Origin of the sequence: Photorhabdus heterorhabditis (assembly GCF_001280945.1) — a bacterium.
GTDB classification, from domain to species: Bacteria; Pseudomonadota; Gammaproteobacteria; order Enterobacterales; family Enterobacteriaceae; genus Photorhabdus; species Photorhabdus heterorhabditis.
In genome coordinates, this window is record NZ_LJCS01000019.1 from 1 (window position 1) to 57,671 (window position 57,671).

The following is a 57,671-nucleotide window of genomic DNA, read 5'->3' on the forward strand; positions in this document are numbered from 1 at the left end:
TCGGAATAGTTAAATATTGAAATTTATCAGTAAATTAAAAGGAATGAGATAAATTGGTCATATTTGATTTTCAATTTAATAAATAGAAGGGAAAAGAAATGATATTGTTCAGGATTATTATGCTAATTCGGTTTTCTCTTTTATTACTGAGTCAGGTCAAATATTTTAACTAATTAAATCACTGTAATGCATTGTAACTTATTAAATATATAGGAATTCTCTGTTATACACTGGGAAAATGCTGACTTTAAATAGAGTAAAATATCGTTTTTTATTTAAAATAAGTGAATTATGCCTTTCGTTTTCTATGCTCCCATTTATATGTTAAATGATTAAACCGATAGTTTGTTAATAATTGAAGACAGAAATTAAAGTTGAATGAACTGAGCTACCGGTGAAATAGATTAGGTAATTATGTAAGTAAAGAAGGTTGAATCATGGTTGTTTTAAATAATTTATTTAATTTCCTGAGTCTTAACCTCACGCAATTAGGGGGCATGTAATGGCAGATTCAGGATTGGTTTTTACTCTTACGGTAGGTAATCTCCCAGAGCAAACTTTTGCGGTGGTTGAATTTACCCTTAATGAAGCGCTATCGACGTTGTTTTGTCTGGAAGCGACATTAACCAGCGCTGACCCGGATATTGATTTTACCGATGTGCTGGATAATTCTGCAACACTGACTGTCTATCGTGACGGCCAACCAGAGCGCAGCGTGACCGGGATTGTGACTCAGTTTGAACAAAACACGACAGGTCGTCACCGTAGTCATTACTCCCTGACACTGCATTCCGGTTTATGGCGTGCGGGGTTGCGGGTGAACTCCCGTATTTTTCAGCATCAGTCCGTTACCGATATTGTCGGAATATTGCTGAAAGAGAATGGTGTCATAAACTTCACTTGTGATCTGCGTTATGCGCATCCTGAACGGGAATTTTGTGTGCAATATGATGAGAGTGACCTGACATTTCTCCATCGTTTATTGGCTGATGAAGGGATATTTTATTATTTTGTGTTTAACCAAACTAAGGGTGAACCGTTAGTTGTTTTTGTGGATTCTTATCGGATAAACGGCAATCATTTGCTGCCTTACCGTCCAGAATTGGATAGCACAGGGAGCCAGTGCTGTATTAATCAATTTCGTTGGTGTGAACGGGTTGGAATAGCGCGTGTTATTTTGCGGGATCGCACGTTCAAAAATCCCCGGTGGACTGCTGACTATTACTATCACGAACGCCAACTTAACCATCAACGTTCAGATTTGCACAGTTACGATTATTATGATTTTCCTGGACGCTATAAAGACGAGATTGGTCAGCGAATAAGTCAATATCGTCTGGAAGCGCTTCGTCGTGATGCAATGTTTGGGCAAGGGAAAAGTGACTGTTTCGTTCTTTCGGCGTCGTCGGGGTTCACACTTACTGATCACCCGAAAGAGAAATTTAATGCTCTTTGGCAAGTGATTCAAATCACTCATTACGGCAAACAACCGCAGGCGGATGAATCCCGTTTTGGCGAGTCAGGCACGACTTTAACCAACTACTTCACCTTTGGAGATTGTAATCGGGTATGGCGCCCTTCTCCTTATCCTAAACCGCAGATTGATGGTTTGCAGATTGCGACTGTTGTCGGGCCGGAAGGAGAAGAAATCTTTTGTGATGAATATGGACGGGTGCGGGTGCAATTTGCCTGGGACGAATATGGCAAATTTAATGACCAGAGTTCCTGTTGGATCAGAGTCAGTCAGGCTTGGGCCGGTCAGCGCTGGGGGATGATTGCTATTCCGCGGGTAGGTCAGGAAGTGCTGGTGGCTTTTTTGCATGGCGATCCGGACCAACCGATTATTATTGGGCGAACCTATCATGCCAGCAACATCGTGCCGAACCCTCTACCGATGGCAAAAACTCAGATGTCAATCCGTTCAAAAACCCATAAAGGAGATGGTTTTAACGAACTGCGTTTTGAAGATGAGAAAGATAAGGAAGAAGTGTTTATTCACGCTCAGAAAAATCTGGCGATTCAGGTACTCAATTCCTGTGATGAACAAATTAATTACAACCGCACAACCCGCATTGGACATGATGACGAACTGGTGATTGCCAACAACCGTAAAGTGACCGTTGAAGGGCAACAGGAATATAAAACGACGGGTGACTATATTGATCAGGTTGATGGTGATAAAACTTTGCAAGTCAAAGGTGATGTCATACAGAAGATACAGGGCGTACTTAGCGTTGATATCCATGATGACATCACGATAAAGAGCGGGGGCAAAATCACCCTGAAAGTAGGCAATAGTTTTATTGTCATCCATGACGGCGGTGTAGATATCAAAGGTTCATCTATTAACCTGAATTCGGGTGGCAATCCCGGCATCTCATTACAACCGACTAATCCAGCAATTTTACAAAGTGCGGCTCATGCCGGTTCGATGTTTGTTGCACATTGTCCGATGGAGAAAAATCAATAATGGATAAAGAAAAACTTTATGCGGTTGTTGATGCCGCAGTAGAATCCCAATTGCTCCTGATATTGGAGCATTTTGATCCCCCTTTCACTTGTCTTTATGATGAATCTTTACCACCTGAATTACTGAAAGTTGCACCTTATTTAGTGGAAGTAACAGAAAGGGTCCAACTCTATTTGGATGAATGGAAAACGCCTTGGGGAATTTACTTAAACACTCAGGCGGATATGAAAACATTACATCGGCATTTGCGTAAATATTTACAAGTATTGTTACCAGGTCAGGACAAACCGGTATTTTTTCGGTTTTATGATCCGCGCAATATCTGGGATTTTCTTAACGTACTGAGTGACTGGGAAATTCACTGTTTTATGGGGCCGATAGATAAAATTGCTACCTGTTATCAGGACAATATTCAACGTCATGATTTTCTTGCTATCAGAGAACAATATCCGCGGGGTGCAAGTAGTAAAAGAAAACTCTTATCGATAACGCCAGAACAACTGGAAAAGATTGATGTTGCTTTTACTGAACGTTATGTACAGACATTGGCGGCATTAATTATCGAATGGGAAAATATCGAAGGATTTGATTACGCGGGTTATATTCGGTCGCTACTTACCGAATTAGGAAATATCGGTATTACGGATGATCACAGTGTGCGGGGAATATTAAAATTATTCTTCGCGCAAAGATACCTATCTATTGAATTCGCGCCTGAACGCTGTAAACGTATATTAAATGATATTTGTGAGCCTGGGCATATACGAGCGGAAAAATTGCTATTGCAGGAGTTGGGGGATTCATCATCTCCTTGGTTTCACTTTAAAGACTAATTACTTTAATTTTGCCAGATATGGAGAAAGAAATATGGGTAATGCGGTAAAGATTGGTGATATTGGTACAGCGCATGGTGGTTGTGAAGCAACGCCGGTTATTTCGGGATCGGCCAGTGTAAAAGTCGATGGTATTCCTTTGGCTCGTCAGGGCGATATTTTGGCGCTACATTCATCTCATTCAAGAGTCATTGCTGGTGGTTCAAACACCGTTTTTATTGATGGTAAACCTGCTGCGAGAACCGGTGATGCGGTGAGTTGTGGCGGAATATTGATTGGTGGTGGTAGTGTTAATATTGGTTAAGGAAAAAATATGCTTTCAGTTAATATGCGCAGTGCGGTTTGTGATTGCAAAATCCCGGACCCCTGTATTCACAAATTAGTGTTAAAAGTCGGTAAACGGGTTTTCAATTATAACCAGATTGAACCGATTGGTGATATTTGGGTGATTGATGAAACCGGGGGTATCCCGGTGACTATTTCACTGGTGGGAAAAAGATGTATCACGGAAAATGCGCAATGCCCGCGGGCGATTTTTTATAGCCCGGATAATGCGGCGTTTCAATTTTATGAATTAGGTAAAAATCCGATAGCAGGGCCGGGCACGGATTATAAAATAAGTTTTTCCAGTCATAACCTGCCGGTCGATTTGGTAGAAAACGACCCGCTGAGTTTTATTGCCTCGTCATTATTTCAGCGGGGGGATCTGAATCATTTACCGCGGACAGATTATATTCTTACTCTGACGCAATGCTACGGCCAGCCCTTTGCCCAGCGTTCATTCTCTTTGCCGGACGATAAAGTGAAAGCATTGTTATTGGGCACGGTGGATGCCCTTGACACGAAAATTCATGTTTTGCCGCAATATGAATGGACGATTGATATAACCCTAGGGGCAGAGCAGGAAATACAGGAAAGAAGCGCGGAAGAGAGAAAAGCGGAAGCGCTAGAGAAAAGAAAAAAAGCCAATCCGAACGCGAAAAAGCCGGGTCAAAACTGGCATAAACACACGGCGGGTTATGAATTAACCAATACATTAAATATCGAAGGAAGTTTTGCTTACACCGTGGGACCTTATTCACGCACGCTGACCCGTGAACTGAAAAAAGAATTTAAAGAAAAACGCCATAAACTGGGTTTATTGAATAAAAGCAGTCAGGCGGTAGAGACCTTGCAAAAACTGTTTTCCAGTGAGGGCAGTCAGGAAATAAAACTGCTGAAAACGGAAATCCAGACGCCGGAAATAAAATTAGGCGGCGGCAGTAAACTGGTGAATGCCACGCATGGCAATGGGGCATATTTTGAGCATGCCGTTGAGGTGGCGTTATCGCCGCTGATTGGGGTGAAATTGCAGGTGGATTTAATTCAGGCATTTGCCACAGAATTCGGTGCGGAGAAATTAATTGCCTTAATTCGGGAGCAGGGGTTAAAGGGCAAGGAGGCAGTAGAAGAAGGGCGGAATGGGGCTTATCTGGGGGCGCAATTAGATATGATTCTGGAGGGCGCGTTAAATCTGTCATTTAAATATGCCAGCAATGAGGAGAGGGAAATGGAATTTCAACTGGGGGATATGGTGAAAGGGACATTAGCGATTAGAGCAGAAACTAATATACAGGTGGGGTTTAAATATTATCTGGTGGAGGGTTATTTTAAAGCGGATGCAGATATTGAAGCGCAGGGATGCTTTGAACTGGATAAGCAGGATAAGGGGTTATATCTGGTGTTTTTCCATGAGGGCATCACTGCCAGTTATTATGTGGAGTTTGGGATGGGATTAGTACCATCTGAAAATAATGGTAAATCTATTATAAAAGGGAGCAAAGTGGATAACAAAAAACAAAAAAAATGGGAGATATATCCGAAGTTACCAAAAGAAAAGTCGACATACAAACTGAGGTTATCGGAATGAGGAAATTTTTCTTATTTTCTATGACATTATTTTCACTATCAGCTTATGGAGAAAATACAATGGATAAAGTTAAATATATTGCTTATTTAGAAACAAATCAGGCATTTTGTGTACTCACAGTCAATGGGATCTATACTTTAAGTAATTTTGGCTCGATTAACGGTACTATATCAACTGGCTATAATATTGCAGTGATATTACAAAACGGTAAAAATGTTATCAGCCTTAATATGGGGCCATTAAGTGCTCGGGATGATAAATATGTTTATAAAGAAAAAGATGCAGAATGTAAGGTTCGATTAGTGAGGGTGACTCCCTACGATTCCAGGGAAGTTACGAATATTATCACCAAGGTAGCAGATAAAGATGGAATACTGAGACCTAACAGTATGCAGTCTATTAATTTTAATATTGATACTGCACAATCCAGTAGAATTGCTACGCAAGAATACCCTGATGAGTTTTATTATCATACGGAGCGGACGGTAACATTAAATGATTTGCCTGCTTGGGCCTGGACGACGGCTACCCCTTTGCCGAAAACAGAAGCAAGCACGGAGTTGGTTAAAAAAGCCTATGAAGATATCTGGCAGATAATGAAAAACAAAGATTTAGCGGCATTACAGTCGGCGGCTAAATTAATGTTGTATGAACATGCGCTGGCTAATGATAGTACAGAACAAAGTTATTTTGATTCTTTAGACTTCAAGAGAAATTTTGACGACGGTTATCGGGCCATACCGATAGACTGGAGAAAATATAAGCTGGTGCGTTATCTGGGGGGCCGGTTATTCAGGTTTGAAATTGAAGATAGCAATAATTCACCATTGTTAATTAGAGATAAGGATGGTAAAAATGGCCGCACGTTTAGCCCGTTTTTCTCTTTAATCAATGGAAAAGTGGTGATTTCAAGATAGCTATGGTTTGTTTTAACTCACTCAGTATTAACTGTTTTTGCAGTTAATACTGAGAAAGAAGGAAAAAATATGCTTTCAGTTAATATGCGCAGTGCGGTTTGTGATTGCAAAATCCCGGACCCCTGTATTCACAAATTAGTGTTAAAAGTCGGTAAACGGGTTTTCAATTATAACCAGATTGAACCGATTGGTGATATTTGGGTGATTGATGAAACCGGGGGTATCCCGGTGACTATTTCACTGGTGGGAAAAAGATGTATCACGGAAAATGCGCAATGCCCGCGGGCGATTTTTTATAGCCCGGATAATGCGGCGTTTCAATTTTATGAATTAGGTAAAAATCCGATAGCAGGGCCGGGCACGGATTATAAAATAAGTTTTTCCAGTCATAACCTGCCGGTCGATTTGGTAGAAAACGACCCGCTGAGTTTTATTGCCTCGTCATTATTTCAGCGGGGGGATCTGAATCATTTACCGCGGACAGATTATATTCTTACTCTGACGCAATGCTACGGCCAGCCCTTTGCCCAGCGTTCATTCTCTTTGCCGGACGATAAAGTGAAAGCATTGTTATTGGGCACGGTGGATGCCCTTGACACGAAAATTCATGTTTTGCCGCAATATGAATGGACGATTGATATAACCCTAGGGGCAGAGCAGGAAATACAGGAAAGAAGCGCGGAAGAGAGAAAAGCGGAAGCGCTAGAGAAAAGAAAAAAAGCCAATCCGAACGCGAAAAAGCCGGGTCAAAACTGGCATAAACACACGGCGGGTTATGAATTAACCAATACATTAAATATCGAAGGAAGTTTTGCTTACACCGTGGGACCTTATTCACGCACGCTGACCCGTGAACTGAAAAAAGAATTTAAAGAAAAACGCCATAAACTGGGTTTATTGAATAAAAGCAGTCAGGCGGTAGAGACCTTGCAAAAACTGTTTTCCAGTGAGGGCAGTCAGGAAATAAAACTGCTGAAAACGGAAATCCAGACGCCGGAAATAAAATTAGGCGGCGGCAGTAAACTGGTGAATGCCACGCATGGCAATGGGGCATATTTTGAGCATGCCGTTGAGGTGGCGTTATCGCCGCTGATTGGGGTGAAATTGCAGGTGGATTTAATTCAGGCATTTGCCACAGAATTCGGTGCGGAGAAATTAATTGCCTTAATTCGGGAGCAGGGGTTAAAGGGCAAGGAGGCAGTAGAAGAAGGGCGGAATGGGGCTTATCTGGGGGCGCAATTAGATATGATTCTGGAGGGCGCGTTAAATCTGTCATTTAAATATGCCAGCAATGAGGAGAGGGAAATGGAATTTCAACTGGGGGATATGGTGAAAGGGACATTAGCGATTAGAGCAGAAACTAATATACAGGTGGGGTTTAAATATTATCTGGTGGAGGGTTATTTTAAAGCGGATGCAGATATTGAAGCGCAGGGATGTTTTGAACTGGATAAGCAGGATAAGGGGTTATATCTGGTGTTTTTCCATGAAGGGATTACGGCCAGTTATTATGTGGAGTTTGGGATGGGGATTGCTCCGCCTAAAAGTAATAGCGATTCTGCTAAACAAAAAGACGGAAAAGATAGTAAAACACAAAAAAAGTGGGAGATATATCCAAAACTACCAAAAGAAAAATCGACATATAAACTGAGGTTATCGTAATGAAAAAGATTTTTTTATTCTTCATGATGTTATTTTCACTATCATCATCCGCTTATGGGGAAAGTACAATGGATAAAGTTAAATATATCACTTACTTAGAAACTAATCGGGCGCGTTGTGTCCTGAGAGTCAATGAAATATATACATTAAGTAGCCTGCATTCAATTACTGGTACTATATCGACCGGGTATAATATTGCTCCGATACTGCAAAATGGTAAGAATACTATCTATATCGAAATGGCGCCATTTAGTGATGCAAAGGAGGGATATATTTATAAAGATAAGGATGCGGAGTGTAAAGTCAGGTTGGTAAGAGTGACACCTTACCAGTCCGATGAAATCACAAATATTATTACCAGTGTGGCAGATAAAAATGGCACGTTAGAGCCTAATAGTATGAAATCTGTTAATTTCAATATTGATACCGCTAGCTACAGTAAAATTACGGAAAAAAACCTTAAAGATAGGGGATTCTATTACGCAGAGCGAACAGTGACATTAAATGATTTACCTGTCTGGGCCTGGACGACGGCTACGCCTTTGCCGGAAACGGAAGCAAGCACGGAGTTGGTTAAAAAAGCCTATGAAGATATCTGGCAAATCATGAAAAACAAAGATTTGGCAGCATTACAGTTGGCGGCTAAATTAATGTTGCATGAAAATGCGCAGGCTAATAACAGTACAGAACAAAGTTATTTTGATTCTTATGATTTTAAGGAAGATTTTGATAACGGTTATCAGGCGGTACCGATAGACTGGAATAAATATAAACTGATACGTTATATGGATGGTCGCTTATTCCGGTTTGAAGTTGATAAAAGTAACAACTCCCCCTTATTGATGGAAGATAAAAATAACAGTGAAGATGGATTTACGTTTAACCCGTTTTTCTCTTTAATCAATGGAAAAGTGGTGATTTCAAGATAGCTATGGTTTGTTTTAACTCACTCAGTATTAACTGTTTTTGCAGTTAATACTGAGGAAGAAGGAAAAAATATGCTTTCAGTTAATATGCGCAGTGCGGTTTGTGATTGCAAAATCCTGGTCCTTTTGTTTCGTAATTGACCATGTTTTCTAGATTTAGTTTTGGTTACTGTGTTATTTGATTTCTCTTTTGATCTTTTTTCCAAAAATCGTTACGGTATAACGCTTAAAGCGGGTAGGTTTCAGAGCGCCATCGCATGGAACCGGTTGAAAGCAATAACCAATATTAAAAAATAATCTTAAGGATTGTGCATGTACCACAATGAACATCAAATAATGAAAGCCGTTTATGATTACTTTTATGGTCAGATTGATGATAATGGCGCTATACCTATTGACCTACGTGTGCCTTCCTTGGTTGGTACAGTTCAAGACGATCCCTTTGATTGCTTGATTGAACAAAAACTCCAACAAGCATTTCCTGAATTGGAAGTTGTTCGTTCAGGTAAGCTGACTACTCCTGATATTATTATTCGTGACAAGCAAACAGGTATCATTGTTGGAGTTGAAGTTAAAAAGCTAATTCAGAAGCCGAATGGCGCTGATTCACGTGGTCTTACTATGGATTACAATAGTTGCTTGCCGTGCGGAACTGCTCTGATAAAGATGGACAATGCAATAGTCGATATTCCTTGTTTATTACATGTACGCATTATTGAGCAATGACAGTAGCAGTATTGTCACTTTTATTTTGATGCATGGTGATTTCATCAATTATGACTTTAATCTTTATAAAAAAGCCAAAGTTGCGAACCAAAGCGAGTATAACCATGGTCCGTATGGTGAGGGCTCTGTTCGTCATCGGGCAATGTATACGTACCCTAATCCGCTAAACTATAAATTAAAGTGTTTTCATACAAGAAAGGTTTTTGTAGCGAAAAAATTTGATTGTGAAAATCTTCAGATATCGCACCTGGCTACAGAAGAAGTATCAAGGTATGACATTTACGAAAACAACTTTTTATACAATATCATTGATAATGGTAAACCTGATCAATCTGTTCTGATTGAAGATATTTTTGCTGACTGCAAAGCACGTATAGCAAAACCGCGTACATCTGTTTCTATGCCAGTGTTAATAAAATAATATGAAGTATGTCATTGAAAATGATTTCCCTTTCGAGCAGATTGATCCAATTGCGGAAATCGAAAGTTACAGAAAGGAAATTAACCGTCCCATCTACCACATTCATAAGTGGTGGGCGAAGCGTTTAGGAAGTGTATTCCGTTCTATTGTTTCTGGTGCTCTTACTGAAGGTCAATGGAAGGATTTTTACAAATATCAAAAACATCCCGGAAAGGTTGTGCTTGATCCTTTTATGGGTTCGGGAACCACATTGGGGGAAGCGGCAAAGCTTGGAGCAAGTATTATAGGATGTGATGTTAACCCAGTGAGTACATTCTTAGTCACACAAGCAATGACTAGCGTGAATATAAATGAACTGAAAAAAGAATTTAAATCCATTGAACGGGATGTAAAAGAGGAAATCCTTTCCTACTATACGACAATGGTTCCCGGCGCTTCAAAATCTACTCCAGCACTTTACTATTTTTGGGTGAAGGTTGTTTCCACGCCAGAGGGGGAAGAAATTCCGTTGTTTTCAAGTTATGTATTCAGTAAAAATGCCTATGCTAGCAAGAAACCGGATTCGCAAATATGGTGCCCGTCATGCGAATCTATTATTGTGGAGAAATACAATAGTACTGACATTAAATGCTCTTGCTGCTCACATAACTTTAACCCCCAAAATGGACCTGCCAAGGGAACAAAAATTGTTGACAGTAAAGGTAATGAATACAAAATTAAAGAGCTGGTATCTAGCAAAGAGTATCCACCAAAGCATAAATTGTATGCCATCATGGCGCTTAACGAAGCAGGTGAAAAGGTCTATATCAAACCGACCCAATATGACTACGACCTTTTTAATGAAGCGTGTGAACGTCTTTCCCTGATCAAAGGTGATCTTCCATTACCCACCATGAAGGTTAGACCCGGATATAACACAAACCAAGCACGTGGATATAATTATAATAATTGGTGTGACTTCTTTAATGAACGTCAATTGTTATGCCTTGGATTATTGCTTCAGCGGATATTGAAGATTAAAGATAAGGTGATTCGAGATCATTTTGTTTGCCTGTTCAGCGGAACACTTGAATTTAATAACCTGTTTTGTAGTTTTAAGGGAGAGGGTACTGGTGCTGTTCGTCATATGTTTTCGAACCATATTTTGAAACCAGAGAGAACACCGTTAGAAAATAGTGTATGGGGCACACCGGGAAAAAGTAGTGGTACATTTTCGACATTATTTGAAAGTCGTTTGATTAAGGCGAAGACCTATCTTGATGAACCCTTTGAAGTATTCATTAAAAACAATGGGGTAAAATGTTTTTCAAAGAAAATCGTTTGCAGTGATCCGATAAGGGTAAATCCTACCCAGTCATGGGAAACGTTCAAAAACGCCTCTCAAGGTGCTTTGATTTTGAATGCGGACAGTTCTTCACTTCCTATCCCTGATTCATCGGTTGATGCTGTAATTACTGATCCACCGTATTTTGATTTTGTTCACTATAGTGAATTGAGTGACTTTTTCTATGCTTGGCTTTCTAATGCGCTTAGTGGCGAATATGGATATTTGAATAGGAAAGATTCATCACACGAAAACGAAGTCCAAGATAGGGATAACGAAAGTTTCACAAGGAAAATTTGCAGTATTTTTAAGGAATGCAACCGAGTGCTTAAAGAAGATGGTCTCTTGTGTTTCAGTTATCATCATTCGACGATAGACGGTTGGATGGCAATATATGATTCTGTCACTAAAGCCGGTTTTGACATTGTAGCTGCTCACCCGGTAAAAGCTGAAATGTCTGTTGCCAGCCCTAAAAGCGCAGCAAAGGAACCTATCAATCTTGATGCAATTTTGGTTTGTAAAAAGGAAGTTAATCCGCCAAAAATTGAGAACCCACAGGATGAAATCTTTTCCCGATTCAGTGATTATATTGAACGATTCGACGTTGTTGAAAGAAATCTAAGCGCAGGAGACTGCTTTGTAATTGCTTGTTCTCAGGCAATTACGGTTGCTTCATGCCTTCGAATGGATAGAGAATCGACGATTGACCTGATTAAATGGTCTGTTGAAATATGTGTTCAGCGTAAAAAGATATTGCTTAAATGATCAGACCAATAGGTGGATATTGATAATTTTGTTCAATCAATACGATTTTATCAATAGACTCTGATCGCCATATTAACAGTATGAAAAATAATAGGTACCGTACACAAAAACATGGGCGGCGGTATCAATATTGATTCTGTTGGGTATATGGGTATATATGTTTTAAGGAGTCTATTTGTGATATGGAAAAACGAACAAAACTTGCACTATCGTTTGTTTTTGTAGTAACATAACTACATGTTAAATTCAGGTAGGAGCTGCTGCCATGACTATTACGACTTTATCTAGCCGAGAGCTGAATCAGGACGTTACCCGCGCAAAGAAGGAGACCAAGAACGGCCCCGTATTCATCACAGACCGTGGTAAACCTGCTCATGTGCTGTTGAGCATCGAAGAATACCGGTTGCTTACAAAGCAGTATCGCAATATTGCCGATTCGCTGGCTATGCCGGGCGTTGCGGATATTGAGTTTGAGCCGCAGTGCGTGACTATCGAAACCCGTCCGGCTGACCTCTCATGATGTACGTACTCGATACCAACGTGGTGTCCGAACTACGAAAAGTTCGGGTTGGTAAGGCCGATCCGAACGTTGCAGCATGGACTGAAAGCGTCGATGCCGCCAGCCTTTATGTATCCGCCATCACTATCATGGAATTAGAGCTTGGTGTTTTGTTGATTGAGCGTAAGGACGCCACGCAGGGGGCCATGCTGCGTGCATGGCTGGAGCAACATGTTTTGCCGGAGTTTTCTGGGCGAACGCTACCCGTCGATACAGCCGTGGCGCAACGCTGCGCCCGGTTACACGTACCTGACAAGAGCTGTGAGCGTGATGCGCTTATTGCAGCGACGGCTCTTGTGCATGGTATGACTGTAGTCACTCGCAACGTAGCCGATTTTAAGTCCACAGGGGTGACGATCCTCAATCCGTGGGAGTAAATCCAATGGTGGCCGGAAAACAGTTGTTTTTCGACTGCTTTCGAATTCAAGTGGTTACCCCTAGCCCCCTTAATGCGACAGAACCGGAAAAAGAAGGATGGTTTATGTTACAAACCATCTAGGAAGGTTACCGGCTAGCCCAGTCTTTTGACCTGTAAATGTGATCAAGAGACAGGAATGATGGTGGGGTATTATCTGGCCTGTAATAGCACCTGTTGTAGAACCCCCGTTGGTGCTTACAGCACTTTATACCCAATAGATTTCAAGATGGATAGTGACGGCAAGGGAGCGAATCCCCGGGAGAGCCGGATATAAAATAATTAATTAAAATTACAACGTTTCTCCATTAACAGATGACCAATGATAAGGTTGTAATTCACGTATTGTTTTAAATAACAGCTCGTTTTTCTCATTAGTGACAGCCGCTTTTACGGAGCCTCCCCAATGAACCAGGCGTTCTTGACAGATTCCGCATGGTGTCAAAATGATATATTCACAACCGGCATCTTCACGACAGAGACATAAGGAGTGTGTTACTGCTTCATTCAGTTTATGGGCTTCTAAATAGGCACCAACTTCCATACAAAGAGATAACGCGTCATTTTTGGTATCAGGGGCAATGCTGGTTAATATTTTACCCGATTTTGTCCGTACTACGGCTGCACCACCCCATCCTTTGGGGTATCGTTTTTCAATTAAGTTAACCGCAGCATGATATAACTCTTGTTCTATATTCATTAATTTACTGCTCCATTAATATCTTCGAAAATAATTTTTTAGATGTTGTTAAAAATATATTATAAACTAAGATACTAATTTGGTTTAAAAAATGTTTTCAAATAACCATTCCACTGATAATTACGGCCAGTCGATTAAATAATTCACTAAACATACGTTCAGTAAATGGCGCTAACATGGGAATTAAAAGCGTTAGTACCAATATACCGGTGGTGAGCGTTAACGGAAAACCAACCACAAAGATGGAAAGTTGTGGTGTCATCCGGTTTAAAATCCCCAACGATAAATTCAACGTTAGTAATAGCGTGATCAATGGTAAAGCTAGCATCATGCCGTTGATAAATATCATACTGGCACTTTGTGCCAGAAGTAGAAATCCTTGAGCACTCAGTTGCAATGGTTGTACTGGAATAACCTGAAATGTATCTGCCAGAACTGATAATAACCACAAATGACCGTCAAAAGCCAAAAACAAAAGCAAAGTCAGAAGGTTAAAGATTCGTGCCAAAATAGGCATATTGGGGCCACCGGAAGGGTCAAAAAAGGTGGCGAATGAAAGTCCCATTTGTAAACCAATTATTTCACCCGCATGGCGCACGGCGGCAAAAGCAATTTGCATAGTAAGGCCGAGTGATGCGCCAATCAGGATTTGCTGGACCAGCACCCAAAATGCGGCGACAGAGAAAATGGGGACTTGGGCTGGTTGCAGGTTTGGCATCAAGAGCAGCGTTACCATCACGGCCAACCCGATTCTGACTTTCTTGGTGGCCTGTTTTTCACTGAATAATGGTGCAGTACTGAATAACGCAAGTACCCGAACCAGCGGCCAGAAAAATTCACTGACAAACTGGCTCAGCATTGCACTGTCAAAAGATATCATGATTAGCCAATTATCACGGGGATGCTGCTGTAGAGTTCACGCATGTAGTCCAGAAATAAATTCAGCATCCAGGGACCTGCGATAACAGTTGTGACAAATACCGCCAAAATTTTGGGAATAAATGACAGTGTCATTTCGTTAACTTGTGTCGCAGCTTGTAATAAGCTCACAATTAAACCACATAATAAAGCCGCTAAAAGCAGCGGTGCTGCCAGCGCCAGTGCGACTTCCATTGCCTCTGTGCCCAATGCCATTACCGATTCAGGAGTCATAATATTTGTCTCTTTTTAGGTCAACCGTAGAAACTTTGTGCCAGAGAACCCAGTAGTAATTGCCAGCCGTCAACCAATACAAACAACATAAGTTTAAAAGGTAATGAAATGGTGGCGGGGGGCACCATCATCATCCCCAATGCCATTAAAACACTGGCGACTACTAAGTCGATAATCAGAAATGGGATAAACAGGGTAAAACCAATCTGGAACGCGGTTTTTAGCTCACTGGTAATAAATGCTGGCATCAGGACTCGCATAGGAACCGAATCTGCTGTTTCAAACGGCGGTTGATCGGCAAGACGAGCAAACAGGGCTAAATCGTTTTCCCTTGTTTGACGCAACATAAATTGCCGCAAGGGTTTGGCTCCATTTTCTAAAGCGGTTTCCAGGCTGATTTTATCTTCACTGAAAGGCAGATAAGCATCCTGATAAACTTTATCGAAAACCGGTGACATAATGAAAAATGTCATAAATAAAGTCAGCCCCAGTAAGACTTGATTAGGTGGCGCCGATGGCGTGCCTAAAGCATTTCGCAGTAAACCCAGTACGATAATAATACGGGTAAAACTGGTCATCATTAGCAAAGCAGCGGGAATAAAACCCAGCGCGGTAATAAAAACTAAAGTCTGAACCGGCAGTGACCAGCTTTGTCCACCATTGGCGAGTGGTTGACTGATAATCCCTGGTAATTGTGCCGAGACATCCATGGGTAAAATAAGCGCAATAAGCGTAATCGCCAAGCGACATGACAACGCGAATTTATGGTTGGTCATAAAGAAAGAACTACTTTTTTTCATCATCCTTGCCTTGGCGCGTCAACGTATTTTTTAAAATCTGACCAAACAGTGCTGGTTTTACGGCTTGTCCTTCGGGGTTATTACGGCTGGATTCAGGTATTGGCATTTGATGTAACAAATTAATTTGCTGGGCAGTCACACCCAATACTAGCCAGTTATTTTCGACTTCCACAATAACGACACGTTCACGTTGCCCAAGAGAGCAACTGGCTTTGATACTCAATTGTTGCTGAGTTTTTCCTTTACCAGGCATTAGCCCCATACGGCGTACTAACCAGGTAATGGTGAAAATCAACAGCAAAACCCCCGCCAGCGCACTGCTGACTTGCATCAATGTTTGACCAGCGGGAAGTGGGGTGGAGGTTGCTACCTGAGTAACAGCCTGAGTTTGCGCGACAGGTTCTGTCGCGCCATTATGCAGAGAAGGCTGGAAAGCCATGTTAGCGACTCAAGCGACGCATACGTTCAGAAGGTGTAATGATATCGGTAATACGGATACCGTATTTATCCGATACAACCACCACTTCACCCTGAGCAATCAGGTATCCGTTGATTAAAATATCCAACGGTTCCCCGGCAAGACCATCAAGAGAAACGACTGAACCTTGGGATAATCTTAGCAGTTGTTTAATCGTCATTTTTGTCCGGCCCAGCTCTACGGATAGTTTGACTGGAATATCTAAAATCAGGTCAATATCCGATAAGTGAGCCAGTGCATCCTGAGGCTCCAGAGATTCAAAAATCGCCGCGTTACTGTCAGAGGTTTGTTGTTGCGCGGCCTGTTGTTCCAGAGCTTCTGCCCACATATCTTCGGCAGATCCGGTTGCAGCGGTATCTGTGGGTTGCTTAGCATCACTCATTGGGCTGTTCCTCATCCAGAGCATTTAAAACAGGGTTAATAAGATGTTCGACACGCAGGGCGTATTGCCCGTTTAATGTTCCGTATTGGCTGGTGAGTACTGGCACACCGTCAACGTGAACGATCAGGCGTTCGGGTTTATCAATAGGCAATATATCGCCCGGCTGAAGTTGCAGGATTTTTGACAACCTCAACGGGATATCTGCAAAGTTAGCGACCAGTTCCAGTTCTGAGTGTTGAACCTGTTTTACCAGGCTTTCCCGCCATAGGCTGTCTTCCTGCCGGACATTTTCCAGCGGTGGGTTGGTCAATCGTTCCCGTAATGGTTCGATCATGGCAAATGGAATACAGATGTTAAATTCACCACTTAGTGCCCCGATTTCCACCTGAAACGGTGTTGTAACAACAATATCGTTCGGTGATGTGGTGATGTTGGTGAATTTCACCTGCATTTCAGAGCGCACATATTCCACTTCGATTTTGAAAATGGAGTCCCAGGCATCACGATAGGAGTCCAACGCCATCCGTAGCATCCGGTTAATCACCCGCTGCTCGGTATGAGTGAACTCGCGACCTTCTACTTTGGTCGGAAAACGCCCATCACCACCAAACAGGTTATCTACTGCGATATAAACCAGGCTCGGCGCGAATGCAAACAGCGCTGTTCCCCGTAATGGTTTCAGATGCACCAGATTAAGGTTGGTCGGTACCGCTAGATTACGGGCAAATTCGTGATAAGGCTGGATTTTTATTGCACCGACCGTAATGTCAGGACTCCTGCGGAGCATGTTAAACAACCCCATCCTGAAATGACGGGCAAAGCGTTCATTAATAATTTCCAGTGCTTGCAGGCGTTCCCGGACAACACGGCGTTGTGTATTAGGATCATAAGGGCGAACCTCATTTTCCCTGGACGCAGTATTTTCCGCATCGTCACTGGCACTGTCGCCATTGAGCAGAGCATCAATCTCTGCCTGTGAAAGAATATTGTCACTCATGCTGATTATCGCAGAATAAACGTGGTGAACAGTACATCGGTGATAACCTGATCCGGCTCACCTGGTACCAATGTTGGGCTAAGCGTTTGTTTGATGTCAGCCATCAGACGCAGTTTGCCGTTGTCATGAGCCAGCTCTGCTGATTTCTGGCGTGATAGTAGTAACAACATACGGCTACGAATTTCCGGTAGATACTCATGGAAGCGCTGGCGGGTTTTTTCATCGGCTAAACGTAAAGTCACACCGATATAGAGCACACGGTCAAAGTGATCTTCGTTGTCGATAAGATTGACGGTAAAAGGCTCCAGAGTCATAAATACAGGGACCTCTATGGTTTTTGATGCCACTGAGTCACTCTCTCCTGCCTGTTTAAGTGCCCACCAACTGTATCCCCCGATGGCGGCACCGATAACGGCAATCAGTACTAACAATATTATCCAAAATGGATTTTTGCGTTTACGCTCGTAGCTATAGTCAGACATGGACAGATAAATTCCTGTTTTCGTTGCGGACAAGTATCCACTCATTCCGTGGTGGACTTGCTTATCCATCAATATCGGTAGTAATTATCCCGCGTATTTTCGCTGGCAATAGCTGGAACAAACGGGGAAAAAACCACTAACTCGTTCGTTTGTTTGTTATGAACCTCGTTGATAACCTTCATTTTTCAAGTTGCTACTTTGTTGGCTGCTTTTATTTACCCCAGTCACATCGTTATCTATGCTCCTGGGGATGCATTCTCTTGCCGCCGCACTGCAACTTGAAATCTATTGGGTATAAATACTTTCCACCATCAGGCGAAAATATCTACACCTCCCCGGACTGATGCCAGTTGATGAGGTGTTAAATTTATGGTGGATTCGGTAGCAACAAGGGTTTCTGGTGAGGTGTTAGCGTTATGGTCTCTGCCGTTGCCGGAATTTTGTGAACCAGACCGTTGTTCTTGTTGCCACGGGCTGGAGCTGTCACTGCTGATACTGCTTTGAGTCAGTTGAATGCCACTTTCTGCTAAAGCATGACGAAGGCTAGGTAATGCCGCTTCTAGCGCAGCCCGGACATGGCTGTGAGCCGATGCCAGATGTAATTGGGCCTGATTATCTTCAACAGACATACGAATTTGTAATGCACCCAGTTCTTGTGGATGCAGGCGTAGTTCTGCCTGTTGCAGGCCGTTGCGGTTAAACAGCATGATTTGCTGGTTTAATTGTTGCTGCCACTCTTCACTACCCAACTGAGCATTCAGTAAAGGTGTTGAAGCACTGGATAATTGAAACTGTGTTGTCTGATTGTGCCCTGCAGAGAGCAGGGGAGAGGTTGTTACAGCGGAGATTTGCCCGGTTTGTTGATTTTCAGTGGCGGTCGGCGCGGGCTGGATCTCAGCTTGAGTGGTGGTCTGAATCAGTACGGATTCACGTGGATGATTTTGCGTTGTACTTTCAGGTTGAATTCCGTGCTGAATAGTTGCCGGGGCAAGCTTGGATTTTACTGGAGAATGTTGCACCAGTCCGTTTTCAGGCTTGATTTTAAAAAGCACCTCCGCCTTTTCTTCTTCCTGTTTTAGCTGCTCTGGAATCGTTGTCAGAGGATTTTCCTCAGTCGATAAGCCCGTAACAACTAATTCTTTAGCAGTAATTTGACGGTTTTTATCATTATGCTTGATAAGTCCGTCGGGCTGGAGGAGGCTACTTTTCTGGTTTTCTGAGCTGATAGCTAACCCGGATAATTGTACGGGTAAACTTGCCGCCAATGCTTCTGCTGACATGAGTTTTTCATCAACAAGAACTGGCTGTTTGTTTACTTCTACTTTTACATCAAGGGGAATCAGTGAGGAGTTAATAGATTCCGTTGGTATTTCAGGGGAAATAGATAATAAAGGTGATAAATCGTTGTTGGTATCATCCGTGATCTCTTTTCCTTCTTTAGATGATATTTTTCCCGGTTTAATCATACCTTTCTGTGCCGGTTCGGTTTCCAGATTAAGCAATTGAGCAAAAGCCGAAGGTTGCTCGGAGTCAGTGAGTGAATCACTGTACATTTGCGGGTTTTCTGCCGATTTCAGGTCAGCAGGCAAAAGAGTGATATTCATTATTTATTTCTCCATTGTGCGCTACGTTGGGCATACTCATCCATTTGTTTTTGCTCCGTTCGGTTCTGATGTAATCTTCGGTTGTTATCCGCCCGCTGTTGCAAAGTATCAAAGGCATTGAGACGCTGCTGTTTTTCCCGCCACTGTAATAAAGCGGTATCAAGCCGTTGTTGCCATTGATTGAGTTGCAATTTGTGCTGTTCAACCGCTTTTTCCAGCGTTTTCATGAATTGCTGATAGTTTTGCCAGGTTGTACATGGCATACCGCTACTGAGTGTGTCGTTCAGGCGTACTCGGTACTCATCTTGATAACCTATCAATGTTGCAAGTTGTTGCTCCATTTGCTGATGGTTTTGACGAACCTGTGCAAGGTGAGTGGCTGCTTTTTCCACCGCATTTTGTGCAAGTTCACGCAAGGTTATGAGAGGTGATTGTTGCTGCATCTTATTCCTCGCTTTAATGACAACAGATAGAAAATCATTACGTTACACAGGTAACAACTGTTGTAGTTGAGTACAGGCAGCTGCATATTCACTACGTTCGTCAATATCCTGTTGTAAAAATTGCGCCATGTAGGGATAAAGTCCAATCGCTTTGTCCAGGAGCGGATCACTACCTGCGGCATAGGCGCCAACATTAATGAGGTCACGGTTACGCTGATAACTTGCGAGCAGTTGTTTGAATTGCTGTACCTGCCGGTAATGTTGTTTATCAATGAGTGACGTCATGGCGCGGCTGATAGAGGTTTCAATATCAATTGCCGGGTAGTGGCCTGATTCTGCGAGCGAACGGGAAAGCACAATGTGACCATCCAGAATAGCCCTGGCCGCATCGGCTATTGGGTCTTGCTGATCATCACCTTCGGTCAGTACGGTATAGAACGCAGTAATCGAGCCACCACCATTAACGCCATTTCCTGCACGTTCGACCAACGCCGGAAGTTTGGCGAAAACAGAAGGGGGATAGCCTTTGGTTGCCGGTGGCTCACCAATGGCTAAGGCAATTTCGCGTTGCGCCATACTGTAGCGGGTCAATGAATCCATAATCAGTAATACGTGCTTACCCCGGTCACGAAAATCTTCTGCGATACGGGTCGCGTAGGATGCGCCTTGCATTCGCAATAAAGGTGAGATATCGGCAGGCGCGGCGACGACTACTGAGCGGGCTAAACCGGCTTTACCAAGGATGTTTTCAATAAAGTCTTTAACTTCGCGGCCACGTTCTCCGATTAAGCCAACGACAATCACATCTGCCTGTGTATAGCGCGCCATCATGCCAAGAAGAACACTTTTACCCACCCCGGAACCGGCAAACAACCCCATACGCTGTCCACGACCTACTGTGAGTAGGGCATTGATCGCCCGTACTCCGACATCCAGTACGTCACTGATCGGGGTGCGTTGCAGAGGGTTAATTGGTGGTGTGGTCAGTGGAGCGCGATAGCCGGTATCTGGTGATGGAAATCCATCCAGTGGGCGGCCAGCACCGTCCAACACCCGCCCTAGTAGTTCTGGGCCAAGCGGTAACTGGCGCCCACCACTGCAATCCTCGCCGCTGTACGGGCGGGCATAAACACGGGCGCCGGGTACAATACCTTCCAAATCTTCAAGAGGCATCAATAAAAGCTTGTCACCATTAAAACCAACGACTTCACTTTCAACTTCTTCAATATTGCCGCCATTTTGCCGTTCAATCAGACATGTCGCTCCCAGCGGCAGATGTAAGCCTGTTGCCTCCATGACCAGCCCCGTTGCTCTGGTCAGACGCCCATAACGACGAACCGGTGAAGTTTTCTCTAGCTTCTGCTCAAAAGCATCCAGTGTTGCTAACCAACGTCCGAGTCTTGCCGTCATTACCATTCTCCCGGAGCTGCCAGCCGGCATAATTCATGCCAGCGAGTAGCCAGGCTGGCATCCAAATCGCCTTCATCTGCACTGATTTTGCAACCACCAGGGTGCAGTTTGTTATCTGCCAGTAAACGCCAACCGTGTAGTGAGAGCGTATTTCCCAGTTGCTTCTCAACCATTGGAAGATCTTGTGGATGAACCCGGAGTTGTGGTTTACCGCTGAACATCGGTTCCTGTTGGATAAATTCACGGATCTGATTGAGCAGGGCAGTACCATCACAAATCGCCGGTTGTCCTAAGATCTGTTTTGCGGCGGTCAATGATAGTTGCATCAAACGGGATGCAATAATGGTATCGAGACCTTCAAGTGAATGCTGGAAATCAGCCAGCATATTTTGCCACTGTTCTGTGATGGGTTGTTGCTGCTGGTTTGCATCCTGCAATCCCTGTTCCAGACCAGCTTCTAAGCCGGTCTGATAGCCTTTTTCATAGCCCTGAACCTGACCTTCGGCGAATCCTTGTTCATGGCCTGCTTGCCGCGCTTGTTCTTTCAAGTTATCCAGCATTGCTGCCTGCTGAAGGATGTCATCACGCTCAGCGGTTTCCTGTGAGTCGTCAACAGGCTCTGGTTTGGCCTGAAGTTTCTCCCACTGAGTGAGTTCATTGGGTTTCCATGGCTGCCAGCCGGCATTGTTCAACTTATCAGACATAGCTATCGTCGCCGCCATTCAGGATAATCTCACCGCTTTCTGCCAGACGACGAACAATAAGCAGAATGGCTTTCTGTTCGCTTTCCACTTGAGACATGCGTACCGGACCACGGTTTGCCAGGTCGTCACGCATAATCTCTGCGGCACGTTGAGACATATTGTTGAGGAAGTGGTCGCGTAGTTGCTGGTTGCAGCCTTTCAGTGCAATGAGCAGGGAGTCGGTAGAGATTTCCTGCAACAGACGCTGGATACTGCGGTCATCCACATCAATGAGATTTTCGAACAGGAACATTTCATCAATGATTTTTTGTGCCAGTTCATTATCGTAAGCACGCATTGCTTCGATAACATTCTCTTCCTGTTGACTTTTCATTAGGTTGATAATTTCAGCCGCAGTACGAATACCGCCCATTTTGCTGCGTTTGAGGTTCTGACCATCTAACAGGTTATTAAGGACTTCTGTCAGTTCGGCCAACGCAGCCGGTTGGACTCCGCCAAAAGTGGCGATACGCAACATGATGTCATTACGCAATTTGTCATCAAACAGCGCGAGAATATCGGCGGCCTGTCCGCGATTTAAGTGAACCAGAATGGTGGCAATGATCTGTGGATGTTCTTCCCGGATCATATCGGCAGCCATTTGGGGTTCCATAAAGTTGAGGGTCTCAATACCTGTGGTGGTTTCACGGGATTCAAGAATATCCTCAAGCAGGCTGGAGGCGCGTTCTTCACCGAGTGCTTTAATCAACACCGAACGCAGATAATCACTGGCATTGATACTGAGAGCCGCATACTGGCCAGCATCTTCTTCAAATTCTGCCAGTACATCGACCAGTTGCTGGTTGGAAACCTGGCGCATGCCTGCCATTGTAATACTAAGTTGCTGAACTTCCCTGGAATTCAGGTGTTTAAACACCTCTGCCGCCTGATCTTCTCCCAAGGTCATTAACATGACGGCGCTTTTTTCTGTTCCGTTTAGGCTCATTGTTCGTTACTCATCCATTGACGGATCACCAGCGCTACAACGCGAGGATCTTTTTCTGCCAGTTCGCGGATACGTTGGCTTTGAATTTCAGCACTGACCCGTTGACGCGTCAGTCTCTGGCGGGCTCTTTCATCCATTTCTGCATTGGATTCAGTAGGTTGTCTTTTCTGAACTTTTTGTGCTTCAATCGCAGCTTTTTCTGCGGCACGTTTTTTAGCGAGTTGAGGAACCACCATTTTGCGCCACAGCAGCCATGCCACCAGAATCAATAGCAGGTAGCGACCCAAATCAAAGGCTTTTTCCAATAGAACAGGGTTCTGCCATACCGGAATAACCTCGATATTTTCTTTGCTCTCAGTAAATGGTGTGTTAACTACATTTAAACTGTCGCCACGTTCTTTAGAAAAGCCCATAACTTCTCGGGTTAGCGCTTCTATCTTCGCTAATTGTTCTGGTGTCAGCGCCTGCGTCTCCGGGCCATTTTTGCCATCGACAGTGACATAATTGACGACAACCGCGACAGACAAGCGTTCAACACCGCCTGCTTGTTGTTGCACATGACGAATAGTCCGGTCCACTTCATAGTTGGTGGTTTCATCACGGCGGTTATTGCGATTACTGTTCACCATGCGCTCGTTACTGTTACCGGCGGATGATGATTTCTTATCGCTCTTGTCGTTTTTGTTGTTATCTTTGGTATTGGGTTTATCAATCGGCGCGCTCGGTGGCGGGCTTGGTTGATTAGAAAGTGCACCGGGAACACCACCAATCCGGGGGCTACCACTCTGCTCACTTTCACTTAACTGTTTTGAACGAACCGCTGCCTGATTAGGCGGTTGATTAGGTTTGTATTCTTCTGCAGTTTCTTCACGGCGTGAAAAGTCTACCTGGGCAGTCACTTGGGCGTGAACGTTACCACGACCGACAACCGGGGCCAGAATAGCTTCAATACGATGCTGGAAGCGGTTTTCTACTTCTTGAATGTATTTTAGTTGACTGGTATTAAGATCACGTCCGGTGGCATCGGCTTGTGTCAATAGGCGCCCAGCTTGATCAACGATGGTGACATTGCTCGGTGGAAGCCCCGCAACACTACTGGAAACCATATGGACAATGGCATTTATCTGGCCTTCATCCAATGTACGGCCTTGCAGTAACCCAACGGTAACGGAGGCTGAAGGGGATTTTTGTTCACGAACAAACAGAGAAGGTTTGGGTAGCGCAAGATGAACGCGAGCATTTTGTACAGGCCCCAAAGATTCAATTGTCCGTGACAGTTCACCTTCCAATGCTCTTTGGTAGTTAACTTGTTCACTGAACTGGCTGATACCAAACTTTTCTTTATCGAGTAGCTCGAACCCAGCAGCTCCACCCTTAGGTAATCCTTGTTGTGCTAGTCTTAGCCGCGTCTCATGCACCTGCTCGGCAGGGATCGTGATAGCAGAGCCATTTTCGGCAAAACGATAAGGGATATTTAATTGGGTTAGTTGTGTGACAATCTCGCCACCGTCTTTATCGCTTAGATTACTGTAAAGCACCCGATAATCGGGGCTGCGTAACCACAGGAAAAGGGCAATGACAATAGCAACGGCTGCACTGCCTGCAACCAATAATGGCACTTTAGGATCAGCTTTTATCCGATTAATAATCGTATTGAAACCATTAGTTTGATTTTCAATGTCGGTTGTTGCGGTACTCATAGACGATCCTTGCCTTGCTGTTCAACATGAATACTAAAAGCGTGGCGTAACAAAACAGACTCCCTATACGCAAGCGAAAGAATTCTTCCTATTTTCAGTCTTGTCATTATTCGCTGTTCACTCATCTTTTAATGGCACAATAAGCCCTGACTTTTTACGTTAATTACCCGCTTTAGATTGAGAGGGCTATGTTAGGGTGGCAGCGTGAAAATGTGCCGTATGTATCTTGGGTTAATATGGCATTGAATTGTGTAAGGTATAGGGTGGTTTAACACGAGGTTTTTATGTCAATTCCGGCAATTGAAGGGGTTCTGCAACAGATGCAGGCTCAGGCGTTACAAGCGGCAAGTATCGCAAAGCCAATACCGTTGCAGGGGGGATTTACCAGTCAACTCGCAACGGCTGTTGGTAAAATTAACCAAACACGTTTGAATGCCACAAAACAAGCTCAGGATTTTACACTGGGTGTACCCGGTGTTGAATTGAATGATGTGATGGTGGATATGCAAAAATCCAGTATCTCCTTGCAAATAGGCGTTCAGGCAAAAAATAAGCTGGTGGCTTCTTATCAGGAGATTATGAATATGCAGGTGTAGGTATATTAATTTATTGATATCTATCGTCATAAACCTTTTATATTATCGACAATAGCTGCGTTGACCTGCTTCGAGAATGCGCGCATTTCGCATATGACACGTCCCGATTCCGCAGGAATAATTGTAGTTTCACCCTTGTAGGTAATAAGACAGATCGCGAGTGTCGTGGATAAGTTCTGCGGCGCTGCAAACAGGACATTTCATCGGTTTTATTTCTTATTTCTGGTCTTTTGTGTTGAGAGGCAATTCATAGCTCATACTAAGATTGCATTTCTGTTCACATTTCAGTACTGCCTATTTTGTTATAATCGGCCCCTTTTAGCGGATGAAGTTTCCAACTCGGAGCGTTCATATCATCTGGTTCTTTAGCCGTGTTTATTGCGGTTAACTGAATTTGCAACTTTACCGTATGTTTTGGTTGAATGCTTGTTGTAGTTAGCGACTTAATTAAATGTTGTAAAACTCATAGTCAATAAAATATTTAAGGTTTCACGGTTTCGAATAATAACTTTCAACTCTAATTTCTGAGATTAACTTTAACTTATTGATAAGTATCAAAAAACGACAAAGAGAATGAGCGGTATATCCTGTTATAATTTAATCTTGAGTTTTTGCTTTGGCTCCATTTAATTCACCAAAATTTACTGATTGTTCAATAATAGATTAAAAGTTAAACCATGTGGTTTAATTTTTAATTATTTATAGATATAAGGAAATAATATGTCTGAAGTTATGAAACCTGAAAATGAATGTCCGTTTGATCCTAAGCAATATGAATGTCATAGTGTTGTCGCTCCGGTTGGTTCTTTTTCTTGGGCTCTGATTCAATTAAAGCTACGCAAACTTGTCGCTCGTTCTGTCTGGAGTGATAAAAAGATGTATTTGGCTATTACCCCTCGTGTGAATGATTTAACAGTAGAAGAGGGCAGTGCTTACGCTGTTGATGGTGTTGCCGTTGGCACTAAATATGATTATTTGACGCATATTGATCTACGCAATGAGCGCGGTAATTTTGTGCCGTGGCAGCCAACGCAAGAAGATATGATGGCTTGTGATTGGGAATTAAATGTTGATATTTCAGTCCCTTATGAATACATGTTGGTTTTCGATGCAACGCCATATGAAACTTTGAAAAGAGAATCATATTATAAAGAATGGGGGGATCATAGTAATAGTAACTTAGTTACGATTGAAAACAATATAAGCAGTGTGAATGAAACTGTTAGTGGTTTTTATTGGCAAGAAAGCGAAGATCTTATTTATGGATATACATTAAATATAAATCTGACCCAATTATCTATACACAAGGATCATCTAACGAGTGTTACAAGTAAAAAACTAACAATTACAGTGGATGAAACCAAATACTATCTTGGACATTATATAAAAGAGTCATCTTGTTATGCTCCATACTATAAAAGTAGTGAAGCTGAGAAAGTAGGTAATCTGTTAAAACAAATAGGTAAAACCTTCCGTTTCTACTGTAATTGGCATGATTAATTTATATAGCTAATTTTTTTCAACCTTGGCAAATGCTCTGTATCTTAGTCAGAATTCTGGTTAAGAGACGGGCAACTGGGGAGATTCTTCGTATATATCAGTAGTAAACTTAGAGTTTACAACTAAATATCTGGAATTTTTGTATTACTAGATTATTCAAAGCTGCGCTCCTGCGTGGTCTTTTTATTTTTCACAATCAACTTAAATCACAGGGCTACATATAACAGCTCAATAATCAATAATACCTATTGGTCGTGATGGGGATAGAATATGAAGATGAAGGACAATCCTGATTTGTAGACCGGGATACTACAAGGTTTTAAAGACATCCTAAACCAAACTCACAAAACGGGTAAATAATGGTGATGAGAGTACATCACCTTTATTTCTCAATTACTTTTGTTCCGTAGAACTCATAATAGTATGGTAGGGTTCAACAGGGAATTGGCCGTAGCTATCATTTAATAATTGCTGTTGGCTTGCTTGTTTGATGAGTTTACTTAATTCATCAAGTCTTTTCTGTAGTAGTTTTTTAATCTCATTTTCATTATCTAAAATTGTCTGCAAAATGTTGGTCATTTTTTGCTGTAACGAAAGAGAAGTCGTCGACGATATTGAAGAGTGGCTGATCACTTCTACTGCTTTGAGGTAGGTGATTTCCATATCAACAAGTTCATCCCATTTTTCATTTTTAGCTAAATTAAGCATTTGCTCACTTAAACTTAGGATCTGTTGGTAAGCTGACAAAAGATCCATTTTATTATCCATTAAACAATATCCTGACTGGCGTTGTAATGAGGGCCAATTTGCCGCCAAGCGTCTGAAATCTCGGTGAGTAACTTTATTACTTCGGTAATGGCTGGCTCATCATTGCGTAAATTAGCGTAGAGTAAACGTTGGGTCATATAGTCGTAAAGGGAAGCAAGATTGTGTGCCAGCTCTCCGCCTTTCTCGTTATCTAACCCCTGTTTAAGGCCATTATCAATGATATTGATCGCTTTGGAAATAGCTGCACCTTTTTCCGCGATATTACCTTGTTCCATCAGAATAATTGCTCGACGTAGGGCGCTAAGCGCCCCGTTGAACAAAATCTGAATCAACTGATAGGGGGAGGCATTCATAATTTCGCTCTCCATATCTATCTGGGCATATAATTGACTTGCCGAACGTTGATACATAATTTCCTTTAATTATCTCATTTGCTGTAATTGTGATAGGAAGCTACCGGTTTTTCCCAAGGAAGAGACCATTTTATCCAGTTGTGAAAATTGGCGTTTATAACGTTCAATTGTTTCGTTAATATTCTCTTTCGTCCTGTCCACTTGTTTCTCAAGGGTTTTTAGACGCTTGTTAATGCCATCAGTCGCGGTAACTAAGGTACCTTGGCTATCCAGAGCATCTTTTAATAGCTTATGTGTCTGGGTAGCAAAACCCGTTTTTTTACCGTCACCCATAAAGAACGCTTTCACATTAGTCGGCTTTTCTTTTAGATTTTTTTCCAGCTTTTCGTTATCAATTTCCAGTTTGCCGTCAAACTTTTGTTTAATGCCTAGCTTATTCAGGGTTGGAATATCATTAGCCGCCTGAGAGCTGAAAATCTGGCTTCTTAGCTGGTTTTGTATTCCGCGTAATGTGCTGTCACCTAATAAAGCACCATTATCTTTCGACGGCTCTTCACCCTGTTTTACTTGCTTAAATTTGGTCAGTGAATCAAACGTCGTTTGTAATTCATTATAAGCATCAACCCAGTTTTTAATCGCCTCTTTCATCGGCTCAATATCACGGGATACGACCAGAATTTCTGGTTTATGTACCCCGGGTTTATCTTTACTTTCGGTCGTTTTTTTCAGATCCAGAATAACGCCTTCGGGTGCATCGGTAATATGGTTTGTCTGACGCTCAATTTCGATATCGTTAACTTTTAAGATTGCATTTTTTGCTTCAACTTTTTGAATTAATGCACCTGTGTCTTTATTGCCATCTGTGCCTGGAGTGTAGTTCAGAAACTTACCAAGTTTATTGTCACCTTCAACCTTGATTGTCATCTTTGATTCAGTGCCAGCTTTTTTAGCCGTCAGCACTAAATAGTTTTCGCCATCTTTGGCCTTAATAAGACTGGCGTTGACATTACCTTCCTGTTTATTAATGGCATCACGGAGCTCAAGAATGGATGTTTGTCCGTCTGTCAGCTCGATTTTCATCGGCTTTTTTTCACCAGGCTGAGTAATGGTAATTGTCCGGGTTTTACCTTCACCCAAAGATTCACCCATATACTCTTTGATATTACTGACTTTTTCTGTCCGTAATGATTGTGCCAGTGCCAATTGCTTAACTTCAATACTGTAGTTACCCGGGCTGGCTTTAGAATCAGTACTGGCAACGAATGCATCATGTTTTTCGCTGGCAGTGGTTGTGTTAAGTTTATCGAACTTTTTCAGTGATTCAGACGCAGTTTCCAGTTTTTCTAAACTGCCTTTTAATGTACCAAAAGCGGTTAGCTTACCTTTATAACTGGTTTGCTGCTCTGTCAGCGGTACTAAACGTTTTTGTTCTGCTGCTTGAAGTTTATCCAATATAGAGCCCAGATCCATCCCCGACCCGGCGCCTAATGAAGAAATGCTAGCCATTTATTGACTCCTTTATTAGTAAATCTTTATTGAACCGGTTATCGGTAAGTTTCGAAAAAAGTTTACTAATAAAAATAATTTTTTGATGGTAAGAATAATCGCGAAGAACGGGCGCTGTTTGGCTTATAAGGGAGGAGTGATAAAAAAGAAAAAGTTTTTTCAAGAAAAATTAAAGGTTCTTTGAGGAGCGCCGATAAAACTGTTGGCGGTGATGAACACCGTGGGTAAACCCCAAACTTATATATCGACTTGATTTTAAAAAGGAACTCTAACTATGGCACAAGTCATCAACACCAACAGCCTGTCCCTGCTGACTCAGAATAACCTGAATAGATCCCAGGGTACTTTGGGTAGCGCTATTGAGCGTCTGTCTTCTGGTCTGCGTATCAATAGCGCGAAGGATGACGCGGCTGGTCAAGCGATCGCTAACCGTTTCACTGCAAATATTAGAGGTTTGTCTCAGGCAGCACGTAACGCTAACGACGGTATCTCTATTGCACAGACTACCGAAGGTGCACTGAACGAAATTAACACCAACTTACAACGTATTCGTGAACTAACTGTTCAGGCTCAAAACGACAGCAACTCTGCGAGTGATACCAAATCTATCCAGGAAGAAGTTACTCAGCGTTTAAAGGAAATTGATCGTATTTCTAAACAGACTCAATTTAATGGTGTTCATGTTCTAAGTGAAAAGAACGAAATGACCATTCAGGTTGGCGCTAACGATAACGAAGTTATCAAAATTAATCTGGAAAAAATTGATAGTGAGACTCTAGCGCTGAATACATTTGATGTTAGTTCATTAGGTGGAGTACGTGTTGGTACTGACATCGCGACTGTTAAAGGTGGAGCTGATGGTAATACTGAGACTAAGGTAAACCCACCAACTATTGCTAATGTTACTGATATCAAAGTCAAGGCAGCCAACGATAAAGATGGTAAAGCAATTGATGGTCAATATGTTGTAACGGGTAAAGGTAACGGTGGTGAAGAAGTATTTTATAAGGCCACTATTGACACTAAAACGGGTAATGTCACGGTTGGTGAAAAAACAGCTAAAGTTGACGATGATGCTAAGCCATTAACATCTTTAGACAAGGCTCTGTCAAAAGTTGACAGCCTGCGCAGTTCTTTGGGTGCTATCCAGAACCGTCTGGAATCTACCGTTAACAACCTGAACAATACTGTTAACAACCTGAGCGCAGCTCGTAGCCGTATCGAAGATGCTGACTACGCAACCGAAGTGTCTAACATGAGCCGTGGTCAAATCCTGCAACAGGCTGGTACTGCGGTTCTGGCTCAGGCTAACCAAGTTCCTCAGACTGTATTGTCTCTGCTGCGCTAATCGTTCCGTTAGGGCAATATGTGAACCTGATTCACGTAAAAATCCAAATAAATTAAGGATCGGTTCGCCGGTCCTTCTTTTTTAGTCGTTTATCGTGAACAGCCTAAAATTTGTGTTATTATTAGGCGGACAATAAATTTCGCATAGGTGAAAAAGAAGTGCTTTTACTACATTGTTCAAACGATTGCCCTTGTTAGGGGATTGGATAATGGTAGTTAGTCTCTTATTCCAAAGGTGTCTGTTGTTGTGAGCGATTTGTATACCGCCGAAGGCGTGATGGACAAAAACAGCCTCTGGAAGCGCTATGTACCATTAGTTCGCCATGAAGCGTTAAGGCTACAAGTTAGGTTACCTGCGTGTGTGGAGCTGGATGATCTGCTTCAGGCCGGGGGAATCGGCTTACTAAATGCGGTGGAACGTTTTGATTCCTTACAAGGAACCGCGTTTACCACTTATGCGGTACAACGTATCAGAGGTGCAATGTTGGATGAGTTAAGGAGCCGTGATTGGGCTCCGCGTAGTGTGCGACGTAATGCGCGCGAAGTAACGCAAACCATCCGTAAACTTGAGCAAGACTTAGGCCGTCCAGCCAGTGAGCAGGAAGTTGCTAAAGAATTAAAGATTGATCTGGTAGAATATCGGCAGATACTGTTAGATACGAATAACAGTCAGTTGTTTTCTTATGACGAATGGCATGAAATGCATGGTGAAAGCTGTGAACCTGTCATTGAAGAAGGGCATGAAACTAATCCCTTACAACAATTGTTGGAAAGTGATGTTCGTCAACGGGTAATTGATGCTATTGATTCGTTACCCGAGCGAGAAAAAATAGTTCTGACGCTGTATTATCAGGAAGAACTTAATCTGAAAGAGATTGGCGCAGTACTTGAAGTCGGGGAGTCCCGCATAAGTCAGTTACACAGTCAGGCGATTAAACGTCTGCGGGCTCGCTTAAATCCGGAAAAGTAACTTTTTGCTTATTTGTTTTTTGTTTAAGACTACACACAGGGCTTTATCTCTTATGTCTGTTACAACACAAAAGAAACGGCCGCTCAGCCGTTACATTAAAGACTACAAACATAGTCAAACTCATTGCTTGCATTGTCACAAAGCTCTTGATCGCATCTCTTTGGTTTTTAATGGCCAGGTGATCAATAAAGAGTCGATCTCCGAGATGACGGAGTTGATTGATGATAAGACTTGGGATGAGTTGCAAGATAAATTTGTCGCATTATGCCGTTTTTGCAGTGAAATTTATTGCAACAGCGAGACAGATTATTTTGACATCATGTCTTTCAAACAATACCTGTTTGAACAAACTGAAATGAGCCACAGTACGATTCGTGAGTATGTGGTTCGCTTACGACGTTTGGATGAATTGCTCACTTCAAGCAATTACCCTGTAAAAGAGTTCACAACAGAGAAAATCCAGGAAAAACTGAGTGAGAAACTATCACAGTCGGCATTCAGTAACTACAACATTGCCTTGCGTAAGTATGAGCAGTATTTGAGCTGGCAGCAGGGCGGTCATTAAGCTGGAAATATAACAGTAAAGAGAGCACCAATTTCAGGGGAACACATTTTCGGTGTGTTCCCCTTGGTTATTTTAGGCGTTACCCGATAGTCATCAAGCTGGCATTGCCCCCCGCAGCGGCAGTGTTAATGCTCAGCGAATGTTCATGTAGCAGACGTTCTAACAAGAGGTTAGTTTCTCCACGGGCAAAACCTTGTACGGAGATAATGGGGCCTCTACGTTGGGCGATCTGTTCGCAGACTTGACGGAGTTGATCAGAATCGCCGTGGTAAATGACAGCGTCGAATGCCGTATCTTCACTCTGCCAGTCTTGAACCAGATTGATTGCTTTACGGACGTTATCTGGCAATTGACGGAATAGTTGCTGGTGCATTTCATCATTTTGCCAGAGTAATTGACAGCCAACAGACAATGTTGCGGCCAGTTGGGTCAAGGTATCTTGCTGATTATCCGCCAGACACAATACCTGACCACGAGGTAACAGGGTGTAAGTATTGCGTTCACCTGTAGGCCCAGGTAACAGGCGAGTTGTGCCACCTTGTGCGAGTAGTTTGTACTGCTGAATTAACTGATTCAGCTCTTCGTTGTGCTGATTGGTAGCCCATTTCGTCAATGCATCAAATGGAGCCATCAGTGTCGAACGAGCATTGGCGTCCAGTGAATATTCAGTATCTTGACGTTCCAGCGTCTGATTAATGGCATTCTGAGGGCGGCAAGAGAGTAATCGATATAAATAGAGTGGACCACCCGCTTTCGGGCCTGTACCGGATAAGCCTTCACCACCAAACGGTTGTACGCCAACAACAGCACCGACCATATTGCGGTTAACATACAAGTTACCTACTTTCGCTTTCGCGGTAACCTGTGCAATTGTTTCATCAATACGGGTATGTACACCTAGTGTCAGGCCGTAGTTGGAGTCGTTAATTTGATCCAGCAATGTATCCAGTTCACTACGTTTAAAACGGACAACATGTAGAACAGGGCCGAAGATCTCTTTTTTCAGCTCATCAAAGCTTTCCAGTTCAATTAGCGTTGGTTTAACAAAGGTGCCTTGTTCCCACTCTTTACTGTCAACCGTATTGCTGTGCGCTGCCTGGTAAATCGTGCGTCCTTTAGTGCGCATTGCCTGAATATGGCGATCGATACCGGCTTTGGCATCAGCATCAATGACTGGTCCGATATCGGTAGAAAGACGTTCAGGATTACCCATCCGGCATTCAGACATTGCTCCTTTCAGCATGGTAATGGTTCGTTCTGCCACATCTTCCTGAATGCAAAGAATGCGTAAGGCAGAGCAACGTTGACCTGCACTGTCAAAAGCAGAAGCGACGACATCAGTAACAACTTGTTCTGTGAGAGCAGAAGAATCAACAATCATTGCATTCAGGCCACCGGTCTCGGCAATGAGAGGTGTTGGTCGTCCTTGCGCATCAAGTCGTCCGGCAATATTGCGTTGTAACAGACCAGCAACTTCAGTGGAGCCGGTAAACATCACCCCGCGTACCCTTTCATCACCAACCAGAAGAGAACCAACGGTTTCACCTCGGCCAGGTAATAATTGCAATACGCCATGGGGAATACCCGCTTGCTGTAGTATCTTGACCGCAATTGTTGCAATTAATGAGGTCTGTTCCGCTGGTTTTGCTAAGACACTGTTTCCGGCAGCCAGCGCAGCAGCTATCTGTCCAGTGAAAATAGCCAATGGGAAGTTCCATGGGCTGATACATACAACGGGTCCCAGTGGACGATGGGTATCATTAGCGAAATCATGGCGAACTTGCCCGGCATAATAATGGAGGAAATCGACAGCTTCGCGTACTTCCGCAATCGCATTATTGAAGGTTTTACCTGCTTCTCGAACCAGAATACCCAACAGCGGTTGCATCTGGTTTTCCATCAATTCAGCAGCACGAATCAGAATTGCTGCTCGTTCTGATGGCGGAGTCGCAAACCAGATTGCTCCAGCTTCTGTTGCGACATCCAGCGCATGACCAACTTCCTGCTCAGTTGTTTCACGAACATGACCAACGATATCCAGAGGCTCAGCCGGATTAATGACCGGTTTAGCTACGGGTAACTCACCTTGATGGTAATAATGACCGCCTAGTAATGGTTCGCTATACCGTTCTTCGGTAGCAGAACTGAGTAAGGCACTGGAAAGAGAAGCTAAGCGATGCTCGTTGGAAAGATCCAAACCGGCTGAGTTTGCGCGATCTTTGCCATACAGGTTGTAAGGCAGAGGGATTTTCGGATGAGGGAGGCCAATTTGACCTTCGGTTTCAGCCAGTTTTTGAATTTTTTTCACTGGATCAGCAACCAGTTCATCCAGTGGTAGCGTGGTATCGGCGATACGGTTGACGAAGGAGGTGTTAGCACCATTTTCCAGTAGACGACGGACGAGGTAGGCTAACAACGTTTCATGAGTGCCTACTGGCGCATAAATGCGACATGGGCGGTTTAATTTGCCATTAGCGATTTTCCCGACCACTTGTTCGTATAGTGGTTCTCCCATGCCATGCAAGCATTGGAATTCATATTGACCCGGGTAATAGTTTTGACCGGCCATATGATAAACAGCAGATAAAGTATGAGCATTGTGGGTAGCGAACTGGGGGTAAATCAGATTTGGCACTGACAATAGTTTGCGGGCACAAGCCAGATAAGAAACATCGGTATAAACTTTACGGGTGTAAACTGGATAGCCTTCCAGCCCATCTATTTGAGCACGCTTAATTTCGCTATCCCAGTAGGCGCCTTTTACCAGTCTCACCATCAGGCGGCGACGGCTGCGCTGTGCCAAATCAATTATCGTGTCAATAACAAATGGGCAGCGTTTCTGATAAGCCTGAATAACGAAACCAATGCCATTCCAGCCAGCCAGTTGTGGCTCAAAACAGAGTTTTTCCAGCAAATCAAGAGAGATTTCCAGACGATCCGCTTCTTCTGCATCAATATTGATACCAATATCATATTGACGTGCCTGTAATGTCAGGGAAAGCAGACGTGGATACAGCTCGTCCATTACTCGCTCGTATTGAGCACGGCTATAACGCGGATGCAGGGCGGAAAGCTTAATGGAAATCCCAGGTCCTTCATAAATGCCTCGGCCATTAGATGCCTTACCGATAGCATGAATCGCCTGTTGGTAAGAAACCATATAATCCTGGGCATCTTTCTCAGTTAAAGCGGCTTCACCTAGCATGTCATAGGAGTAGCGGAACCCTTTTTCTTCCAATTTACGTGCACTTGCCAGCGCTTGATCGATAGTTTCACCTGTCACAAACTGTTCACCCATCAGACGCATTGCCATATCTACGCCTTTACGCACTAATGGTTCACCACTTTTGCTGATAATACGATTCAGTGAATTAGAAAGTTTGGCTTCGTTATGGGTAGAAACCAGTTTTCCGGTAAATAGCAGCCCCCATGTTGCTGCATTGACAAACATAGATGAACTTTGGCCCAAATGAGAATGCCAGTTACCATTACTGATTTTATCGCGGATCAGCGCGTCACGGGTGGCTTTGTCAGGAATACGAAGCAGGGCTTCCGCAAGACACATCAGGGCAACACCTTCCTGAGATGAAAGTGAAAATTCCTGCAACAGCCCTTGAACTAAACCTGAGCGGCCAACGCTGTTTTTCTGGTTACGCAATTTTTCTGCAATGCTATAGGCTAGCTTGTGGGTTGCTTGTGCCTGCTCTTCTGGCAATTGCGCCTGTTGTAGCAGCATTGGAACTGCTTGTGTTTCTGGCAGACGATAGGCAGCAGTGATTGCAGAACGTTTTACTGATTGAGGCAGGATATGCTCGGCGAAGTCGAGGAAAGGTTGATGAGAGGAATCTATTATTGCAGTTTCTTCTCCCGTTATCTTCTCTTCAAGATCTTGGCTGGAAGATAACTCAGTAATCTGCTCGTCATTTTCAAGACGTTCAAGGTAATTAAAAATAGCTTGTTTAATCAGCCAGTGTGGAGTGCGGTCAATCCGTTGTGCCGCAGCTTTAATGCGATCACGAGTTGCCTCATCAAGCTTCACGCCCATTGTTGTACTACCCATCCTCGCTCCTTTAATAGGTAAGGTTTATCTAATTTGCATGATAATATCTGATATGTTGCAACTTTGTGCAACCTTATGCAAATTGCTTGTTTTGTTTTTGTGAAATTAATCCATTTATTATAATTAGACGGGTATATTTGTTATTGTGACTTTATCTAATTGATATATATTGGTTTAACATTTTATGGCTAACACTAGAGTGGAATCATGAAATGGTTAAAAAATACAACCTTTAAATCAAATAAATGTGATTCAGCAAACGTTTCTTGTAAAAAATGGCGTTAATTAGTTGTTAAATTACCTAGTGCTAATCTAGGATTCATTGTAACTTTTTAATTGGTTACAAAAAAAATTATTTCAATTTAGAATTATAAATCATCTTTAGGTGCAATCAGGTGCAACGTTCCTGAACCTGACAGGGAAAACTCTGTGTACCCAGGAGAACTGCGGCTTTGCAAACACAGATAAACTATGGAGAACCTGCATGACAGTAAATACACCAATGCTAATCACCTTTATTGTCTATATTACTGGGATGTTGTTGATAGGCTTTTTAGCTTATCGCTCGACCAAAAATTTTGATGATTATATCTTAGGGGGAAGGCGATTAGGTAGCGTGGTAACGGCTTTGTCTGCCGGTGCTTCGGATATGAGTGGTTGGCTATTGATGGGCTTACCTGGCGTTGTTTATTTCGCGGGTGTTTCAGAAAGCTGGATAGCTATTGGTCTTGCGTTAGGCGCTTATCTTAACTGGAAACTGGTTGCAGGCAGGTTACGGATTCAGACGGAAGTCAATAACAATGCTTTGACACTGCCAGACTATTTCACCAGTCGTTTTGAAGATAACAGCAAGATCCTGCGTATTATTTCTGCACTTGTTATCTTGATTTTCTTCACCATCTATTGTGCTTCTGGCGTTGTTGCCGGAGGTTTATTATTTGAAAGCACTTTTGGTATCAGTTATCAGAAAGCCATGTGGCTTGGGGCAGCAGCAACGATTGCTTACACTTTCCTCGGTGGCTTCTTGGCGGTCAGTTGGACAGATACTGTTCAGGCTTCATTAATGATTTTTGCTCTTATCTTGACCCCAGTTATCGTTATTTTCTCTGTTGGTGGCATTGATACCTCGCTTACTCTGATAGCAGCGAAAAATCCAGCTTATTTGGATATGTTTAAGGGATTGAACTTTATCGCTATTATCTCGTTATTGGGTTGGGGACTGGGTTATTTTGGTCAGCCACATATTTTGGCGCGTTTTATGGCGGCAGATTCCCATCACACTATCCGTAAAGCTCGTCGTATTAGTATGACTTGGATGGTGTTATGTTTGGCTGGAACTATTGCGGTTGGTTTCTTCGGTATTGCTTATTTTGAAATGCATTCTGACCTGTCTGGCCCGGTAGCTGCCAATCGTGAGCGTATCTTTATGGAATTGGCGGTTATTCTGTTTAATCCGTGGATAGCAGGTATTTTATTATCAGCTATTCTGGCTGCGGTCATGAGTACTTTGAGTTGTCAGCTGTTGGTGTGTGCCAGTGCATTGACAGAAGATCTTTATAAGCCTTTTATCCGTAAATCTGCTAGCCAGAAGGAGTTGGTGTGGGTGGGGCGTTTTATGGTTCTGTTGGTGGCAGTTATCGCTATGGTAATAGCAACTAACCCTGAAAATAAGGTATTGGCTCTGGTCAGTAATGCATGGGCTGGATTTGGTGCAGCGTTTGGTCCGGTTGTGTTGATTTCTGTTACTTGGAAACGTATGACACGTAATGGTGCATTAATCGGGATGTTGGTTGGGGCAGGCACGGTATTAGTATGGATGAAGTACCAATGGTTTGGACTGTATGAAATTATTCCTGGCTTTATCTTTGCTTCTATTGCGATTGTCATTGTCAGCTTGCTGGGTAAAGCGCCGGGCAGAGAAACGCAACAGCGTTTCATTGATGCTGAGGTGCAATACAAAACTAAGTGAATTGAAATAGGTAAAAAAGTGTGAAGGCGAAATGCCTTCACACCCTAACGAGCGTTATTAGCTTTTCAGTTTTTTAGTGATCTTAGCGACATGTTCCCCCTGATAACGGGCGATTTTCAATTCGTTTTCATTGGGGAAGCGTGAACCGTCACCGCCAGCGAAAGTACTGGCACCATAAGGGGTTCCCCCCTGCGACTGTGAAATATCCCCGATTTCAGGAATACCATAACCAATCGGTATGATAATAAAGCCGTGGTGGGCGAGTGTTGTCCAGGTTGAAGTAATGGTCATTTCCTGACCACCGCCAACACCTGTGGAAGTGAATACGCTGGCGACTTTGCCGTGCAGTTTACCTTCGGCCCACAAGCTGCCTGTCTGGTCTAAAAAGTTTCTCATTTGGCTGGCCATATTACCAAAGCGGGTTGGGGTGCCGATGATAATTGCATCATAGTCAACCAGCTCCTGTGTGGATGCAATCGGAGCGGATTGATCCGTTTTACCACCTGCTTTGGTAAATGTTTCTGGTGGGATGGTTTCTGGTACGCGTTTAATGGTGACTTCTACATCAGAGACTTTTTTGGCGCCCTCTGCAACTGCGGATGCCAGCGTTTCAATATGTCCATACATGGAATAATAAAGTACAAGAATTTTAGTCATATTACTTGCTCCAACAAGGTTAAAAAGTGGCTGCGAAGTTTACAATAACGGCAGCCGTCATTTAAATTCATCAATATTATTGATGTAATAAGGCGAAATTACCTTATTTTGTAAGAAAGATTTTCTTAACCGGTAGAGTAAGTGTAGCGGTAATTTAGTCGCTTGCAGCAATAAAAAAGACCTGTGGAGTATTATTCCCACAGGTCATATAGGTATTAAAAACTTGAATAAGTTAGTTGTACAAACGTGTTCTACGTTTTTTTACAATTTGAAAGCCAATAATTAAAACCAGAAACCAAACAGGTGTGATAATTAATGCCTGGCGAGTATCATCTCGTAAAGTGAGTAGTATCAGAACAAATGCAAAAAATGCCAGACAGACCCACGACATGATAATACCCAGTGGCATTTTATAGATTGAAGCTTTATGTAATGCAGGGCGACGTTTCCGGTAAACCAAATATGAACATAGGATCATACTCCAGATAAACATAAACAGAATGGCTGAAACGGTGGTTACCAGGGTAAATACATGCATAACATCAGGAATTAAATAAATCAGCACGACACCACAGGATAAACATAAACAGGTAAAAATTAACCCCGATGCAGGCACTGAACGGCGTGAAAGGCGGCTGAATTGCTGTGGTGCATCACCTTCTTTTGCTAGTCCAAATAGCATACGGCTGGTGGAGAAAACCCCGCTATTTGCTGAAGATGCGGCAGAAGTCAATACCACAAAGTTCACGATACTTGCAGCAGCAGGTAAACCAATCAGCACAAACAGCTCAACAAAAGGACTTTTGTCTGCAATGATTGAACGCCATGGCGTGACTGACATAATAATTATGAGTGCCAGCACATAGAAGGTGATAATACGGATTGGAATGGCATTAATTGCTCTGGGAAGTGATTTCATTGGGTCCTTAGTTTCTGCGGCAGCAGTACCTACTAATTCAATTCCCACGAAAGCAAATATGGCTATTTGGAATCCGGCAAAAAATCCATTTAATCCTGTGGGAAAGAATCCTCCGTCATTCCATATATTTGCCAGTGAAGCGGTATGGCCGGCTGGAGATTGAAAATGCATACCGATCAGAACAGCGCCTGTCACAATTAAAGCAACAATGGCAACGATTTTAATCATAGCGAACCAGAATTCCATTTCTCCGAATAATTTTACGGTTGCTAGATTAAGCGCTAGCAGCAACGAAACACAGAGTAGGGAAGTAGCCCATTGTGGGAAATCGGGTTGCCAATAACTGATATATGAAGTGATGGCTACCACATCGGCGATACCGGTAATAACCCAGCAGAACCAATAAGTCCAACCGACAAAAAAACCTGCCCAAGGCCCCAGTAAATCCGCAGCAAAGTCACTGAATGATTTATATTGCAGGTTTGAGAGCAGTAATTCGCCCATTGCGCGCATCACGAAGAACAACATGAAACCGATAATCATATAAACGAATATAATCGATGGTCCGGCAAGGGAGATTGTTTTTCCTGAACCCATAAACAGCCCGGTGCCAATAGCACCACCGATAGCAATAAGTTGTATATGTCGGTTGCTCAGATTGCGTTGCAACTGCGTTTCCCCGGTTTTAGCGGAAAGTGAAGTGTTTATATTTTCTGCCATAGTATATAGTATCCAATATTTTCATTTTCTTAGGTAAATTGTCACGGCTCTTTAAGTGGCCTTATATTAGCGGTGTTTGCGAAAAGATTGTGACACAAATTACTATAATAATGACAGCTTGATTTCATCTTAAAAACAAATTGGTTACAATTTAACTCATCAGTATCCTTAAAATTGAATATGAATTATTCGCTTAGAAAAAAATAGTTATACCCAATGGATTTCAAGATGAATCGAGACGGCAAGGGAGCGAATCCCCGGGAGCATAGATAACACTGTGACCGGGGGTGAGTGAGTGCAGCCAACAAATAACGGGTCAATAATAATATTGACGATAGCTGTGTATGAGATAATAATTGTTCATATGGGTTGTTAGCTCAGTTGGCAGAGCAGTTGACTCTTAATCAATTGGCCCGGGGTTCGAGCCCCCGACAACCCACCAGTTAAATCTAGGATGCCTAAGAGTGGTATTTAACAGCATTAATAGAGATTATATATAGATTTGTCATTATAAGATAAATTTTGTCTGTTATGTTTATACCCAATAGATTTCAAGATGGATCGCGACGGCAAGGGAGCGAATCCCCGGGAGCATAGATAACACTGTGACCGGGGTGAGTGAGTGCAGCCAACAAAGAGGCAACTTGAAAGATAACAGGTATATGTCGTAAGTATCTAAGGATTAAGCCCTATTTTCTTATTTGGTAGAATGGATGTCTCCATAATAATGATGATATCAGACAGACAACATCGAAAGTAAAATAGACAAACAGCATGAATGCAGCAAAGAACCAGTAATATAAGGCTTTATTTCTGGTTTCATGGTTCAGGATATCAAGTAATTCTTTCGTGGTGTTTTTACCGTGAGTGATTTTTACAGAAAGCACTATTTAACACCCTGAGAAATAATAAAAAAGCCCTCAAATAATGAGAGCTAAACAGGCGAAAATATGAGAGAAGAATATTTATAAAATTTTTACTCACATAATTTAATGTCTTTGACATAAGTTGTAGGTGACATCCATGAGATTTTATCACACACCAAATAGTCATCATTGTTTAACTTATAACCAACATAAAAAGAGATAGGAAAGCTAACGATGAATGATGCAATCATCAGCATGGTTAAGTATCTGATAATAGGCTTATTAAATTTAGGCAATCGATCAAAAACAAAGAAAAATATAGAACCAGATATAGCATAAAATATTAAAGGAAATGAAATGAAATACATAACAATAGTTCCGGAAAATATTATTTTTTCTTTCATTAAAATCAATGAAAAAATACAGTCACTCACTAAGTACATTACAGATGTAACTATTAGTAATAATATTATTCCGTATGAAATTTTTACATGCTTATTATTCACTTTATTTTACCTAATCGGTTAAATACATGCTGTAAATTTCCTTCCGGTGACTTTGGTTTTCTTTTCATTTCTTCTTTGATTAGTTCTATTAATTTTTTACTTATTCCATATTTTGCCTCTAGAATTTCTAAACTAATCGCAATCATAATGAGAGCTAAATAGGCTAGGCGAAAATATGAGAGAAGAATATTTATAAAATTTTTACTCACATAATTTAATGTCTTTGACATAAGTTGTAGGCGACATCCATGAGATTTTATTACATACCAAATAGCCATCATTGTTTAATTGATTACTTACCCAGAAAGATATTGGAAGACTGATAATAAAAGAAATAACCATAATAGAACCTAAGAATTTTATATACAACATATGATTATTAGGTAGTTTATTAAAAATAAAATAAAAAAATACAGATGTAAAATAATACAAAACGAGTGGAAATGAAAAGAAGCAAATAAAAATTATACTAGAAAATACTATCTCATCTTTCATTACTAATAATGAGTGAATATTGTTAAAAACAATATAATACCCAAATAAAATAATAAAACAAACAAAGATTCCACAAATTATACGTATAATATTTTTATCTACCATATTTTACCCATATTGTTGAATATATTCTGTAAATCAACTTCAGGTGTCCTGGGTTTTCTTTCCATTCCATCCTTTATCAATTTTATGACTTTCGGACTGATTCCATATTTCTTATCGATATATTCTAAAGTGATGGCAGCAAGAAAACCAACAATTAAAACAATTCCCGCAGCGACAATAACACTTCCACCAACTACAGCTATAGCTGATATAAATGAACCAGCAGCCCAAGAAGTAGCTGCTATAATGGCGGTTTTAGCCATATCAACAGTTATATTACCAATGAAATCTGCTAGGGTATATTCATCTTTAAAAACAGCTTCAATTGTTCGATACATAACAGAGAAGATAATGCAGAATTTAACCCCTTTAACGATACTTGAATTAAGACCTTGTTGTCCTATACCCATTGACAGCATTTTGGGATTGTTAGCACCGTATCGTGTTCCTGTAATAATACGTCTAAGGCCGGCATGACCTGATATTTTTATATAGCACTTGCCATTTTTATCAAAATACTCTGTTGCGGTGATCCCTATATTTCTAAACTCTTTGACAATTGCGGAAAATGCAAAAAAATCATGTATATTTCCGGCAAAAGGTGAAATGGAATCGGTAACAGAAAAAACTTTCTCATGGTAATTATTTAATTTTATTTTTGGTCTTGTTGGTGAAAAAGGATTGATATCACCTAAGATATTCACCGCTTCTTCTGGAGTCAGAAGGGCAATATATATGGTATTATCACTTAATACTTTTTCTAACCCTATGGCATCAAAGAATTCATGTTGAGGTTTTAACTGATTAATACCTACATTACCCTTTAAAAAATCCCCCATGTAACCTTCCACGCTGGGATTATATTTCTTATACGTCATATTCCCTCCTTACATTAGTTTAATGTTACTCATTTTAACATCTTCGTTGATATAACCAGCAAGGTCAACAAAAATAATTTAATTCTTGTTAGAATATACCTTCAATAAAACCCTCTTGCATCCTTCAACTGTGCACCAGTAAAGATATGTAAAGGCGAATAGAGGACATACTTAACACTAAAATTTTATATAGGGTAAGTTACAAATCTCTGTATTCAGGAACAGCCGGAGGTCACTCTTTAGTTTCATCACCTAAATTAATATTGTGAAAATAACCTTGTTTAGTTCTGGCTTTGCTTAATAAAAGATTCGTAATATGTTAAATCGATTTCGAGTTACTTCTTTGGGGGAACGATGAATTTATTTTTCTGATATGCAGAATTGAATCGAAATTTCTAAATAAATCACCAAGGCTATATATTCAGCCTTGATGATTCTATAATTTTTTTATTGACTAAATTAGAAACGGTAGCCGACGGTCACATTAAAACCATTAGTGGAGAGTTTATTATCCTCATCACCTTTGATATTAAAGCGGCTGCCTTCATAACCAACTGTAACGGATGTGTTGGTTGTCGGATTGACAATTAAACCTGCTCCCCAGCCTAAAGCATTTTTATTTATTTTCCCATACTCACCATAGTCGGCACTGGATATTTTTATGTTAATTCTGGATAACCCCAGTTGACTATATAAGCTAACATAATCATTAATTCTATAAGTCGGACCAGTCATCAAAGAGTAATACTTAGTATCAAGTTTAGGGTATTCTTCTGTCTCTTTTTCATCCCCTTTAGCAAAGGTAAATGATGATAACAGTCCCCATTGATCATCCAATTCATATCGATAACTCAATGTCGCACCGTTTAGTGCTTTAATATCTTGTGGTTTCACATAGGCATAGCCGATAGAAACAGTATGTTGTTCAGCTTGAGCAGGTAAGGTTATTGCACATGCAGAGAAAATAATGCCACAGCTTAGTAAAAATTTTTGCATTTAATCACACTCTATATAATTTCGTAATGAATTACTTTGTTACTATTTAAAGACTTGTTTACCAACGAATATAATAAATATCACAACTTAAATCATTAGTATATATTTTTCGATAAAATTAAGGTCTTATACACGATTCACTAACTATTATTACTACTTTCTTCTTTGAGGATATTTCTGGAGTAATTTTGCTTTATTAGTATAAATAATCGCTTTATTGTTTCAATATTCATCAATTGTTAACTTTGGAACTTTTCTTTCTTTGCTTACCGATAATTATTCATACTAAATATTCCACATTTTTATATTAAGAAAAACACGCGTTTCTGTTTTCTATTCCAATAGTAACTAGTGAAATTAAATTTTTGGCGCTTACTATGATAAGTGAAAAAGGTAAGTTGTTTTTTGCACATTTCAGTGTGCGTGGTAGGAATACACCCAGATACAATTAAAGATTAATGAGTTAAAGTTATTTGAGTATTTTTGCGCCATATGAAATATAATTATTTGATTTTATATGAATTAATTGTAATGTGTTATTTTTCATATAATACTTATCTTATTTAAATTATTGTGTCTAACATTAGATTGGTTACTATTAATAAAATAATAAATATTATATTAAGATGATAGTTTATATAATAAATGATTATTTCCGGGTAATAGCGGTGAAGTGTTTTTACATAAATAAATATATTTCATTGAGTTTGTGAACGCTGACATTATAAGGGGTTATTTATTTGTATGGCATACCTATTATGCTTTTATACCCGTTATCTCTCAAGTTGCTATTTTGTTGGTTGCTTTCACTTACCCCAGTCACATAGTTATCTATGCATCTTGGGGATGCGTTCACTTGCCGCCGCGCTGCAATTTGAAATCTATTGGGTATATTGCAATTAATCAGAGAAATGAATGACAAGATGCTGACTAATTTTGTTGTTGGGTAACAAAAAATTCACATATAACACAATAAACAAAGGTTAATAATATCGTGAAAAATAAAAATTATATTATTTCAGAGGACGGGCTTTCACCTAATTTTGAAATTGAATACCAACGGATTATCGAATGGTTTTTTAGCCGAGATTCCAATAAGTGGCCTATATTTCATGAACAGGAGATGAAGAAAATTATTGAGTTTAGAGGGAGGAATCTTCATCCGTTGAAACGTGTTGATGCCTATCCTGAGGGTAGTTTTTTGTTAGAAAAGATAAAAACCGAGCAACATATACCTGAAACGTATTGTGAACCGGGAGGTAGCCTTGATCCTCTGTTGCTCTTTGCTGTGGCACTGTCAAAAGACTGGGAAAATCCTGGTGCTGTCGAAAATGCTATTGCTATGCCTTGTGATCCCGCCATTTATGGTTCAATGTTATCCCAGCTTGTAAGCCCTAATTTGGTTTATAGCGAGTATGCGGGTATGGCTGAGAAATTAGAAAAAATGGCAGTCAGGCAAATGGCAACATTGGCTGGCTATGATCCTATGGAAGCAACCGGTATTTTCACACAAGGGGGAACTTTTTGTAATTTGTATGGGTATCTTTTAGGGATCAGAAAATCATTACCAAATGCCCGGCTTACCGGTCTCGATTCCGGTGATGATTATTGTATTATTAATTCACAGGGAGGACATTATTCAAATATGACGAATTTATCCCTGCTAGGTGTAGATATTAAACATAAAACGATACGAATTAGGATTACGTCCTCTAATGAGATTGATTTGGCCCATTTGGAACACCAAATGCGTGCATGTTTTAACGTTAATTGTTTGATTCCGACAATTATGCTTACATTGGGAACGACGGATACGTTTGCAGTTGATAGGGTAAAACTAATTTATGACTTACGTAATCGCTTATGTGAAGAATATGGCATAAAAATTAAACCGCATATTCATGCAGATGCAGCTATTGGTTGGTCAATGTTGTTCTTTGCTGATTATGATTTTGAATCAAACCCGCTGTCAATAAATGAAAGCACTTTACAAGGTATAAAAAATAATAGGGACAAGTTTCAGGAAATTAAATATACCGACTCATTTACCATAGATTTTCATAAATGGGGATATGTGCCTTATATTTCCAGCTTAGTGATGATAAAAGATAAATCCGATCTGAAAGCATTGGAGAATGAACCACAGCATTTCTCTTATTTTGAGAATGATATGCAAGGGAAAACACATTTACAATCAACAATTGAATGTACTCGGGGTGCCGCAGGAATTTTTGGTGCTGTCTCTGCTTTAACCTATATGGGAAAGAAAGGATACCAGGTTATTTTGGCGCACTGTTTACAAAATGCCAATTATTTCAGAAAGTGTTTGCAAGATTTAGGCTATGTTAAGCTTATTGCACCAGCGAATCAGGGGCCAAGTGTTGGATTTAAGATTTATAATCCTAAGATTATAACTGATGTTGATATAGCATTTGAGTATGAGCTGACATGTATGGATTCTCAGGATGCTATGAATTTTATGCAAAGTAATTATCAGTTTCATCGAAGAATATTTACCAATAGGGATAAAATTGGGTTATTTACCAATTGGGTTGAATTTATTACCCGTTCTGAATATGACTCAAAGGGGGATTTTTCTTATATTCCAGGTGAGAAGGCGGTGTTTATAAACCCAATGACAACCAGGGCGGATATTGATAGATATATTGATAGCCTAATTGAAAACGTACCTTCTTGAAAAGGTAGACACATGACTACAATATAATTACCAAGGATTAAACTTAAATTGATAAGGCTGAGCTTTGTAGGGAACAGAGTTCAGCCTTTTTCGTAGTAACTATATTGGGATCTATACCCAATAGATTTCAAGATGGATCGCGACGGCAAGGGAGCGAGTTCCCGGGAGCATAGATAACGATGTGACTGGGGTGAGTGCAGCCAACAAAGAGGCAACTTGAAAGATGAAGGGTATAATGGCGATTAGCTATCGCCACTTGGAAAAAAGGGATGGTTGTACCTATTTAATGACCGATGGTATTCTTTATTCGTCTATGATTGATTTCAACCATTGAATAAATGCATTGACTTTTTCATTCTGTTGTTGGGGAAGGGTACAGGTATAGTAATATTGTTTACATAGCACTTCGGTATTGGGAAAAGGGGCTACTAATTCTTTGCTTTTAATTTTTTCCCCAATCATGTTTTTTCTGCCCATGGCAATACCAGCATGGTGTATTGCGGCGACCGCAGCTAAATCAGAACGGTCAAATACTATACATTTTTGTGATGGATCTAGGGTAATACCAAAATGTTCTGTCCAGGTATCCCACTCTTTTGTATCAGAATCGTAGCTCCATGCTTGTTTGTCATGCAATAATGTGCAGTATTGTAAATTATCGATATTTCCCATCAGGTTATATTTTTCGGCATATTGTGGACTACAGACCGGGGTAATATATTCACTCATCAAATACTGATGGGATAATTCATCGGACATAATATCATCAAAATAAATTGCTAAATCTATACCATAACCGCGGAAATTTACATTTTCGTTACCAACCAAGATGTTCAGATTAATGGATGGATAGAGCTGGTTAAAATCAGCCAATTTGGGCACTAACCAACATTGGGTAAAGGTAGGACGGGAGTAGATAGTCAGGTTTCCTGATAACTCTTGGTTTTTTATCTCCAGAATTTCCTGATTCAGATGTTCCAGTGTTGATTTAATTGTCCAAAATAAACGCTTTCCTTCACAAGTTAATTCAAGCTTTCTGTGAAAACGTTGGAAAAGTTTGAGTCCCAACTCTTGTTCTAGTGAACTGATTCTATGGCTGACAGCGCTGGCACTAATAGCCAATTCATCAGCAGCCTGAACGAAAGAGCAGTGGCGGGCGGCTATCTCAAATGTATGCAGCTTTGATAACTGGCTTCCATTTAGTAACTTATTTACAACCATGAAATTATCATCTGTGTACATATTTATAATGTTTCTTTTTCATCGAAGTGGGATAATACAACCGTATCATCAAGGGTGTATATTTCAGATAGTTTTAGTGATTTAAGTCGCAAATAAAGTGAAAATTTTGATCGGTATCACTGAATTGACTCAACAGAGTTCATGCATGGCTATGTATTGATCATTTGTCAAAAATTGAATATTCATATTCAATAGTGAAAACGCATGTAACGAACAGAGGTTAACTGTGGAGAATGATTAAGTGGATTCACAACCTTGGGTGATTGGTACATTACTTACAAGTATTGTGTTAATTGTATTTACGATAATCAAATTAAAAATTCACCCTTTTCTGGCGTTACTGCTGGCAAGTTTTTATGTTGGCGTATTAATGGGAATGAACCCTGTCAATGTGGTAAGAACCATTGAAGCGGGGATGGGTAGTACGTTGGGTTTTTTGGCCGCAGTCATTGGTTTGGGAACCATTCTGGGCAAGATGATGGAGATATCTGGCGCAGCAGAGCGTATTGGTATCACATTGCAAAAATGCCGATGGCTCTCACCAGATATCATTATGGTACTGATTGGGCTGATTTGTGGTATTACTCTGTTTGTTGAAGTAGGGGTAGTACTGTTGATCCCATTGGCGTTTTCTATTGCCAGGAAAACTAATACGTCATTGTTGAAATTAGCGATTCCGTTGTGTACGGCATTGATGGTGGTTCATTGTATTGTGCCTCCACACCCAGCGGCATTATTTGTTACGAATAAACTGGGCGCGGATATTGGTTCGGTGATTGTTTATGGACTAATAATCGGTTTGTTTGCGGCTTTGATCGGTGGCCCGTTATTCCAGCGATTTCTCGGTAGCCGTTTGCCTTTCAAATCGGTTCCTGATGAGTTTTCTGATATTGAAGTTCGCAGGGAAGAAGATTTACCCTCTTTAAGTATCACATTGTTTACTGTGCTATTGCCAATTGGGTTGATGCTGATTAAAACGTTTGCTGAACTGAATATAGAAAAAGGCACCATATCTTACATGGTGTTAGAATTTATCGGTAATCCTATTACCGCTATGTTTATTGCTGCATTTGTTGCCTATTACACCTTAGGTATTAAACAAAATGTGGGCATGAGTATGCTGTTGACAAAAACAGAAGATTGTTTTGCCTCTATCGCCAATATTTTATTGATTATCGGTGCAGGCGGAGCATTCAATAGCATTCTGAAAGGAAGTGGGATTAGTGATACGTTGGCAGTTATTTTGTCAAATCTGGATATGCATCCAATTCTTTTGTCTTGGTTGGTTGCTATTATCTTGCATGCGGCGGTTGGTTCGGCAACCGTAGCAATGGTGGGAGCAACAGCGATTGTTTCACCCATGCTGCCGTTATATCCAGATATTAGCCCGGCAATCATTACGTTAGCTATTGGTTCCGGTGCTATCGGCTGTACTATTGTTACTGATTCACTGTTCTGGCTGGTTAAGCAATATTGCGGAGCAACGCTCAGTGAAACTTTTAAATATTATACAACCGCAACATTTATTGCATCTGTTGTTGCGTTGGCTGGGACGTTTCTTCTTTCTACCATTGTGTAATGAGAAGAATAATATTTCAGTCGTTGAAAGATAAGAACAAGAAGTGCGAGTGTGTCAATACCAGGGGAGCCTATAAAATAGGCAGCTTTTATAGCTAAAATAAAAAGAAAATTAAATACTAATGTACTAATCAAAATAAGGGGAAGATAAAAAATAAATAAAAAGTGATGTTTTGATATTTTGTAGGAAAATTGTAGTAAACATAACATACTGAAAATAATAATTTTAATAATTAAAAAACTAGCGTTATTTTTTTATATACCTAATAGATTTCAAATTGCTGCGTGGCGGCAAGAGAACGCATCCCCAGGAGCATAGGTAACGATGTGACTGGGGTAAGTGAAAGCAGCCAATAAAGCAGCAACTTGAAGGATGAAGGGTATATACCAGGGAACACCAATCTTGGGTTAACACGCAAATGAAAAGTACAGAGATTCAACAATTACTAAATGAATATCCGTTAGTAAAAAATTTAATGAAATTAGAGGAAATATTCTGGTTTAACCCTTGCAGTACAACCTTTAAAGAGGGATTACCTTTTGTCGGTTTGGATGCTGATGATGTCAGGGATGCTGAAGCACGCCTGAATCGTTTTGCATCTTATCTATGTAAGGTTTTCCCGGAGACAAAAGCTACGAATGGCATTATTGAATCAGAGATAGTGGCTATTCCCGCAATGCAGAAAACACTGGAACAGTATTATAGTGTTGATATAGCAGGGAAAATTCTGCTTAAGAAAGATAGCCACTTACCAATTTCCGGTTCGATTAAAGCTCGTGGTGGTATTTATGAAGTATTGACTCATGCGGAAAAATTAGCATTACAGGCTGGTTTACTTTCTGAAAATGATGATTACAGCAAACTGTTTTCAGAGGAATTCAGACAGTTTTTTAGCCAATACAGCATTGCCGTAGGCTCTACCGGTAATCTGGGGTTATCCATTGGCATTATAAGTGCAAAACTGGGTTTTAACGTCAGTGTGCATATGTCTGCCGATGCCCGTGAGTGGAAGAAGCAAAAGTTATGTTCACATGGGATTAATGTAGTAGAGCATCAACAAGATTATGGTGTGGCTGTAGCTCATGGGCGTAAAGAAGCGGAATCTGATCCCAACTGTTTTTTTATTGACGATGAAAATTCCAGGACGTTATTTCTGGGATATTCTGTGGCAGGTGGCCGGATCAAAGCACAATTTGAGCAGATGAATATTGTGGTTGATGAAGAGCATCCATTATTCGTTTATCTGCCATGTGGGGTTGGTGGTGGCCCGGGTGGTGTTGCATTTGGGTTGAAACTGGCTTTTGGTGATCATGTGCACTGCATTTTTGCTGAACCTACCCATTCTCCATGTATGTTGTTGGGTGTATATACCGGTCTACATGACAATATCAGTGTACAGGACATCGGTATAGACAATGTCACGGCTGCTGATGGTCTTGCGGTAGGGAGAGCTTCCGGTTTTGTTGGTCGAGCCATGGAGCGTTTGCTTGATGGCTTTTACACTATTAATGATCAAGAAATGTATAACCTGTTGGGTTTACTTAATCGTGATGAGGATATCCAGTTAGAGCCTTCGGCGTTGGCGGGAATGGCGGGGCCTGCTCGTGTTAGTGGAAACTCTAATTATTTAAATAACAAGAACCTTTCAGTAGAAAAGATGAAACAGGCTACGCATTTGGTCTGGGCAACTGGCGGTGGTATGGTGCCCGATGATGAGATGACAAAATACCTGGCTATGGCCAAAATCTAATCGTAAATAATTTAACGGGCTTCAAGCCCAGATTATTTGAAAATGGTGTCTTTCACTGGGGTAATCTGATTGCCAGCATCTGGTTCCTCGGGTTCAGTATCCTGCTGGCTTTCAGTCTATTACTGAAAAACGCTTTGATTTGGTTTCCTACTCTGAAAAGTCATCTCCTTAGTGTTTTTCAAGTTATACCCAATAGATTTCAAATTGCAGCACGGCGGCAAGTGAACGCAGCCAACAAAGCAGCAACTTGAAAGATGAAGGGGATATATTCCCGCCAGCAGTTGGCGGGAATATATCAGTATACTGGTTACTTACATCAAACATTTTTGTAATTAAATGAATGTGTTCCTGAGTATTTCCACAACGGTTCCCAGTAGGATTCTATGAAAGTTTTCACCGCATCTTCTCCCTCAATAAGATAGTTGAACTCTGAAAGATACCCTGGATAGAGATTATCAGAACCAACCACATATAGTTCATCATCAATTATTGTTACTTTTGCATGATTCCCAGGAGCAGGGGGGACTTTGGGATATACCTGCTCAGGACCCCCTGCTTTCATTAAGGACCAGAATGGGCGTCCTATAGCACCTATCTGTGGAGGTCTGTCAGAAAGAGACGGTTCTTTTAGCGTAGCTGTATAAGAATTTTCCTCTGCGGTTGGCCATTTGTATGTAGCACCTTCAATTAACAGATCTTCAGGTACTTTGTCTGTATAGAAAAAAGGGGCAACCTCTATTCTTTTCAGTGCGGCTTGCCTGATTCCATCCGGATCTTCCAGTTTCTCATCGGTATGCTCATCATGTGTCAAATAGTACTTAAATATTTCAAACGTTCTTTTGGCCCCAGAACCAAAAGAATATTGATCACCAGCAGCACCGGCTGCTGCATCAAGTGGCGATACAACAATTTGAACTTCCAGCTCGGGATTGGAAAGTAACGCTTCGATCAACCACCGGCACACATGATGATCTCGCCATTGTTTTTTCCATGCACTGACAAGATCCTGTTGGGACATGCGAATTTTTTTCTTTGCATTCTTTATTATAAACTCTTTCATTATTTCAGAGCCTTTTTTATAATCCGTTCGCATATCAGGCCCAGACCAATATTTACCTACGGACAATATCCTGCTGGCTTTCTTATATTCTGGGTCTTTAGGTGGATTTTTTAGGCATTCTTCTTTTTTTCTGTCTATATATTCAGTAATGTGCTCTTTTTTTAATGGGTCTTCCGGCTTTCCCACAATGCCATTTGCATTAACCCATCTATTTTCATCTATATCAAAGAATTCTTTGGTTAAGAGGTCTTTATCAGATATCCACATATTATTTAAAAATAATTGTGAGCCTAATGATGCCTCTCCTATAACTTTAACAGAGACATCATGAACCGGAGGGTAATTTTTAAAAAGATCCATATTTAAATTATGGCCCCCGACAAATGATTCAATTCCATCAACTGCGATAATTTTTGTATGATTCCATGTCATTCTGGTATCAGCTTCTGGAATCATTTCCTCTGGTAACAGCTTCTTGTCTAATGATATTTTAAGTCCGTCTACTATCCTGTAAAATCGACCAATCCATATTTCAGGTATACACTCCCAACTATCTCTCCTTTCTTGAATTAGTTTAATAATATCATCCTTCAATGCCAGATATTCAGGAGTACCTTCAAAGTACGAAGCTACACCGTTTAATAAAGATGTCGGTGTTTGAGCGAATAAGAATCTTATCTGAGTTCTGTCCTTCCTGTTTATTTTTTTTGTAAATGCGCTATCAATAGCTGATAGGATAACTTTTCTCCACTCTGCATCCGGGGCATTTAAGGAGGAAATATCACAGCGATAACGCATGTTTTCCAGAATGCTTACAATAGCGTCTTCAAATTCCGCTGCTCTTTTAACAGCCTGTGGCATTATCTCTTTTCCAAAAGGAAGCCCCCATATTTGGGGAGTATCAAATATTTTTACATAGTTGATTTCACTTGTTTTATTAAAGTAACCGTCCAGTTTTTTTTGTAAACCATCCAATAAATTCATATATGCATCCTCCGGGCAACAATTTTTTTACATATCAGCCGATAGCCTGCCAGTATCAGGCAAGCTATTTATAATCATAACCAATTTTTGAGGAAGGATGATTAAAAAAGATAAAACTGGGTTTCGCTGCGCCCTTTCTAATGGTGTTAATGAAAAGTCTGCACGAATAGGCTGGTAGTTTAGAAAGAATGATGTTGGTGAACAGCATAGCTTTTGGGGTATAAACCATGAACAAACAGGCATCCTATGTCATTCTCAAACAAAGTCATTGCTGTGTCATAGCATTAATCTTGCAGATATCCTGACATCTGGTATCAGATCCCTCTTGTTTAATGTAACTGTGTGAGTTACATTAATTCATATCGGAAAAGCATCCAATTGTTAAAGATTGAGGATTAAGAGAAATCGCTCATGCTTCCTGATTGATGTTATTTGCTTCCGGTATTACTTGGTTATGTACGTATTGATGGTTTGCAACGCAGTGCATTTATTTAGTCCATATGAGAGAAAAAATATGCCTACACTTTTTGACCCAATTCGTATTGGTGATCTTGACTTGCCAAATCGTATCATTATGGCTCCTTTGACACGTACCCGTGCAGTAGGAGAAGGACGTATCCCCAATGCTCTGATGGCGGAATACTATGTTCAGCGCGCTTCTGCTGGTTTGATTATCAGTGAGGCGACGTCAGTAACTCCACAGGGAGTTGGCTACGCTAATACTCCTGGTATTTGGTCAGATGAACAAGTTGCAGGCTGGCGATTAGTCACGGATGCGGTACATGCCGCTGGTGGGCGTATCTTTATACAACTTTGGCATGTAGGGCGGATTTCGGACCCTATTTTCCTCAATGGGGAACGACCAGTAGCTCCGAGTGCGATTGCGGCTGATGGTCACGTCAGCTTATTACGTCCAGAGCGCCCCTTTGTGGTTCCGCGAGCGCTTGAGTCTAATGAAATTCCCGGCATTGTCGAAGCGTTCAGACGCGGAGCAGAAAATGCGAAAACGGCAGGATTCGATGGAGTAGAAATACACGGGGCTAATGGGTATTTACTCGATCAATTCTTACAAGATAATGCCAATATACGTACGGATCGGTACGGTGGCTCAGTAGAAAATCGTGCCCGGTTATTGCTGGAAGTCACAGATGCCTGTATTTCAGTTTGGGGAGCATCACGTGTTGGTATGCATTTGGCTCCACGGGGTGGTAGTTACTCAATGGAAGATTCCAATCCTATGGCGACTTTTGGATACGTCGCGCGTGAACTTGGTAAACGGGGTATTGCTTTCATCTTCTCGCGTGATGCTGTTGTTGATGGTGATTTCAGTAAGGAAATAAAGGAAGTCTTTGGGGCAACTTATATTGCTAACGAACAGCTGACTAAAGAGAGCGCGGAACAAGTGCTTGCTGATGGTAGAGCTGATGCGGTGGCTTTTGGTCAATTGTTTATTTCTAACCCAGATTTGCCTCACCGCTTTTTAGCCGAAGCGCCATTTAATGAACAACAGCCAGAAACATTTATGGTTCCTGGAGCAGTAGGCTATACCGATTATCCCGCGCTTACCTAAATATATACCCGTTATCTTTCAAGTCGCCTCTTTGTTGGCTGCACTCGTTCGCCCCGGTCACATAGTTACCTATGCTTCCGGGGATTCACTCCCTTGCCGTCGCGATCCATCTTGAAATCCATAGGGTATAAATATCTACACAATTTTAATCCCAAAGGGTGTTGATATTAAGTATACATTTGATTTTTCTATCGCCGGGTTTGATGCCCGGTTCATCAATTCTGCTTAATCCCTTTCCAGAACGATTATTTTGGGAAAACTCTAAGCTAGTGACCGATTTTTATTGACCACAACAGTTGTAACTGACTGAGAAAATTAGGAAAATCGGCGTCCGGCGGTCAACGTCGCAATGGAATGGGTTGTTGTGGACAACAACCACCTAAGTGTGGAGCAGAATCAATCGCGCAGTGAGGAACTGGTTAATTGTCAGGGTGATACCAGCTGCCGTTCTGCCGTTAGGGATAAATATCGGCAGGAATATGACAAGGTTCAGGAGCTGACCAGTGCGTTGCTGTTGCCAAAGAGTTGCGGGCATTGCAAGGTGATTACAGCGCCCGGATGAGTGAAATTCAGGAAAAAGCCAGAATGCTGCGTATTTTCGTCCTCGGAGATCACCCAATAACCCTCAGTGATCTCTATCGTGGTAATACGCATGGGGGGTATTTCAAGGGAAACTCCATTAGGTGAAACAGACGTGAATGGCAAAGTTGGCACTGAAATATATAAACATGAGTTTAAGGATAAATGAGCATGATTGTATATATTCCGTTTATTTTGATGGTCTTGAGTCTGTTGGGGTTTCTTGCATGCTTCATCTACTTTGGCTTGAGCAAAAAAATTTCACTAAGAAGTGTAAAATCTCCATTGCTATTTTTTGATTTTTGTTTTTTTAATAAAAACAAACTTGCTAATTTTTCCATGATAATATTATTTGTTATTTATATGTCTGGAATTTGGTTTGAATTTATTAAAAATGGAAACTTAACTTCCTTTGTTAGCTATTTTATTGGAGTGTTTGCAATTATTTTTTTTCTTATTCATTGCAGATTTTTCTCAAAAAGAAAATTTGCACATAGAAATAATATTGAATTCATAAGAGAGTTTGCTTTTGAAATGGAAATAAGTCTTAAAAATACGTTATTATGGTTATCTAGGTTATTTTATATTGTTTGGCTTTATTTGTTTTTTTCTACGTAATTGTTGTGGACAACAACCACCTAAGCGTGGAGAAGAATCAATCGCGCAGTGAGGAACTGGTTAATTGTCAGGGTGATAGCAGTTGCCGTTCTGCCGTTAGGGATAAATACCGACAGGAATATGACAAGGTTCAAGAGAGGATAACAACGTGTTCAGGGGCTGACCAGTGCGTTGCTGTTGCCAAAGAGTTGCGGGCATTGCAAGGTGACTACAGTGCTCGGATAAGTGAAATTCAGGAAAAAGCCAGAATGCAGGGGCTGGATTCCCTCACACCGGCAGAAGTACGGGAATGGGCTGATTTACGCGGTGCCATGTCAAATATTGATGCGTCCCGCAATTTAGTCCTCCACCGTGCTCAAGTCACCGGCAGCTCAGAAGAAACCACCCAGGAAATCGTGAAGATTATGGGGCAGACGGGAATTGCTGCGTCTGCGGGAGTGGCCGGAGGGATTAGTAAAACAGGTGCAAAAGCTACCCATTCAGATCAAGGTCAGAAAAGTAACACTGATAAAGGTGCTCAGGCGGAAACCTCACATAACCAGTCCAGAAATGCGGGGACAAAAGGAAATGAGTTAACGAGTATCACTCAAAAGCAGCTTGATAAAAAATTTAAACATGCAGTAGATTTTGGTGTGATAACTACTAAGAAAAACCCAGAAACGCTTCGTCAATATGAAAAAGCGATTAAAAGTCATATGGAGGATACTACAACAGTTCGGCAAGGTACTTATGGGTTCGTAAAAGACTCCAAAGTTTTCTTTAATTCAAATACAAATAATGCTGTTGTGCTTGATAGTTCAGGTAATTTTGTTACTGGTTTCAAACTTACACCTGGAACACCACAATATGACAATTATATCAAGAATGGAGTTTTACGATGAACGCATTGATTTTAGAATTTGCCAAATCTTTTACTAAAGGGAGATTATCTGCTGAAGTTTTTGTAGAAGCGTATATGGAAATGTGGCGTATAGAAAGGGATAACAACAATATCCTCAAGTATGAGGGTAAATTAAGCGAATGCTTATCAAGCATATTTTGCCTTGCTGAT

General features: G+C 41.3%; 53 protein-coding genes and 1 tRNA gene (1 of these 54 running past the window's edge). 27 read left to right on the forward strand and 27 right to left on the reverse strand.

Annotated elements, in window-relative coordinates:
• Positions 1-502: 502 nt before the first annotated feature.
• From AM629_RS08800 to AM629_RS08855, 12 genes are all read left to right on the forward strand, one after another.
• Positions 503-2,470, forward strand: a complete 1,968-nt coding sequence (locus tag AM629_RS08800) for a type VI secretion system Vgr family protein (protein WP_054478105.1) — start codon at positions 503-505, stop codon at positions 2,468-2,470.
• Positions 2,470-3,303, forward strand: a complete 834-nt coding sequence (locus tag AM629_RS08805; protein ID WP_054478106.1) for a DUF4123 domain-containing protein — start codon at positions 2,470-2,472, stop codon at positions 3,301-3,303. Before AM629_RS08800 ends, AM629_RS08805 begins: the two co-directional genes overlap by 1 nt.
• A gap of 34 nt (positions 3,304-3,337) precedes the next feature.
• Positions 3,338-3,607: a type VI secretion system PAAR protein gene (locus tag AM629_RS08810; protein ID WP_054478107.1), complete on the forward strand. Its 270-nt coding sequence runs from the start codon at positions 3,338-3,340 to the stop codon at positions 3,605-3,607.
• 9 nt (positions 3,608-3,616) lie between these two features.
• Entirely contained in the window at positions 3,617-5,212 is a 1,596-nt protein-coding gene (locus tag AM629_RS08815) for a hypothetical protein (RefSeq protein ID WP_054478108.1), read from the forward strand.
• A 59-nt stretch (positions 5,213-5,271) separates the two neighbouring features.
• The gene (locus AM629_RS08820; protein WP_235525433.1) at positions 5,272-6,129 is read left to right on the forward strand and encodes a hypothetical protein; all 858 of its coding nucleotides are present in this window, start codon (positions 5,272-5,274) and stop codon (positions 6,127-6,129) included.
• Positions 6,130-6,198: 69 nt separating this feature from the next.
• On the forward strand, positions 6,199-7,791 hold the full coding sequence (locus tag AM629_RS08825) for a hypothetical protein (protein WP_054478110.1): 1,593 nt from the start codon (positions 6,199-6,201) through the stop codon (positions 7,789-7,791).
• Positions 7,791-8,720 carry a hypothetical protein gene (locus AM629_RS08830; RefSeq protein ID WP_054478112.1) on the forward strand — a complete coding sequence of 310 codons (930 nt, stop codon included), beginning with the start codon at positions 7,791-7,793 and terminating at the stop codon, positions 8,718-8,720. Before AM629_RS08825 ends, AM629_RS08830 begins: the two co-directional genes overlap by 1 nt.
• A gap of 309 nt (positions 8,721-9,029) precedes the next feature.
• Positions 9,030-9,443 (forward strand): hypothetical protein, encoded by a 414-nt coding sequence (locus AM629_RS08835; protein ID WP_054478114.1) that lies wholly within the window; start codon positions 9,030-9,032, stop codon positions 9,441-9,443.
• Positions 9,421-9,864: a hypothetical protein gene (locus AM629_RS08840; protein WP_152911988.1), complete on the forward strand. Its 444-nt coding sequence runs from the start codon at positions 9,421-9,423 to the stop codon at positions 9,862-9,864. Before AM629_RS08835 ends, AM629_RS08840 begins: the two co-directional genes overlap by 23 nt.
• A 1-nt stretch (position 9,865) precedes the next feature.
• Positions 9,866-11,953: a DNA methyltransferase gene (locus AM629_RS08845; RefSeq protein ID WP_054478119.1), complete on the forward strand. Its 2,088-nt coding sequence runs from the start codon at positions 9,866-9,868 to the stop codon at positions 11,951-11,953.
• Positions 11,954-12,218: 265 nt separating this feature from the next.
• Positions 12,219-12,473 (forward strand): type II toxin-antitoxin system Phd/YefM family antitoxin, encoded by a 255-nt coding sequence (locus tag AM629_RS08850; protein ID WP_054478120.1) that lies wholly within the window; start codon positions 12,219-12,221, stop codon positions 12,471-12,473.
• Positions 12,473-12,889: a type II toxin-antitoxin system VapC family toxin gene (locus AM629_RS08855; RefSeq protein WP_054478208.1), complete on the forward strand. Its 417-nt coding sequence runs from the start codon at positions 12,473-12,475 to the stop codon at positions 12,887-12,889. Before AM629_RS08850 ends, AM629_RS08855 begins: the two co-directional genes overlap by 1 nt.
• 330 nt (positions 12,890-13,219) lie before the next feature.
• On the opposite strand, the gene AM629_RS08860 is transcribed toward AM629_RS08855, so the two are convergent.
• The 14 genes from AM629_RS08860 to fliF form a co-directional block, all read right to left on the reverse strand.
• Entirely contained in the window at positions 13,220-13,627 is a 408-nt protein-coding gene (locus tag AM629_RS08860; RefSeq protein WP_054478121.1) for a cytidine deaminase, read from the reverse strand.
• Between the two features lie 97 nt (positions 13,628-13,724).
• The gene (gene fliR / locus AM629_RS08865) at positions 13,725-14,507 is read right to left on the reverse strand and encodes a flagellar biosynthetic protein FliR (protein WP_054478124.1); all 783 of its coding nucleotides are present in this window, start codon (positions 14,505-14,507) and stop codon (positions 13,725-13,727) included.
• 2 nt (positions 14,508-14,509) lie between these two features.
• Complete coding sequence (gene fliQ / locus AM629_RS08870; RefSeq protein WP_054478125.1) at positions 14,510-14,779, reverse strand: flagellar biosynthesis protein FliQ; 270 nt, start codon at positions 14,777-14,779, stop codon at positions 14,510-14,512.
• Between the two features lie 20 nt (positions 14,780-14,799).
• On the reverse strand, positions 14,800-15,489 hold the full coding sequence (fliP, locus tag AM629_RS08875; RefSeq protein WP_149616773.1) for a flagellar type III secretion system pore protein FliP: 690 nt from the start codon (positions 15,487-15,489) through the stop codon (positions 14,800-14,802).
• A gap of 76 nt (positions 15,490-15,565) precedes the next feature.
• On the reverse strand, positions 15,566-16,018 hold the full coding sequence (gene fliO / locus AM629_RS08880; protein ID WP_083451905.1) for a flagellar biosynthetic protein FliO: 453 nt from the start codon (positions 16,016-16,018) through the stop codon (positions 15,566-15,568).
• Position 16,019: 1 nt separating this feature from the next.
• The gene (fliN, locus tag AM629_RS08885; protein WP_054478126.1) at positions 16,020-16,439 is read right to left on the reverse strand and encodes a flagellar motor switch protein FliN; all 420 of its coding nucleotides are present in this window, start codon (positions 16,437-16,439) and stop codon (positions 16,020-16,022) included.
• Entirely contained in the window at positions 16,432-17,436 is a 1,005-nt protein-coding gene (gene fliM / locus AM629_RS08890; protein WP_054478127.1) for a flagellar motor switch protein FliM, read from the reverse strand. The genes fliN and fliM overlap by 8 nt, the downstream gene beginning before the upstream one ends.
• A gap of 5 nt (positions 17,437-17,441) precedes the next feature.
• Positions 17,442-17,918, reverse strand: a complete 477-nt coding sequence (gene fliL, locus AM629_RS08895) for a flagellar basal body-associated protein FliL (protein ID WP_054478128.1) — start codon at positions 17,916-17,918, stop codon at positions 17,442-17,444.
• A 311-nt stretch (positions 17,919-18,229) separates the two neighbouring features.
• Positions 18,230-19,522: a flagellar hook-length control protein FliK gene (locus tag AM629_RS08900; RefSeq protein WP_054478129.1), complete on the reverse strand. Its 1,293-nt coding sequence runs from the start codon at positions 19,520-19,522 to the stop codon at positions 18,230-18,232.
• Entirely contained in the window at positions 19,522-19,965 is a 444-nt protein-coding gene (gene fliJ / locus AM629_RS08905; protein WP_054478132.1) for a flagellar export protein FliJ, read from the reverse strand. Before fliJ ends, AM629_RS08900 begins: the two co-directional genes overlap by 1 nt.
• A gap of 42 nt (positions 19,966-20,007) precedes the next feature.
• A complete protein-coding gene (fliI, locus tag AM629_RS08910; protein WP_054478134.1) occupies positions 20,008-21,375 on the reverse strand; it encodes a flagellar protein export ATPase FliI in 1,368 nt (455 codons plus the stop codon).
• Positions 21,375-22,079 carry a flagellar assembly protein FliH gene (fliH, locus tag AM629_RS08915; RefSeq protein ID WP_054478137.1) on the reverse strand — a complete coding sequence of 235 codons (705 nt, stop codon included), beginning with the start codon at positions 22,077-22,079 and terminating at the stop codon, positions 21,375-21,377. The genes fliI and fliH overlap by 1 nt, the downstream gene beginning before the upstream one ends.
• Positions 22,072-23,064, reverse strand: coding sequence for a flagellar motor switch protein FliG (fliG, locus tag AM629_RS08920; RefSeq protein ID WP_054478139.1), 993 nt, complete (start codon positions 23,062-23,064; stop codon positions 22,072-22,074). Before fliG ends, fliH begins: the two co-directional genes overlap by 8 nt.
• Positions 23,061-24,764 carry a flagellar basal-body MS-ring/collar protein FliF gene (fliF, locus tag AM629_RS08925; protein ID WP_054478142.1) on the reverse strand — a complete coding sequence of 568 codons (1,704 nt, stop codon included), beginning with the start codon at positions 24,762-24,764 and terminating at the stop codon, positions 23,061-23,063. The genes fliG and fliF overlap by 4 nt, the downstream gene beginning before the upstream one ends.
• A gap of 284 nt (positions 24,765-25,048) precedes the next feature.
• Here fliF and fliE point away from each other — a divergent pair, with 284 nt between their 5' ends.
• A complete protein-coding gene (gene fliE, locus AM629_RS08930; RefSeq protein ID WP_054478144.1) occupies positions 25,049-25,360 on the forward strand; it encodes a flagellar hook-basal body complex protein FliE in 312 nt (103 codons plus the stop codon).
• 720 nt (positions 25,361-26,080) lie between these two features.
• Positions 26,081-26,860: a DUF2829 domain-containing protein gene (locus AM629_RS08935; RefSeq protein ID WP_054478147.1), complete on the forward strand. Its 780-nt coding sequence runs from the start codon at positions 26,081-26,083 to the stop codon at positions 26,858-26,860.
• A gap of 393 nt (positions 26,861-27,253) precedes the next feature.
• On the opposite strand, the gene fliT is transcribed toward AM629_RS08935, so the two are convergent.
• Genes fliT through fliD form a run of 3 tightly spaced genes read right to left on the reverse strand, consistent with a single transcriptional unit; the run spans position 27,254 to position 29,487 of the window.
• Positions 27,254-27,628, reverse strand: coding sequence for a flagella biosynthesis regulatory protein FliT (gene fliT, locus AM629_RS08940; RefSeq protein WP_054478149.1), 375 nt, complete (start codon positions 27,626-27,628; stop codon positions 27,254-27,256).
• Complete coding sequence (gene fliS / locus AM629_RS08945) at positions 27,628-28,038, reverse strand: flagellar export chaperone FliS (protein WP_054478154.1); 411 nt, start codon at positions 28,036-28,038, stop codon at positions 27,628-27,630. The genes fliT and fliS overlap by 1 nt, the downstream gene beginning before the upstream one ends.
• A gap of 12 nt (positions 28,039-28,050) precedes the next feature.
• On the reverse strand, positions 28,051-29,487 hold the full coding sequence (gene fliD / locus AM629_RS08950) for a flagellar filament capping protein FliD (protein WP_054478157.1): 1,437 nt from the start codon (positions 29,485-29,487) through the stop codon (positions 28,051-28,053).
• A gap of 274 nt (positions 29,488-29,761) precedes the next feature.
• Here fliD and AM629_RS08955 point away from each other — a divergent pair, with 274 nt between their 5' ends.
• The 3 genes from AM629_RS08955 to fliZ all read left to right on the forward strand — a co-directional run bounded on the left by AM629_RS08955 (position 29,762) and on the right by fliZ (position 32,369).
• On the forward strand, positions 29,762-30,835 hold the full coding sequence (locus AM629_RS08955; protein WP_054478159.1) for a flagellin FliC: 1,074 nt from the start codon (positions 29,762-29,764) through the stop codon (positions 30,833-30,835).
• 246 nt (positions 30,836-31,081) lie between these two features.
• A complete protein-coding gene (locus AM629_RS08960) occupies positions 31,082-31,804 on the forward strand; it encodes an RNA polymerase sigma factor FliA (protein ID WP_054478160.1) in 723 nt (240 codons plus the stop codon).
• 52 nt (positions 31,805-31,856) lie between these two features.
• Positions 31,857-32,369 carry a flagella biosynthesis regulatory protein FliZ gene (gene fliZ, locus AM629_RS08965; RefSeq protein ID WP_054478161.1) on the forward strand — a complete coding sequence of 171 codons (513 nt, stop codon included), beginning with the start codon at positions 31,857-31,859 and terminating at the stop codon, positions 32,367-32,369.
• 79 nt (positions 32,370-32,448) lie between these two features.
• Here fliZ and putA read toward each other — a convergent pair whose 3' ends face one another.
• Positions 32,449-36,429 carry a trifunctional transcriptional regulator/proline dehydrogenase/L-glutamate gamma-semialdehyde dehydrogenase gene (putA, locus tag AM629_RS08970; RefSeq protein ID WP_054478164.1) on the reverse strand — a complete coding sequence of 1,327 codons (3,981 nt, stop codon included), beginning with the start codon at positions 36,427-36,429 and terminating at the stop codon, positions 32,449-32,451.
• A gap of 484 nt (positions 36,430-36,913) precedes the next feature.
• On the opposite strand from putA, the gene putP reads away from it, so the two are divergent.
• On the forward strand, positions 36,914-38,398 hold the full coding sequence (gene putP, locus AM629_RS08975) for a sodium/proline symporter PutP (protein ID WP_054478165.1): 1,485 nt from the start codon (positions 36,914-36,916) through the stop codon (positions 38,396-38,398).
• Positions 38,399-38,455: 57 nt separating this feature from the next.
• Here the strand turns inward: putP and wrbA are convergent, their stop codons facing one another.
• Positions 38,456-39,055, reverse strand: coding sequence for an NAD(P)H:quinone oxidoreductase (wrbA, locus tag AM629_RS08980; RefSeq protein ID WP_054478167.1), 600 nt, complete (start codon positions 39,053-39,055; stop codon positions 38,456-38,458).
• A gap of 232 nt (positions 39,056-39,287) precedes the next feature.
• The gene (gene cycA, locus AM629_RS08985) at positions 39,288-40,694 is read right to left on the reverse strand and encodes a D-serine/D-alanine/glycine transporter (RefSeq protein WP_054478168.1); all 1,407 of its coding nucleotides are present in this window, start codon (positions 40,692-40,694) and stop codon (positions 39,288-39,290) included.
• A 366-nt stretch (positions 40,695-41,060) separates the two neighbouring features.
• Between cycA and AM629_RS08990 the strand changes: the two genes are divergently transcribed.
• Positions 41,061-41,136, forward strand: a tRNA-Lys gene (locus tag AM629_RS08990).
• 534 nt (positions 41,137-41,670) lie between these two features.
• Here AM629_RS08990 and AM629_RS08995 read toward each other — a convergent pair.
• From AM629_RS08995 to AM629_RS09015, 5 genes are all read right to left on the reverse strand, one after another.
• On the reverse strand, positions 41,671-42,066 hold the full coding sequence (locus AM629_RS08995; protein ID WP_054478169.1) for a DUF1240 domain-containing protein: 396 nt from the start codon (positions 42,064-42,066) through the stop codon (positions 41,671-41,673).
• Positions 42,063-42,296 carry a hypothetical protein gene (locus AM629_RS24205; RefSeq protein ID WP_054478170.1) on the reverse strand — a complete coding sequence of 78 codons (234 nt, stop codon included), beginning with the start codon at positions 42,294-42,296 and terminating at the stop codon, positions 42,063-42,065. The genes AM629_RS08995 and AM629_RS24205 overlap by 4 nt, the downstream gene beginning before the upstream one ends.
• Positions 42,268-42,666, reverse strand: coding sequence for a DUF1240 domain-containing protein (locus AM629_RS25225; RefSeq protein WP_054478174.1), 399 nt, complete (start codon positions 42,664-42,666; stop codon positions 42,268-42,270). The genes AM629_RS24205 and AM629_RS25225 overlap by 29 nt, the downstream gene beginning before the upstream one ends.
• Positions 42,660-43,544: a hypothetical protein gene (locus tag AM629_RS09010; protein ID WP_072161852.1), complete on the reverse strand. Its 885-nt coding sequence runs from the start codon at positions 43,542-43,544 to the stop codon at positions 42,660-42,662. Before AM629_RS09010 ends, AM629_RS25225 begins: the two co-directional genes overlap by 7 nt.
• A 459-nt stretch (positions 43,545-44,003) precedes the next feature.
• Positions 44,004-44,540 carry an Ail/Lom family outer membrane beta-barrel protein gene (locus tag AM629_RS09015; protein ID WP_054478179.1) on the reverse strand — a complete coding sequence of 179 codons (537 nt, stop codon included), beginning with the start codon at positions 44,538-44,540 and terminating at the stop codon, positions 44,004-44,006.
• 994 nt (positions 44,541-45,534) lie between these two features.
• Here AM629_RS09015 and AM629_RS09020 point away from each other — a divergent pair.
• Positions 45,535-47,238, forward strand: coding sequence for a pyridoxal phosphate-dependent decarboxylase family protein (locus AM629_RS09020; RefSeq protein WP_054478181.1), 1,704 nt, complete (start codon positions 45,535-45,537; stop codon positions 47,236-47,238).
• 303 nt (positions 47,239-47,541) lie between these two features.
• On the opposite strand, the gene dsdC is transcribed toward AM629_RS09020, so the two are convergent.
• On the reverse strand, positions 47,542-48,480 hold the full coding sequence (gene dsdC, locus AM629_RS09025) for a DNA-binding transcriptional regulator DsdC (protein ID WP_054478183.1): 939 nt from the start codon (positions 48,478-48,480) through the stop codon (positions 47,542-47,544).
• A 241-nt stretch (positions 48,481-48,721) separates the two neighbouring features.
• Between dsdC and dsdX the strand changes: the two genes are divergently transcribed.
• A complete protein-coding gene (gene dsdX / locus AM629_RS09030) occupies positions 48,722-50,059 on the forward strand; it encodes a D-serine transporter DsdX (RefSeq protein ID WP_054478185.1) in 1,338 nt (445 codons plus the stop codon).
• Positions 50,060-50,477: 418 nt separating this feature from the next.
• Positions 50,478-51,809 (forward strand): D-serine ammonia-lyase, encoded by a 1,332-nt coding sequence (locus tag AM629_RS09035; protein WP_054478186.1) that lies wholly within the window; start codon positions 50,478-50,480, stop codon positions 51,807-51,809.
• Positions 51,810-52,125: 316 nt separating this feature from the next.
• On the opposite strand, the gene AM629_RS09040 is transcribed toward AM629_RS09035, so the two are convergent.
• A complete protein-coding gene (locus tag AM629_RS09040) occupies positions 52,126-53,853 on the reverse strand; it encodes a phospholipase D-like domain-containing protein (protein WP_054478188.1) in 1,728 nt (575 codons plus the stop codon).
• A gap of 514 nt (positions 53,854-54,367) precedes the next feature.
• On the opposite strand from AM629_RS09040, the gene AM629_RS09045 reads away from it, so the two are divergent.
• The 5 genes from AM629_RS09045 to AM629_RS09065 all read left to right on the forward strand — a co-directional run.
• Entirely contained in the window at positions 54,368-55,423 is a 1,056-nt protein-coding gene (locus AM629_RS09045; protein ID WP_054478190.1) for an alkene reductase, read from the forward strand.
• 349 nt (positions 55,424-55,772) lie between these two features.
• Positions 55,773-55,985: a hypothetical protein gene (locus AM629_RS09050; RefSeq protein WP_054478192.1), complete on the forward strand. Its 213-nt coding sequence runs from the start codon at positions 55,773-55,775 to the stop codon at positions 55,983-55,985.
• Between the two features lie 188 nt (positions 55,986-56,173).
• Complete coding sequence (locus AM629_RS09055) at positions 56,174-56,620, forward strand: hypothetical protein (protein WP_054478193.1); 447 nt, start codon at positions 56,174-56,176, stop codon at positions 56,618-56,620.
• Between the two features lie 5 nt (positions 56,621-56,625).
• Positions 56,626-57,501, forward strand: a complete 876-nt coding sequence (locus AM629_RS24535; RefSeq protein WP_235525435.1) for a colicin D domain-containing protein — start codon at positions 56,626-56,628, stop codon at positions 57,499-57,501.
• A protein-coding gene (locus tag AM629_RS09065) for a colicin immunity domain-containing protein (RefSeq protein ID WP_054478194.1) crosses the window boundary here: on the forward strand, positions 57,498-57,671 show its 5' portion. 102 nt of this gene lie beyond the right edge of the window; the window shows 174 of its 276 coding nt (coding positions 1-174); its start codon is at positions 57,498-57,500; the stop codon falls past the right edge of the window. Before AM629_RS24535 ends, AM629_RS09065 begins: the two co-directional genes overlap by 4 nt.

Excerpts from the sequence above, each read along its gene's own strand:
- cycA (WP_054478168.1), bottom strand. The coding sequence starts at position 40,694 with ATGGCAGAAAATATAAACACTTCACTTTCCGCTAAAACCGGGGAAACG.
- AM629_RS09050 (WP_054478192.1), top strand. The coding sequence starts at position 55,773 with ATGGAATGGGTTGTTGTGGACAACAACCACCTAAGTGTGGAGCAGAAT.
- AM629_RS08860 (WP_054478121.1), bottom strand. The coding sequence starts at position 13,627 with ATGAATATAGAACAAGAGTTATATCATGCTGCGGTTAACTTAATTGAA.
- AM629_RS08900 (WP_054478129.1), bottom strand. The coding sequence starts at position 19,522 with ATGAATATCACTCTTTTGCCTGCTGACCTGAAATCGGCAGAAAACCCG.
- AM629_RS08820 (WP_235525433.1), top strand. The coding sequence starts at position 5,272 with ATGGATAAAGTTAAATATATTGCTTATTTAGAAACAAATCAGGCATTT.
- AM629_RS09035 (WP_054478186.1), top strand. The coding sequence starts at position 50,478 with ATGAAAAGTACAGAGATTCAACAATTACTAAATGAATATCCGTTAGTA.
- AM629_RS09015 (WP_054478179.1), bottom strand. The coding sequence starts at position 44,540 with ATGCAAAAATTTTTACTAAGCTGTGGCATTATTTTCTCTGCATGTGCA.
- AM629_RS25225 (WP_054478174.1), bottom strand. The coding sequence starts at position 42,666 with ATGGTAGATAAAAATATTATACGTATAATTTGTGGAATCTTTGTTTGT.
- fliG (WP_054478139.1), bottom strand. The coding sequence starts at position 23,064 with ATGAGCCTAAACGGAACAGAAAAAAGCGCCGTCATGTTAATGACCTTG.
- fliI (WP_054478134.1), bottom strand. The coding sequence starts at position 21,375 with ATGACGGCAAGACTCGGACGTTGGTTAGCAACACTGGATGCTTTTGAG.
- AM629_RS09010 (WP_072161852.1), bottom strand. The coding sequence starts at position 43,544 with ATGACGTATAAGAAATATAATCCCAGCGTGGAAGGTTACATGGGGGAT.
- AM629_RS08840 (WP_152911988.1), top strand. The coding sequence starts at position 9,421 with ATGTACGCATTATTGAGCAATGACAGTAGCAGTATTGTCACTTTTATT.
- fliJ (WP_054478132.1), bottom strand. The coding sequence starts at position 19,965 with ATGCAGCAACAATCACCTCTCATAACCTTGCGTGAACTTGCACAAAAT.
- AM629_RS08830 (WP_054478112.1), top strand. The coding sequence starts at position 7,791 with ATGAAAAAGATTTTTTTATTCTTCATGATGTTATTTTCACTATCATCA.
- fliN (WP_054478126.1), bottom strand. The coding sequence starts at position 16,439 with ATGAGTGATGCTAAGCAACCCACAGATACCGCTGCAACCGGATCTGCC.
- fliO (WP_083451905.1), bottom strand. The coding sequence starts at position 16,018 with ATGGCTTTCCAGCCTTCTCTGCATAATGGCGCGACAGAACCTGTCGCG.
- AM629_RS08845 (WP_054478119.1), top strand. The coding sequence starts at position 9,866 with ATGAAGTATGTCATTGAAAATGATTTCCCTTTCGAGCAGATTGATCCA.
- wrbA (WP_054478167.1), bottom strand. The coding sequence starts at position 39,055 with ATGACTAAAATTCTTGTACTTTATTATTCCATGTATGGACATATTGAA.
- fliE (WP_054478144.1), top strand. The coding sequence starts at position 25,049 with ATGTCAATTCCGGCAATTGAAGGGGTTCTGCAACAGATGCAGGCTCAG.
- AM629_RS08815 (WP_054478108.1), top strand. The coding sequence starts at position 3,617 with ATGCTTTCAGTTAATATGCGCAGTGCGGTTTGTGATTGCAAAATCCCG.
- fliF (WP_054478142.1), bottom strand. The coding sequence starts at position 24,764 with ATGAGTACCGCAACAACCGACATTGAAAATCAAACTAATGGTTTCAAT.
- fliP (WP_149616773.1), bottom strand. The coding sequence starts at position 15,489 with ATGGATGTCTCGGCACAATTACCAGGGATTATCAGTCAACCACTCGCC.
- AM629_RS09040 (WP_054478188.1), bottom strand. The coding sequence starts at position 53,853 with ATGAATTTATTGGATGGTTTACAAAAAAAACTGGACGGTTACTTTAAT.
- AM629_RS08955 (WP_054478159.1), top strand. The coding sequence starts at position 29,762 with ATGGCACAAGTCATCAACACCAACAGCCTGTCCCTGCTGACTCAGAAT.
- AM629_RS08850 (WP_054478120.1), top strand. The coding sequence starts at position 12,219 with ATGACTATTACGACTTTATCTAGCCGAGAGCTGAATCAGGACGTTACC.
- AM629_RS08835 (WP_054478114.1), top strand. The coding sequence starts at position 9,030 with ATGTACCACAATGAACATCAAATAATGAAAGCCGTTTATGATTACTTT.
- fliQ (WP_054478125.1), bottom strand. The coding sequence starts at position 14,779 with ATGACTCCTGAATCGGTAATGGCATTGGGCACAGAGGCAATGGAAGTC.
- AM629_RS08935 (WP_054478147.1), top strand. The coding sequence starts at position 26,081 with ATGTCTGAAGTTATGAAACCTGAAAATGAATGTCCGTTTGATCCTAAG.
- AM629_RS08810 (WP_054478107.1), top strand. The coding sequence starts at position 3,338 with ATGGGTAATGCGGTAAAGATTGGTGATATTGGTACAGCGCATGGTGGT.
- AM629_RS08825 (WP_054478110.1), top strand. The coding sequence starts at position 6,199 with ATGCTTTCAGTTAATATGCGCAGTGCGGTTTGTGATTGCAAAATCCCG.
- AM629_RS09055 (WP_054478193.1), top strand. The coding sequence starts at position 56,174 with ATGATTGTATATATTCCGTTTATTTTGATGGTCTTGAGTCTGTTGGGG.
- putA (WP_054478164.1), bottom strand. The coding sequence starts at position 36,429 with ATGGGTAGTACAACAATGGGCGTGAAGCTTGATGAGGCAACTCGTGAT.
- fliM (WP_054478127.1), bottom strand. The coding sequence starts at position 17,436 with ATGAGTGACAATATTCTTTCACAGGCAGAGATTGATGCTCTGCTCAAT.
- fliT (WP_054478149.1), bottom strand. The coding sequence starts at position 27,628 with ATGGATAATAAAATGGATCTTTTGTCAGCTTACCAACAGATCCTAAGT.
- fliR (WP_054478124.1), bottom strand. The coding sequence starts at position 14,507 with ATGATATCTTTTGACAGTGCAATGCTGAGCCAGTTTGTCAGTGAATTT.
- AM629_RS24205 (WP_054478170.1), bottom strand. The coding sequence starts at position 42,296 with ATGTCAAAGACATTAAATTATGTGAGTAAAAATTTTATAAATATTCTT.
- fliL (WP_054478128.1), bottom strand. The coding sequence starts at position 17,918 with ATGTCTGACTATAGCTACGAGCGTAAACGCAAAAATCCATTTTGGATA.
- AM629_RS08805 (WP_054478106.1), top strand. The coding sequence starts at position 2,470 with ATGGATAAAGAAAAACTTTATGCGGTTGTTGATGCCGCAGTAGAATCC.
- fliD (WP_054478157.1), bottom strand. The coding sequence starts at position 29,487 with ATGGCTAGCATTTCTTCATTAGGCGCCGGGTCGGGGATGGATCTGGGC.
- fliH (WP_054478137.1), bottom strand. The coding sequence starts at position 22,079 with ATGTCTGATAAGTTGAACAATGCCGGCTGGCAGCCATGGAAACCCAAT.
- dsdC (WP_054478183.1), bottom strand. The coding sequence starts at position 48,480 with ATGTACACAGATGATAATTTCATGGTTGTAAATAAGTTACTAAATGGA.
- AM629_RS08855 (WP_054478208.1), top strand. The coding sequence starts at position 12,473 with ATGTACGTACTCGATACCAACGTGGTGTCCGAACTACGAAAAGTTCGG.
- fliZ (WP_054478161.1), top strand. The coding sequence starts at position 31,857 with ATGTCTGTTACAACACAAAAGAAACGGCCGCTCAGCCGTTACATTAAA.
- putP (WP_054478165.1), top strand. The coding sequence starts at position 36,914 with ATGACAGTAAATACACCAATGCTAATCACCTTTATTGTCTATATTACT.
- AM629_RS09045 (WP_054478190.1), top strand. The coding sequence starts at position 54,368 with ATGCCTACACTTTTTGACCCAATTCGTATTGGTGATCTTGACTTGCCA.
- AM629_RS08800 (WP_054478105.1), top strand. The coding sequence starts at position 503 with ATGGCAGATTCAGGATTGGTTTTTACTCTTACGGTAGGTAATCTCCCA.
- fliS (WP_054478154.1), bottom strand. The coding sequence starts at position 28,038 with ATGTATCAACGTTCGGCAAGTCAATTATATGCCCAGATAGATATGGAG.